We start from the raw sequence: 56,024 nt of genomic DNA on the forward strand, positions 1-56,024 counted from the left end.
AGGGTGACACGGAAGCCGCGCCGCGCCTAACGCGCTCCGTCCGGCGGGTTGCGGAACGTACGACCTGGGTTGTGGATCGTTCGACTCGGGCTATGGATCGTTCGACCGCGTAGAAGAATCGTGCACGGCGCCCGGCTGGACGGGTCAGCCGCGGACGTGGCCGTAGAGGCGTTCGACGTGGAGGCGGACGACGACGCGGCCGTCCTCGGCCATGACGCGCCGGTACTCGTCCCAGTCGGGGTGCTCGCCGCGGATGTCCCGGTACACCTCGACGAGCTCGGCCACGGCGGCGTCGCCGGGGTCGGCGGCGACGTCCGAGAGCTCCGCGGTCCCCTCGGCGACCGCGTACGACCAGCCGTCCGGGGTGCTGACGTGCAGGCTCGCCCGCGGGTCCCGGGCCAGGTTGCGGGCCTTGGCCCGGCTCGCGGTGATCGAGATCCGGACCAGCCGCCGGCCGGGGTCGAAGTGGTAGTTGATGTTGGACGACTGGGGCCGCCCGTCCCGCTTGAGGGTGATCAGCACCCCGAGGTCGTGCCCCGCCACCAGCTTGGCCAGTGGAGCGTCTTTGGCCACCACAGCGTCGTCCGCCATCGTCCGCCTCCGCGTAGGGTCCGGTTTCCAGGCGTCAACCGCGCACCGCCCCGATCACTTCCCGCCCGGCGCCCCCGGGCCGGGCCGGGGGGCGGGCGGGGCGGCCTACCGGACGGCGAGGGCCGGGAAGTCGAGGACGCGGGCGTCCGGGGCCGGCCGGTCGCCCGGCGGACCGCCCCGCTCGCCCCCGTCCTCGCCGCCGCCCTGGTCGTCCGGCAGGTCGTTGCGGCGGACGGCGCGGCCGGTGAGGATGTGGCCGCGGAAGGTCGCGCCCTTCGCGGACACCTTGATGGGCTGGAACGCCTCCGGCGGCAGCGCGCAGAACCCGGTCCGCACGACGTCCTCGAACAGCGAGTCCGAGACGACGTAGGCGAGGTCGCGGTCCGCGTCGTCGATCAGCAGCCGGCGCAGCGGCGCGGCGTCCAGCAGCCGCTGGACGACGATCGGCGCGTCGCCGGCGGGCCCGAACGGCCCGGCCGTCAGCGTGCCGTGGTGCAGCGAGAGCCGCACCCGCAGCCGGTGCCCGCCCGCCTCCCCCGCGGCGCCGCCGTCGCGCGCCTCGCGGTTGAGGTCGCGCAGCGCCCCGGCGAGGCCGATGACGAACTCGCCGGCCACCATGGCGGGGTCGGTCCCGTCCGGCAGCGTGGCGAGCTCGCCGTCGCCGCCGACCTGCTTCTCCCAGTGGCCGCGGTCGAGGCCGGCCCCGTGCGCGGCGCGGTCGAGCGCCTCGCACAGGTCGCGCTGCGCGAGCAGCTGCTCGCGCGTGTCGCGCTTGCTGTACCCCTGGATGTCCACCGCCATCAGAAGGCGGTAGCTCAGTCGTGTGTTGCCGTTCCCTTTCACTATGCCGATCCGCCCCTCGGTCCTTAGCTGGGCAAATGGGCCCGATGCCCGCATTCGCTCCAAAGCGTGGAGTGAGCGTTGCCCCTTCGGGGACCGGCGCGGCGTGGTCCCGTGCCGACTTTCGGAACTAGGACGCGGCCCGCGGGCCGCCCGCGCCGGGGGTAAGGCAAAGGTGTCGAACCAGTAAGGGTCCCGCTGGAAAATCCCGCCACGGAAGGGGACCGATTGAACCTCCGGCGACCCGGGCCGCGTACTGCCTCCCGACGTGACACCTGGCTCACGGTCACCGCGCCGTCCGCCCCCGCTTCAGCCGGAGACCCCCGATGGCCCACAGATCACCGACCGCCGTGTCGGCCCCGCGAGAACGAACAGCCGCCGGTCCGTGGAGCTGGTTCCGCGGCCCGCAGCCCGCGGGCGCCGTGGACGACCAGGTGATCGTGACCGAGCTGTACCGCGTGTACGGGCGCCCGCTGCTGTCGTTCGTGCTCCGCCTCACCGGCGGCGACCGGCACTGGGCCGAGGACGTCGTGCAGGAGACGATGATCCGCGCCTGGCGCAGCGCGCACCAGCTCGACGAGAACGCGGCCTCGCTGCTGCCGTGGCTGGCGACGGTCGCCCGCCGGATCGTCATCGACGACCAGCGCCGCAAGAACGCCCGGCCGCAGGAGGCGGGCGAGGGCCCGCTGGAGAACATGCGCGTCCCCGACGGGTTGGAGGATCTGCTGCGCTCCGTCGTCGTGTCCGAAGCACTCCTCGCGCTGTCCCCGGCCCACCGCGAGATCCTCAACGAGACCTTCTTCCGGGACCGCTCCGTGAACGAGGCCGCCAAGCAGCTCGGCATCCCCGTGGGCACGGTGAAGTCCCGGGTCTACTACGCGCTCAGGGCGCTGCGCGTCGCCCTGGAGGAAAGGGGCGTGACGCCATGAGCGCGGACATGCTGCACATCGACGTCGGCGCCTACGCCCTCGGCCTCCTGGAGGAACCGGACCGGCGGGCGTTCGAGGCCCACCTGTCGGGGTGCGTCGCCTGCCAGGTGGAGCTGGGCGAGCTGCGCGGCATCGCGGAGACGCTGGACGGCATCGGCCCCATCGCCGAGCCGGCCGACGCGGCGGCCGCCCCGCCGCCGCCCGAGCCAGCGGTGGTGTCCGACCTGCTGCGGCACCGGATCCGCCGGGAGCGGCGGCACCGCTCGACGCGGGCGCTGGCCGCTGCCGCCGCCGGCGTCGTGCTGCTCGGCGGCGCGCTCGGCACCGGGTACACGCTCGGCGCCGACCGCGACGGGACGGCGGCGTCCGAGCCGGACGGCGGGACGGCCGCGCTGATGCGGGACGGGCACCGACTGACGGCCGCCGACGCGGGGTCCGGCGTCACCGGGACGGTCGCGATGCAGGACAAGGCGTGGGGCAGCCGGGTCGGGCTGGAGCTGAGCAAGGTCCGCGGCCCGCTGGAGTGCGAGCTGGTCGCCGTGGACCGCGCTGGCCGCGCGCACACGGTGGCGGGCTGGGCCGTCCCGGCGGCGGGGTACGGGCTGCCGGGGTCCGCGCAGCCGCGGCTCGCGCTGCAGGGCGGGACGGCGCTGCGGCCCGCGGAGATCAGCCGGTTCGAGGTCCGCACGACCGGGCGGGCGGCGGGCGGGGCCCGCACCCTGCTGACCCTGCCCGCGTAGAGCTTGCGGCGCGTCCTCGCGGTCCGGCCGCACCGGCCGCGGGACGTGCCGCTCCCGCATGTCTCATACGCTGGGGCGATGAGTACGATCCGGCCGTCCTCGGGTCCGGAGCTGATGCTGCCGGGCCTGCGCGAGGTGTACGCGGCGTTCGTCCGGGAGGCGGACGCGCTCCCGGCGCTGCCCGGCCCGCTGGAGGCGGAGGCGTGGGCGTCCGCGCGGCTCGGCGCCCTGGAGGCCGCGGCCCCGCACGCGCAGGGCGCGCGCGCCGCGCTCGGCGACCTGATCACCTGCCTGCACGCCGCCGCGACGCCCGGGGCGCGGGCGTTCCTGCGGGCCCTCGCCGCGATCGGTCCCGTGGCGGGACGCAGGGCGGCGGGCCGTGCGGCCGACGGGCTCGGCGACGTCCCGGCGGCGCCGTGGGAGGGGTCGCTCGGACGGGTCGTCCCCGGCCAGGTGTGGCTCATCCAGGAGGGCCCGCTGGACGGCGACCGCCTCGTCTGCGAATTCCGCTACGAGGACGCCGGTACCCGGGGCCTGCACGCGGCGGCCGTGCGGCTCGGGCACGGCGACGCGCCGTCCGAGGTCGTGATCGTGGGGGACGTCCCGGCGCTGATGGCGGCGGCACGGCAGGCGATGCAGGCGGAGCTGTGCGTCGTCCAGCCCCACGATCCGGCGGCCGTGGGGCCGAGGCTCCGCGCGGCGCTCAACAACGCGGAGCCCCTGCCCGAGGCGTGCTATCCGGCGATGGCGCTGGCGCGTCACCGCGTGTCCTTGCTGCCCTAACGGCGCTGCCCTAACGCCCCAGGGCGCGGTAGCGGCGGACCGACAGCGGGGCGAACACCGCGGCGATCACCAGCGGCCACACCACCGCCATCAGGACGCTGTGCTGCGCCGCCCACGACCCGCCGGACACGGGGTCGCCGAACAGCTCCCGGCACGCCGTCACGGTCGCCGACATCGGGTTCCACTCGGCGATCGCGCCGAGCCAGCCCGGCATGGTGCTCGGCGCGACCAGCGCGCTGGACAGGAACCCGATCGGCCACACCAGCACCTGGACGGCCGCGACCGACTCCGGGCCCTTCGCCATCAGGCCCAGGTAGATGCCGAGCCAGATCAGGGAGAACCGCAGGAGCAGCAGGAGCCCGAGCCCGGCGAGGGCCTTGGCCGCGCCGTCGTGGACGCGCCAGCCGATCAGGACGCCGCACACCGCCATCACGGCCAGCGCGACGACCGAGTGCAGCATGTCGGCGGTGGCGCGGCCCACGACGACGGCGGACGAGGACATCGGCATCGCCCGGAACCGATCGGCCACCCCCTTGGCGGCGTCGCTCGCGATGGCGGTGAACGTCGTCTCGACGCCGAACGCCATCGTCAGCGCGAACATGCCGGGGACGATGAACTCCCGGTAGTTCCCGCCGCCGGGCACGTCCATCTGGCCGCCGAACAGGTAGCCCATCATCAGCACGACCATCACGGGGAACAGCAGCGCCATCACGACCTCGCCCGGCCGCCGCGCCCAGTGCGCGAGAGCCCGCCCGGTCAGGACGCGGCCGTCGGCGACGGCCCAGCGCAACGTCTGGACGCTCACGAGCGCACCTCCTCTTTCTCGGTGAGGTGCAGGAACACCTCGTCCAGCGTGGGGCGGCGGAGGCCGATGTCGGCGACGCGCAGGCCCGCGTCGTCCAGGGCTCGGACGGCCTGTGTCAGCACGGCGGCCCGTTCGGTGACGGGGGCGCCGACGCGCAGGGTCTCGGCGTCGACGTCGACCTCGCCGGACGCGACCCTGCCGATGATCTCGGCGGCGGCGGGGAGGGACGCGGGATCGTCCAGGACGACCTCGATGCGGTCGCCGCCGAGCTGCGCCTTGAGGGCGTCCGGGGCGCCCTCGGCGATGACGCGGCCGTGGTCGATCACCGAGACGCCGTCCGCGAGCCGGTCGGCCTCCTCCAGGTACTGGGTGGTGAGCAGGACGGTCGTGCCGCCGCCGACGAGGGTGCGGATCGCGTCCCACACCTCATTCCGGCTGCGCGGGTCCAGGCCGGTGGTGGGCTCGTCCAGGAACAGCACGGGCGGCGCGAGGATCATGGACGCGGCCAGGTCGAGGCGGCGCCGCATGCCGCCGGAGTACTCGCTCGCGGGCCTGGCGTCGGCGTCGGTCAGCCGGAACCGCTCCAGCAGCTCGTCAGCCCGCCGCCGCGCCTCCTTCGCGCCGAGGTGGTAGAGGCGGCCGAACAGGACGAGGTTCTGGCGCCCGCCGAGCACCTCGTCGACCGCCGCGTGCTGCCCGACGAGCCCGATCCTGGTCCGGACCTCGGCGGCCGCGCGGACGACGTCGTGCCCGGCGACGCGGGCCGTGCCGCCGTCCGGCCTGGCCAGCGTGGCCAGCACGCGGACGGCGGTCGTCTTGCCCGCGCCATTGGGGCCGAGCAGGCCGTGCACGGTGCCCGCGGGCACCCGTAGATCGAGCCCGGCCAGGGCCTCAGTGTCGCCGTAGCGTTTGCGCAGCCCGTCTGCGACGACCGCGAACCGTGGTTCCGCCACGCGTCCTCCAAAACTATGTACGCAGTACGGATTTACCTTCGCGGACAATATAACGTACGTCGTACAGAGTTTCATCCCTGAGAGAATCGCCGAGTGACGACCGAGTACAGCGGGGGCGGCGACCCCAGGCGCAGCCTGGAACTCCTGTGGGGCGTGCGGGAGCGGCCGAAGCGCGGCCCGAAGCCGCGGCTGACCGCCGAGCAGATCGTCCGGACCGCGATCGAGGTGGCCGACGCCGCCGGCCTGGACGCCCTGTCCATCCGCCGCATCGCCGACGAGCTGGGCGTCTCCCCCATGTCGATCTACACCTACGTGCCGGGCAAGGCCGAGCTGATCGACGTCATGCTCGACCGCGCGTTCGGCGAGCTGACGCCGCCCGTCCAGGACACCTGGCGGGAGCGGCTGGAGCACATCGCCCGCGAGAACTGGGAGCTGTTCCACCGCCATCCGTGGCTGCTGCAGATCACGATGGTCCGGCCGCCGATGGGGCCCAACACGATCGGCAAGTACGAGCACGAGCTGCGGGCCGTGGACGGCGTCGGCCTCACCGACCTGGAGATGGACTCGGTGGCCGCGCTCATCACCGGCTTCGCCGAGAGCGCCGCCCGCGTGTCGGTCAGCGCCGCCGAGGCCGAGCGCCGCAGCGGCATCAGCGACGCGCAGTGGTGGGAGGCCACCGCCCCCTTCCTCGACACGTACGTGAGCGAGGCCGACTATCCCGTCGGGACCCGCGTCGGCACCGCCGCCGGGCAGGAGTACAACTCGGCCGTCGCCCCGCGCCGCGCCTTCGAGTTCGGGCTGGCCCGCATCCTGGACGGCATCGCCGTCCTCATCGACTCCCGCTAGGCCGCCGCGCGTTGGTGCGCTTCGTCGGCGCGGCCTGCGCCGGGTCTTCGGGCCAGGGATGCTTGGGGTAGCGTCCGCGCAGCTCCGCCCTGACCGCCTTGTAGCCCTCGCGCCAGAAGGACGCGAGGTCGGCCGTGACCGCCGCCGGGCGTCCGGCCGGGGACAGCAGGTGGACGACCAGCGGCACCCGTCCGCCCGCGAGACGCGGCGCCGCGTCCCATCCGAAAAGCTCCTGCAGCTTCACGGCCAGGACGGGCCGCTCCTGCGCGTAGTCGACCCGGATCCGGGACCCGGACGGGACCTCGATCCGCTCGGGCGCGTACTCGTCCAGCCTGCTCGCCTGCTCCCACGGCAGGAGGCCGCGCAGCATGGCGGCGACGTCGATCTTGCTCAGGTCGGCGCGGCGCCGCGCGCCCGCCAGCCATTCCGGGACGCGTTCCAGCAGCGCCCCGTCGTCGACCGCGGGCCACGGGTCGCCGATCGCGGCGTGGAGGAAGGCGAGCCGGTCGCGGAGGGCGCGGGCCGCCGGCGTCCAGGTCAGCAGGCCGAGCCCTTCGGCTCGGACGCCGTCCAGGAGCGCCGCCCGGACCAGGTCGGGGTCGGGGTTCCGCAGGGGGCGCGCGTCCAGTTCGATCGCGCCGAGCCGTTCGACGCGGCGCGCGACGACGTCGCCGTCCCGCCAGGCGACCTCTTCGGCCGTCGCCAGGAGCGGCGCGGCGGCGAACCGCGCGGCGTCCTCGCCGATCACCACGGCCTGCCGGACGCGCGCCGACGCCGCGCCCGCGGGCCGGTCGGCCGCCGCGATCGCCAGCCATTCCGCCCGCGCGCCGGCGAGGGCCGATCCGTCGGCGAGCGCGGCGCCCGTCCCGGACGCCATCAGGTATCCGCTCCCCCGCCGCGCCCGCGCGACCCGCTCCGGGAACGCCAGCGCCACCACGACCCCCGCCGCGTGATCGTCTCCCCGGCCCGCCGGGGACCCGTCCGCGCCGGTGAGGGTCTTGTGCAGGCGGCGGGTCTCGTCGCGCCAGCGGGCGGCGTGGGCGTCGGCCGGGCGGCCGGGGCCGCGGAGGGCGCGCCAGGCGGCGGTGAGGTCGTCGCCGGACGAGCGCGGCGGAGGCTCGGACAGCAGCGCGACGATCTCGGCGGCCCGCCGCGCGCCGACCTCGGGCGCGCCGTCGATCAGCGCGCGGGCCAGGCGCGGGTGGAGGCCGACGCGGGCGAGGCGGCGGCCCCGGTCGGTGACGTGCCCGCCGTGCACGGCGCCCAGGGCGTCCAGGGTGGCGCGGGCGGCGTCGAGCGCGGCGCGCGGCGGCGGGTCGGGCAGCGCGAGTCCGGACGCGCCGGGATCGCCCCAGCAGGCGGCCTGGAGCGCGAAGCCGGTGAGGTCGGCCAGCTCGATCTCGGGACGGGGCCGGGCGGGCAGCCGGTCGTGCTCGGCCTGCGTCCAGCAGCGGTAGACCGCGCCGGGCGCCTCCCGCCCGGCGCGGCCCGCGCGCTGGGCGGCGGTGGCGCGGGACGCCCGGACGGTGGTGAGCGCGCCGAGGCCGCGGGCGTGGTCGGTGCGGGGTTCGCGGGCGAGGCCGGAGTCCACGACCGTCCGGACGCCGGGCACGGTGAGGCTCGACTCGGCGACGGACGTGGCCAGGACGATCCGCCGCCGGGACGCGGGCGCCAGCACGGCGTCCTGCACCGACCGCGGCGCCTGGCCGTGGACCTGGAGGACGTCGGCGCGCACATCGCCGAGCAGCCCGGCCACGCGGGCGATCTCGCCGACGCCGGGCAGGAAGCACAGGACGTCGCCGTCGCGTTCGTCCAGGGCGCGGCGGGCCGTCGCGGCGACGTGCGCGAGGAAGGCCGGGTCGACGCGCATGCCGTGCGGCGGCGGGACGGGACGCGGCGGCGGCGCCCAGACCGTCTCCACGGGATGCAGCGCGGCCTCGGTCTCGACGATCGGTGCGTCGCCCAGGAGGCGCGCCCAGGGGCCGGTGTCGGCGGTCGCGGACGCGGCGACCAGGCGCAGGTCGGGACGGAGCGTCGCGCGGACGTCGAGGAGGAACGCCAGCGCGGTGTCGGCGTCCAGGTGCCGTTCGTGGCATTCGTCCAGGATCACGGTGCCGACGCCGTCGAGGTCGGGGTCTGACTGGAGGCGCTGCAGGACGACCCCGGTGGTGACGAGGTCGACGCGGCTGCCGGGACGCGTCTCGCCGCGGACGGTGACGCCGACCCGCCCGCCGACGCGTTCGCCGAGGAGCCAGGCCATGCGCCGGGCGGCGGCGCGGGCGGCGAGCCGGCGCGGCTCCAGGACCAGCACCTTCCCGGCCGGTGCGGGGCCGCCGAGCGCGAGCCCGGCGAGGGCCAGCGGGACGAGGGTGGTCTTCCCGGTGCCGGGCGGCGCGGCCAGCACCGCCGCGCCGTGGCCGTCCAGGGCCGCGCGGAGGCCGGGGACGGCGCGGCTGACCGGAAGGCTCTCGGCGGCGTCGATGTGCACCGCCCCAGTGTGCCCTCCCGGGCGCCCTCTCCGGAGCCGGGAGGTGCCGTTGCGTAATCGCCCATGCGGGGAATGCCACGCAAATGAAAAGGGCTCTGCGCGTTGCGGTGATAGTTGCACCGAGCCTTTCAGCAATTACCTTGCCGCCATCTGAAGTTTTCCCCGGATTCGACTGCCCAACCCCGCTGAAAGGCCAGGTAGACAATGCTTTCAAGGGCTAGAAGTTGCTTCCACGTTTGATTTACGTCACCGTGTGAACTGTAGCGGCAATACCGTGGGTATCCCCATAATGAGGACGTCATTGCAGGGTGCTGGGAGGATTCGTCATGATCGGCAGCTCCATCTATCTGCGGGACAGGGCGGCGTTCACCGGCGGTTCACCCCAGGCGGTATACGAAGAGCTGTGGCAGCGCGGCCGAAAGGGTAGATTGCGGACCCGCGCAATTCTGGCCGTCGCGGCGCTGATCCTGTGCGGGCTGCTGGTCAACGCCGTATTCGGAATCGTGATGGCGCTGCTGATCGCGTCCGCGGACACGTTCGTGCATTGGCGCGTGCACCACGCGTCCAGTGTGTGGCGGCGCGGGCTGCGCGGCGAGGCGCGGATGAACCGGTGGCTGCGCCACACGCTGGAGCGGCGCGGGCACCGGGTGCTGTACGAGCGGGTCGTCCCCGGGCACGGGCCGGCCGACGAGCTCGTGGTCGGGCCGGGCGGCGTGTGGCTGGTGCACAACGAGGCCTGGCACCCCGACGCGGAGATCTCCCACCACGGCGGCCGGCTGTTCATCGACGGCCGGACCCAGTCGAAGCTGGTGGCCGGGCTGACCGCGCGGGCCGACGCCGCCGCCGAGGTGATCTCGCGGGTCGCGGAGGTGCCCGTGAAGGTGACGCCGGTGCTGGCCGTGCACGGCGGCCACCTCGTCCGGACGCCGTTCACCGCGGACCGCATCGTGTTCGCGCCGCCGCTGCGCCTGATCCGCTGGATGAGCCGCAACCCGTCCGCCGACTACTCCCCCGACGAGGTGGAGGCGATCGCCAGGGCCGCCGTCCGCGCGCTCCCGATCGGCGGCCGGCTCACCCCGCCCGCGGCCGGCATCACGGCCGCCTGACCGTGCCGACGGTCATCCGACACCTGTGGCCGGAGGGCTCACTCGCCGCCGCCCACAGGGCGCCCACCGCCCGCTACGGGCCCGCCACCCTGGCGGGCGGTGCGGCGCAACCACAGCAGGCCCGCGACCGGCAGCACCAGCGGCACGAACCCGTAGCCGCGGCCGAACCCGGACCAGACGGTCTCGTCGGGGAACGCCGCGGAGTCGGCGACGCCGAGCGTGCCCACCACCAGCACCCCGGCCAGCTCGATCGAGCACGCGGCGACGGCGACCCGGAACGACGTCCGCCCGCCGCGCGCGAGCGCGACCGTCGCCAGGACGTAGACGGCGGCGGCGAACGCCGACAGCGCGTAGGCGACCGGCGCGTCGGAGAACCGGGTGGCGATCTGGACGCCCGCCCGCGCGCCGGCCGCGAGCGCGAAGACCGCGTAGACGGCGACCAGGAGCCGTCCCGGCCCGCCGCCGGTGCCGGGGCGCGCCGTGCCGCCCGTGCGGATCTCGGCGCCGGCGCGGGCGCCGTCGTCCGCACGGGCCCGGCCGTCGTCCGCACGGGCCCGGCCGTCGTCCGGACGGGCCGCGCCGTCCGCGCGGCCGTCAGCCACCGCCGCTCCACAGCTGGTCCAGCCGGACGACCATGACCGCGACGGCGACCCCGGCGACCACGATCACGGCGGACCCCCACCGGGTGCGCTCCAGCAGTCCCCATCCGGCGCCCGCGGCGGGGATCAGCAGGATGCCGAGCAGGTAGCCGACGAACGTGGCGGACCCGTCCGGGCCCTCGTCGCCGGAGAGCTTCACGAACCCGACGACGGCCTGCGCGGCCAGCAGGACCTCCAGGACGCCGAGCGCGATGAGATGGGCGGCGTCCATCGCCCGGTTGCGCAGCGCCGTCACCACCGAGTACGCGGCGATCAGCAGCGCCACCGCGATGATCGCGGTGGTCAGGACGTCCGTCACGGACAAAAGAGTACTACCGGCTGTAGAGGACGGCGCACGGCGGTGCGGCATGGCAGCATGGCGGGCGTGAACGCGCTGCAGTGGCTGACCCTGACCCGGCACGGCGAGAGCACCGGCAACGTCGCGTACCAGGCGGTGCTCGGCACCGACGCCGAGGAGGCCGGCATCCCGGAACGGGACGCGGACGTGCCGCTGTCGGACACCGGCCGCGCGCAGGCGGCGAGCCTCGGCCGCTGGCTCGCCGCGCTGCCGCCCGACGAGCGCCCGACGGCGGTCGTGGTGTCCCCCTACCTGCGCACCCTCGACACGGCGAACATCGCGCTCGCGCAGACGTCCTACGCGGCGCCGCAGGACCCGGACGGCCTGCGCCCGCGGGTGGACGAGCGGATCCGCGACCGCGAGCAGGGCGCGCTGCAGGGCCTCACCGAGCTCGGCGTCCGCCGCCGCTTCCCCGCCGAGGCGGAGCGGCTGCGGCGCCTCGGCAAGTTCTACTACCGGCCGCCGGGCGGCGAGTCGTGGGCCGACCTCGCGCTGCGGCTGCGCAGCTTCTACCGCGACCTGGAGGCCGACGCGCCCGGCGGGCGCGTGCTGGTCGTCACCCACGACGCGATCGTGGTGATGACCCGCTACCTGGTGGAGGGCCTGTCGGAGCGGGAGATCCTGGAGATCGAGAAGACGCCGATCGCGAACGCGTCGGTGACCAGGTGGCTGCAGGACGGCGCCGCCCTGCGGGCCGTCACCTACAACGACCGCGAACACCTCGTCGACGCGGGCGTCGTCTCCCCCTGAGCCCCCGGGCCCGGCCGCTAGTCGTCGTCGTTGAGGAGGCGGTCGCTGCGGGACGCGACGGCCGCGAGCCGCGAGTCCCCCGGCGGCAGGACGGCGCTGAGCCGCTCCAGGGCCTCCAGGTCGAAGCGTCCGGGCTCGGTCTGCGCGTAGGTCCACAGCGCGTCGGCGCCGCCCCGGTCGAGCGCCTGCCGCCGGACCCGCACGGCCAGCTCGTCGCGCTCCTCGCAGAGGGCGGGCGCGTCCGAGCCGGGCAGCAGCTCCCCGGTGTAGAGCCGCACGGCCCCGGCGACGTCGCCGTCGTCCAGCAGCCGCCGGACGGTGAGGAAGTCGGCCTCGACCGCGCATTCGAGCCGGTAGGGACGCGCGCGGACGATGTCGCCGAACTGCTGGCGGAGCCGGTGGATCTCGGGCCGGACTGTCGCGGGGCTGCCGTCGTCGCCGTACAGGTACAGCGCCAGCCGGTCGCCGGTCAGGCCGCGCGGGTGCAGCGCGAGCAGGGCGAGGATCTCGGCGTGCCGCAGCGACAGCGTCAGCGGCCCGCCGTCGAGGCGGGCGTGCGGGCGGCCGTCGCCGAGGAACGACAGCGTCAGCAGCGGCCCCTCCCCGGCGGCGGACGGGGCGGAGCGGCATCCCGGCGACCGGGCTCCCGGAGCGCCCCGGCCGCGCCGCGGGCGGACGGCGGGCGGGCGCAGCAGGAACGCCTCGCCGAGCGGCTCGGCGACGGCGGCGCGGCCGTCCGGCAGCGTGACCGTCCCGCCGCCCTCGGGGGCGAGCACGCGCCGCCCGCGCCACCCGGCCAGGGCCGGCTCGCCGGGCCCGGCGCCGATGATCCGGCCGGTCGCGGTGACCAGGACGCCGGGCTCGCGCAGGCCCCGCAGATGCGGCAGGAGCCGTTCGCGCAGCAGCTCGTCCCGCTGCTGCATCTCGTTCTCCAGCCGCGACTCCGCCAGCCGGGCCGCCGCGCTGACGAGCGCGACGGTCGCCGGATGCAGCGCCTCCACGGTCGCGCTCACGTCGATGCAGCCGATCACCGCCGCCGAGTCGGGGTCGGTGATCGGCGCGGCGGCGCACGACCAGCGGTGCAGGACGTGCGCGACGTGCTCGGCGGCGTACACGAACTCGGGACGCCCGGTGGCGAGGGCCAGGCCGATCCCGTTGGTGCCGACGACGTCCTCCGACCAGCGGAACCCCTCCCCCAGCCCGATCCGGTCCGCGGCGCGGCGCGCGCCTGGCGGGCCCTGCGTCCACAGCACGTGCCCGCCGTCGTCGGTGATCACCATCAGGTGCTCGGTCTCGTCGGCGACGTGCCGCAGCAGGCCCTCCAGCAGCGGCAGGTGCGGGTCGAGCGGATGGGCGACGCGGGCGTCGGCGATGACGTCGCGGTCGAACACCAGCGGCGCGGCCCGCACGTCCGCGTCGACGCCGGCGTTCTCGGAACGGCGCCATGAGTCGGAGATGGCTCGTCGGACGGCCAACAGGTTCTGCGTCACCAGTAGTCCTTTCCCCCGGAGAGAACCTGGCGTGTCTGAGGATCGGCCCATCCGCGGGGCGGCGCAACCGTTTTCCTGAGATTCTCTCGCAATCGATCCCGGCACGGTGAGTGACAGAGTGATCGCAACGTGCATGCAACGTGGGAGCGCTTACTGTAATCGGCACTGGAAGCCGAAGGGGCTGTTCCAGGTGGTTCGGTCGTCCGGCGCGCGTGTCGGGGGGGAGCGCGCGCCGGACGCCGGAGCCGGGGCCGCACGACGGAGCGGCCCGCGTGCGGCCGCCATGGTCCGGGGGACGCGGGGGGGCGTCTCCCGGACGGGCCGCACGAACCCAGAGCGCCCCCCGGGCTTCACGGGGAGGACGAAGAACGCATGCTCTGCCTGACCTGTCACCGTGTCCGGCCGGCCCTCGACCGGGCGGACTACACCGCCGAACGCGCACTGCTCATCGTCAGCCGGGGGCTGTGCGCATGCAGCACGCCGGCACCGGCCGAACGGGCCCGGCCCGCGGAAGATCGAAAACCGGCCGGCGCGCCGAAATAATCCCCGGAGTCCACAAACCGTTCATGGGCGGTTCGCCTAGAGTTTAAGGAGTTTCCATCCGCACGGCCCCCTGGAGGGAGCGCCATGACCGTGATCCCCGGTCTCGTCCGCCGCGCCGCCGCCGAGGCGGAGCGCCAGCTGCGCGAGGGCATGGGCCTTCTCGTCAGACTCGGGCGGGATCTGGAACGGTCGGCGGAACTCGGGCGGCTCCTTCCCGCCCTCACCGAACGCCTCAAGATACTCGAGGACGCCGTCCGCGACCAGGACGCCGAGCTGCGCAGGGTCCGCGCCGAGCTCGACTCGCTGGTCGGCCAGCTCAACGACCGGCTGCTGCCGCGCATCGACGAGCGGATGGACGACGCCGAACGCGACCTGGCCGCCGTCGCCACCAGCCTGATCCGCACCGGCCGCGACACCGCCGGCAACGGCGCCCGGCTGGAGGCCGCCGAACGCCGCATCGGCGACCTGCGCACCAAGATCGCGCAGCTGGAGCAGCGGTCCGGGCTGTGGCGCGACCTGCAGTCCAACATGGCCCGCCTCGGCGACGACCTGGACGCCATGCGCGCCCGCATGCCCCTCCGCGCCGCCGACCCGCCAACCGTCCTCCAGCCCCCACCCACCGCCAATCAATCGACGAGCTCCGCTCGGCCGTCTGAGGCCCCCGCGCCGGTCCAGAACATCACCGACCGCCCCGCCTGACCCGGCACGGGAAGACCGTCCGCGCGTCCTGAACAATGGGCGCATGACGCAGCCGCCGAACGACCGCACCACCGACACGACCCGTCCCGCCGCCGCGCGGGCGTTCGCGAGCGACAACCAGGCGAGCGTCCACCCGGACGTCCTCGCCGCGCTGGCCGCCGTCAACGAAGGGCACCAGCCCGCCTATGGCGCCGACGCCGTCACCGCCCGGCTCCGCGACGTCGTCCGCCGCCACTTCGGCGAGCGGGCCGAGGTGTTCCCGGTGTTCAACGGGACGGGCGCGAACGTCGTGTCGCTCCAGGCCATGTCGGAGCGGTGGAGCTCGGTCGTGTGCCCGGAGTCCGCGCACATCAACACCGACGAGTGCGGCGCGCCCGAGAAGATCGCGGGCCTGAAGCTGGTCACGGTGCCGGCGCCGGACGGCAAGCTGACACCCGGCCTGGTCGAGGCGCACGCCACCGGGTTCGGCAACGTCCAGCGGCGGCAGCCCGCCGTCGTCTCGATGACCCAGAGCACCGAGCTGGGGACCGTCTACACGCCGGAGGAGACCGCGGCGGTGGCCGCCGCGGCGCACGAGCGCGGCATGTCCGTGCACATGGACGGCGCGCGCATCGCCAACGCCGCCGCCTCGCTCGGCGTCCCGATGCGCGCCCTCACCACCGACGCGGGCGTGGACGTGCTGTCGTTCGGCGGCACCAAGAACGGGCTGCTGCTCGGCGAGGCGATCGTCGTCCTGAACCCGGACGCGGTCCGCGGCGTGACCTACCTGCGCAAGTCGAGCATGCAGCTCGCGTCGAAGATGCGGTACGTGTCCGCGCAGCTCGTCGCGCTGCTGGACGGCGACCTGTGGCTCCGCAACGCCGCCCACGCCAACGCCATGGCCCGCCGCCTGGAGTCCGCCGCCCGCGCCGTCCCCGGCGTCGAGATCACGCAGGCCGTGGAGGCGAACGCGGTGTTCGCGATCGTCCCGAAGGGCGCGGCGGACCGGCTGCGCAAGCGCTTCCCGTTCTACACCTGGGACGAGCGGACCGGCGAGGTCCGCTGGGTCTGCTCCTTCGACACCACCGAGGACGACGTCGACGCGTTCGCCGCCGCCCTGGCCGAGGAAATGACCGCCTGACGCCGGCGCCGCCCACCCGTCCCGGCCATCGGGAACGCGACGGCCGCGCCGCCGCCCCCGGGGCTATCGTTCATCCGAACAGGATTCGGTACAGGAGGCGACCCCGATGGCCAACCGCACCTTCGTCGTCGGCGTGGGCATGACCAAGTTCGAGAAGCCCGGCTCCCGCGACTGGGAGTACCCCGACATGGCCAGGGAGGCCGTCGGCAACGCACTCGCCGACGCAGGCGTCGGCTACGACGCGGTCCAAATGGCCTACGCGGGCTCGATGTACGGGTCGATGGGCCAGCGCGCCCTCTACGAGACCGGCATGACCGGCATCCCGGTGATGACCGTCATGAACGCCTGCGCGACCGGGTCCAGCGCCCTGTTCCTCGCCCGCCAGGCCGTCCGCGGCGGCCTCGCCGACTGCGCGCTCGCGCTCGGCATGGAGAAGATGAAGAAGGGGTCGCTCGGCGCGGGCGTCGGCGAGTCCAAGGTCACCATCATCGACCACCACCTCACGTCCATGGCCGCGGGCCGCGACTGGGAGATGGACAAGGCGCCCATGCCGCAGATGTTCGGCAACGCCGGCCGCGAGCACATGGAGAGGTACGGCTCCACCCCCGACCACTACGCCTGGATCGGCTGGAAGAACCACAAGCACTCCGTCAACAACCCCTACGCGCAGTTCCAGACCGAGTACTCGCTGGACGACGTCAAGAACGCCACGATGATCTTCGACCCGCTGACCAAGCTGCAGTGCTCCCCCACCTCAGACGGCGCCGCCGCCGCGATCGTGGTCAGCGAGCGGTTCCTGGACGAGCACGGCCTCTGGGATCAGGCCGTCGAGATCGCCGGACACCACATCGCCACCGACACCCCCGACAGCTTCGCCGACCACTCGTCCATCCAGGTCGTCGGGTTCGGCTGCTCCCAGCGCGCCGCCCGCGCCGCCCTGGACGAGGCGCAGGCGTCCATCGAGGACGTCGACGTCGTCGAACTGCACGACTGCTTCAGCGCCAACGAGCTCATCACCTACGAGGCGCTCGGCATGGCGGAGGTCGGCGAGGGCCACAAGCTCGTCGACGACGCGGCCACCACCTACGGCGGGACGTGGGTCGTCAACCCGTCCGGCGGCCTCATCTCCAAGGGCCACCCGCTGGGCGCCACCGGCCTCGCCCAGTGCGCCGAGCTCACCTGGCAGCTCCGCGGCAAGGCCGGCGCCCGCCAGGTCGACGGCGCCCGCGTCGCCCTCCAGCACAACATCGGCCTGGGCAGCGCCTGCGCCGTCGCCGTCTACAAGAGCTGCTAGCCCAGGGGGCGCGTCCTCGATTCAGGACGTGCGACAAAAGTTGACTCTTGTCTCATGGGCGCTAGGCTGGCATAAGTGGTCACTTCCCCCCAGGAGGTGCGATGCCCGCCCCGTCCTCGTGTGCCCGCGCTCCGCTCGGGCCCGGCACGCTCCTCTGGCGGCACGCCGCCGACCTGCGCTCGCTGCTGCCCGGCGCCGCCGCCGGGCTCATGCAGCTCATGCACCCCGCCATCGGCGCCGGCGTCAGCGAGCACTCCGCGTTCTTCGACGCGCCGTTCGACCGGATCCACCGGTCCGTCCCGCAGATCTGGGCGACGATCCTCGCCCCGGACGGCGAGCCCCGCGCCCGCGCCATCCGCGACCTGCACCGCGCCATCGGCGGCGTGGACGAGCGCGCCCGCCGCTACCACGCCCTCGAACCCGAGACGTTCTGGTGGGCGCACGCCACCTTCACCTGGGAGATCTTCAAGGCCGCGGAGACGTTCCACCCCGGCGCCCTCACCGCCGAGGACCACGAGCGGATGTACGCCGAGACCGTCACCTGGTACTCCCGGTACGGCGTCAGCATGCGTCCCGTCCCCGCCGACTACGCCGCGTTCCAGTCCAGGTTCTGGCACATCTGCGCCGAACGACTCGAACTCACCCCGGCCGCCGCCCGCGCCCTGGAGATCGCCAAGCACGGGTCGGACACGGTCACGCTCCTGCCCGTCGGCGGCCACCGCCTCGACCGCGCGGGACGCCTCGTCATCGAACGCCCGCTGCGGCTCATCACCTTCGGCTGCCTGCCCGCGATCGTCCGGGAGCGCTTCGACATCCCCTGGACCGTCCTCGACCAGGCCCGGTTCGGCGCGCTCGCGATGGCGCACCGGCACGGCTACCGCATGATGCCGACCGGCATCAACCGCTGGGCGCTGCGCAGCATGCTCCGCTACATCGGCGCCCAGACCCGCCAGGACCGCTACCAGCCCGCCGCCTGACCCGCCCCGATCACGAGCGGCCCGCGTTGTGGCGGGTGGAGCGGCCGGGGCGGCCCGCGCGGGCCGGGGCCTCCGCCGGTTCGCGCAGCTGCGCGAAGACCGACAGGACCCGGCGGACGTCGCCGTCGCTGAGACCCGCGTGCGCGGACAGGCGCACCAGCGTCCGCCCCACCGACGCCGTCGGCGGGAACAGCGCCGCGGTGTAGATCCCGCGGGTGACGAGCGCGTCCCGGAGGAGCGTCGCGTCGGCCTCCGAGCCCTTCTCCAACGCGATGATCGGCGTGTCCGACTCGACGAGCCGGTAGCCGAGGTCGGTCAGGCCGTCGCGCAGGCGGCGGGTGACGGAGTGCAGCCGGTCCCGGCGGCGGTTCTCGTCCCGGACGACCTTCAGCGCCGCCGCGAGCCCCGCGATGTCGTGCGGCAGCAGCGTCGAGCTGAACACGGCCGGAAGCGCGGTGTGGGTGAAGTAGTCGGCGAAGCCGGGACGGTCGCAGGCGATCAGCCCGGCGCGTCCGGGCACCGCCTTCGCCAGGCTCGCGGTGCGGAAGTCGACGCGGCCGGTCAGCCCGAGCGCCGCGACGAGGCCCTCGCCGCGCTTGCCGTGCGTGCCGAGCGAGTGCGACTCGTCCACGACGAGGAGGCAGCCGTGCTCCTCGGCGATCTCCACCAGGCCGGGCAGCGGGGCCACCGACCCGTCGGTGCTGTAGACGGCGTCGGCGACGATCACCCCGGAGCCGCCCACCTCGATCCGGCGGCGCAGGTGGGCGAGGTCGTTGTGGCGGAAGTAGGCCAGCTCGGCGCCCGCGGCGCGCGCGCCCTCCCACAGCGACATGTGCGCGAGGACGTCCAGGTAGACGGGGACGTCCGGACCGGCGACCACCTGCAGCAGCCCGGTGTTGGCCGCCCAGCCCGACGGGCACAGCACCCCGGCGCGGGCGCCCATGTGCCGGGCGAACTCCGCGCCGAGGAGGAGCTGCGGGTGGTCGTCGGGCAGGCACGGACCCGGCATCGGCGCCGCGCCCTCCGCCGACCTGAGGCTGGCGATCATGGCGTCGGCGATCGCCGGATGCTCGGCGATCGCGAGGTAGTCGCTACAGGTCAGCACGATCGCGCGGCCGCCGGGCGCCTTGGCCGGCCACGGCCGGCGTCCGCCCCTGCTGACCCGGAAGTCCCTGATGCGTTCGCCCAGCCGCTGGTGAGCGCTGGTCATGGTCGTCACTCTCCCCCGGTCATGCCATCTCCGGCCCTCAAGACCGTCACTTCCTGTAGCGAAGCCTAATCATAGTGTGAAAAGAATCTATTGCGTGGACCAAAGAGGCGTGCCCGACAAGAAAACTTCCGCCTGGATGTCGGGCCGGGGCGCGGCGGTCGTGAACGTCCCCCAGCGTTCGCGTCGCGCAGGCCTGGCGGTCGCGTACTCTTCAATCAAGTAGCCGATCACTGAGGTGTGGAGACGATCGCCGCCGGCGCTGAACGCGCGGCGCCCGCCGAACTCCCCGGCCCCGGCGGCGCCGCCGCGACGCTTTCCCCCGTCCAGCGGGTCCGCAAGTCCCGCTGGACCGCCCTCGGGGTCCTGCTCGTCGCCGCCGCCGCGACGGCGCTGCTGATCACCGCCCCGCCGCGCCCGCCGGCCCTCGACGGCGCCGTCTCGGCGCTGACGCACATGCGGTGGGAGTTCCTGCCCGCGCTCGTCGCGCTGTCCGTGCTGCACTACGTCTGCTCGGCGATCGCGCTGCGCGGCGCGTCCGGACGGCCCATCCCGCTCTACGAGACGACGCTGACGCAGTTCACCGCCGCGGCCGCCAACCGCGTCACGCCGGGCGGGCTCGGCGCCGTGGCCGTCAATACCCGCTACCTCGTGTGCCGCGGGCTGCCGCTGTCCCGGGCGGTGATCGCCGTCGCCGTGCTGCAGGTGGCGGGCGTCCCCGCGGACCTGCTGCTGCTCGGCGCCGTCCTCGGCCTCGGCGGCGGAAACGGCCGGGTGCTGGACGCGCTGGGCCACCACGCCGCCCAGGCCGCCGGGCTCGTCTCGCCCGTCCCGCTGCTCATCGCCTGCGGCGTCCTCCTGCCGGCCGCGGCGCTGTGGGGTCGCCGCGCCGCCCGCTCCGCCGTGGTCGGACGGGCCGTCGCCGGGTTCGCCGACCTGTGCCGCCGTCCCCGCGACCTGGCGGTCACGCTCGCCGCGTCCGCCGCGACCACGCTCGTGCTCGGGGTGGCGTTCGCGCTGAGCGTCTTCGCCGTGCCGGGGACGGGCGCGGGCCCGGCCGACGCCCTCGCGCTCGTGGCCGCCTACCTGGTGGGCGCCGCGGCGGGCGCGGCGATCCCCGCGCCCGGCGGTGTCGGCTCCACCGAGGCCGCCCTGGTGGCCGCGCTCGCCTCCCTCGGCATCGCCGCCGGCCCGGCCCTGCACGCCGTGCTGCTGTTCCGCGCCGTCACCTTCTGGGCGCCCGTCCCCATCGGCCTGCTCACCTGCCGCACGCTCCGCAGGTGAGCACCTTTACGTTGTAGATCACTAACGGGCGGGGTCAGGCGTCCTGCTTGACGGCGGCGCGGGCGGAGCCGGTCATCGCGGGCAGGTAGCCGAGGCGGTGGCCGCGCGCGGTCGGGTGGTAGGACGACTCGATCGGGATCGTCACCGCGTTGAGCCAGTCGTCGCCGGAGCACAGCTCGTGGCCGGCGAACTCGTCCCGGACGTCCGACCAGGTGAAGCCGGCCCGGCCGGCGGCCTTGGCGACCACGCCGTCGAGGGTGTCGGCGGCGCGGTTGAGCGCGGTGCGCTTGCCGTTGCTCAGCCCCACGCACACATTGACGATCTTGTAGAGGCGGGGGTAGCCGAGCACCACGACGCGGGCGGACGGCGACTTGGCGCGGATCTTCGAGTACAGCGAGTCGAGGCGTCCGGGCAGGGTGTTCGTCATGTAGGTCTCGGCCTGCGTGACCCTGGTCTTGCAGTTCGACTCCGACTGCAGCACGCAGACCTGCATGACGTCGGAGAACCCGGCGTCGTTGCCGCCGACCGTGATGCTGACGAGCGTCGTCGACGAGCTGAGCGAGCCGAGCTGGCCGCTGGTGACGGTCGCGGTCGTCGCGCCGGAGCAGGCGGCGAACTTGAACGACGACGCGCCGTTCGCCGCCGCCCACAGCTTCGCGTAGGAGTTGGCGCTGCGTTTGCACGCTCCACTGTCAGGGTCGTAGCTCCCGGCGCCGGTGCCGGACGAGTAGGAATCACCGAGCGCGACATAGTTCGTCGCGGCCGCCGAGGCGGTCGCGGGCCAGACCATTGAACCGGCGGCGAAGGTCACCGCACCGAAAGCGACGAGAGAAGGGCGGGAGAGGCGCATCTGCACTCCGGAGCGAGTTATCGAATTGTGTCGCCCGCATAATACCCAGACGGCCATTCTCCCAAGCCGACGATCTGATCAACAGGATTTGGGCATAATTCGCCGTTGAAACCGTGTTTAGCGCGATCCGTCCGCGCCCCTCCACCGCCAGGCGCACCAGTGGCCACCTGCCGCTCACCTGCCCTATTGCGCCTGCGGGAACTTCCTCGCCGGCCCGGGACGGGAATCTCACCCGTTGGCACATAGTGGCGACGCCGGAGCACGTCAACTTGAAATCGGACATGCGACCGCATTGGGCCATCCTGTCGTTATCGGACGTTCGCTCGCGGGCCCTTTTCGTGCCCTTCACGCGGGTGCGCCGGCGTTCCAGGGGTGGGCGGCGGCCGTCCGGTGGCCGCGGACGCGGAGGGTCTCGGCGAAGGTGTGCTGGCGTCCCGGAGTTCCGTGCACGAGCATGATCTCCCGCGCCGCGACCTCGTCGGCGATGCCGAGCAGGCCCCGGCGGTCGGCGTGCGCCGACAGGCGCACGGTGTCGACGCGGGCGCGGACCGGGACGGTGACCTCGCGGTCGTGGTCGCGGAAGGTGAAGTCCCCGCCCTTGGCGGCGAGGTCGAGCAGCGCGCGGCCCGGGGACTCCTCGTCCTGGTAGCCGGAGAGGAACACCGCGCCGCCCGGCTCGGGAAGGATCCGCCGCGCCCATTCGACGGCGGGCCCGCCGGTCAGCATCCCGGACGTGGAGATCACGACGCCGGTCCGGAACGCGTCCAGCTCGGCGGGACGGTCGGCGACCGCGGCGGCGCCCTCGAACACCCGCAGGCCCGGGTCCAGCGACTCGTACACGGCGGCGAGGTCGGCGGCCATGCCGTCCACCCGGACGGGCACCTCCGGCAGGTGCCGCCGCAGGATCAGCGCGATCTCCTGCGCGCGGCCGAGCGCGAACGCGGGGATCAGCACCCGGCCGCCGCCCTGGCAGATCCCGGCGACGGCGCGGACGAGCCCGTCCACGCGCAGGTCGCGGGCGTCGTGGTCCTCGGCGCAGCAGGTCGACTCCATGACGAGCAGGTCGGCGCCGCGCGCGGACTCCGGGACGGCGCAGCCGCCGACGGTCTCCTGCCGGAACCCCGAGATGTCGCCCGTGATCGCGACCCGCCTGTCCCCGGCGCGGACGACGACGCCGGCGGCGCCGAGGATGTGCCCGGCCGGGAACAGCTCCACGGTCAGCGCGCCGATCCGGCGGGGCGCGCCGAACGGCAGCTCCTCGCAGCGCCGGGCCGCGGCGTCGACGTCCCGCGGCCCGTAGAGGACGCCGCCGGTGCCGCCCCACCGCGCCCGGCCGCGCTCCTTGGCCGCCATCACCTTGGCGGTGTCGGCCCACATCACCGGCATGAGCACCGTGGTCTCCGGGGTCGCGAGGACGCGGAGGCCGGGACGTCCGGCGGCGAGGGCCGGGATGTAGCCGCAGTGGTCGTTGTGGGCGTGCGTGACGATCACCGCGTCCAGCGGGCCGTCGAGGGCCCGCGCGATGTCGCGGGGCGGCCCGGCGGGGTCGCCGGGCCGGAGCCCCGCGTCGACCAGCACGCGGGTGCCGCCCGCCTCGACCAGCAGGCACGACCCGCCGATGTGGTCGTCGCCGCCGAGCGGGACGACCCGCAGGCCGGGCTCGGCGGTGACGGCGGCGGGCGGCGGGGCCGGGTCGACGACGGCGCGCAGGACCGTCAGGACCTCGTCGGGGCTCGTGCCGGCGGCGCGGGCGGCGGCGGTCACGTGCTCGCCGCGGGCCGCGCCCGCCCGTTCGAGGACGCCGAGGAGGGCGGCGGCGAGCGCCCGCGGGTCCCGCCACCTGCGGCGTTCGATCGCGAGGCGGCGGGTCAGGCCGTCCGCCCGCTCCTCCTGCTCGGCGAGGGCCTCGCGGGTCCCGGCGAGCAGCCGGGACGCCTCCTGCGCGTCCCGCTGCGCGTAGTCGAGCCGCCCCTGGGCGGTCCTGAGCCGCGCCTTCAGGCGGTCGATCTTGCGGGCGGCGCGTTCGGCGTCGCGGTGCGCGCGTTCCGCCGTCCGGTCGGGGCCGGGCGCGACCCATGCCAGCCCGGCCCGGACGATGCCGTCGTCCGGGTGCAGGAGGACGGCGGCGAGCGCGCGTGCGCCGTCCCCTACCTCGGCTTCGGCTTCGGCCAGGTGGTCGGCGGCGCGGCTGCGCAGCGCGGGGAACCGGGCGAGCGCCGCCAGCAGCATCGGCGTGTGCTCCTTGACGAGCACGTCCGGGTCGGACGGGAGCCGCTCGGCGGACGGACGGTCGAGCACCGCGAGCGCCACCGCGCGCAGCACCGGAGCGACCGCGTCCTCCATGAGGGCCGGGACTGCGGCGGTCATTCGCCCTCCTCCCAGCGGGTCGCGTCGGCGAGGACGGGTTCGCACGCCAGCGCGCCGTCGGCCGTGGAGTCGAGGGCGCCGAGCGCGCGGAGCGCGTCCACCAGGTCGTGGGTTCCGGTGTAGCCGTGTTCGCGCAGGTCGGGGGGTGTCAGGCCGGGGGTGCCCTCTTCGCCGAAGAGGGCGAGGAGGGCGGCGAGGTCTTCGGCTGTTTCGCGCGCGTTCTCAGCGACGAGGGTTCGCCACGCGGCGGCGAGGCACGGGTCGGCGCGCACGCCCGTGTCGTCCAGGAAGGGGCCGGGCTTGTCGCGCACGTGCCGCAGGACGTCCTCCAGCACCTGGTCGCGGTCGCGGCCCGGACCGGCGAGGCCGGTGACGACGCGGCCGACGAGCACCGGCCAGCCGCCGGTGCGGCGGACGAGGTCGCGCTGCCCGGCGTCGTCGGGGTAGCCGAGCGCGTCCTCCAGCATCCACTGCCGGATCGCGGACGCGTCGAAGCGCCGCAGCGGCACCAGTTCCACATCTGCGGCGTCGGTGCAGCGGAGCCAGGCCGCGGCCGAGGCCGGGCCGGTGACGAGCACGACGGAGAGGGTCCCGTCGCCGGTGGTGTCGGCGACGGCGTCCCGCGCCTCGGCGAAGCGCCGCTCGAACTTGCCGCGGTCGCGCGCCGCGTGCAGGTCGACCACGATCACGTCGTGGCCGGGGTGGCGGCGGGCGCGCAGCACCGCGGCACCGAACGTCCCGTCCCCCGGCCGGACGGTTCTGATCTCCAGGTCGGGGCGGTCGGACGGCATCGCCGTCAGCGCGGCGACGACCCGGTCGGCGTGCAGGGCCGCCGACCCGGCCACGACGTGGACGAGCCGTCCCGGCCGCAGCAGCCCGGTGATCTGCCCGATGCTGAGCGGTGCGCGCTCGGGGCCGTCCCGGTGCGGCATCCGGTAGGAGTGCGCGTCGAAATGGTCGGGCTCCTCGAAGTCGCCCACGTTCTCCAGCGCGTTCTCGACCTCGCGGACGCCGCCGAGCAGCCGCAGGATGTGCGGGGTCCGCAGCCGGTAGCGGCCCTCGTCCACGCCCAGGACGCCGAGGTTGACGCATTCGGCCAGCAGGCTGCGGAAGTCGTCGCCGCCGCAGTCCGCGAACCCCTTCGCCCACCAGTACCGGCACTCCTCCCGGAGCTGCTTCACCGTCAGGGTCTCGTCGGCGCCGTCGCCGAGAGCGTGCAGCGCGACCGTGTAGGCGATGACGGTGTAGCGCTTGTCGAGGTTGAGCGTCAGCTCGAACCAGCGCTGGAATCCGCGGACGAGCCGGTGGTCCCGCCACACCTCCGCGACGTCTTCGCGGGTGATCTCATACGGGAGGCGCCGCGGGCTCTCCCGCAGCCGCGCGAGGAGCTTCTCGGCGAACAGCTGGACGAGCGCCGGGGCGTTGTTGGCCTCGGCGATCACGCGGGCGGCGAGCGTCTCGGGGAACACGAACCCGAGCGTGGCCAGCGGACGGACGAGCAGGTCGAACGCGTCCTGCGGCTCCAGCGGGCCGATCGCGACGGGGTCGCCGAGCTGCGCCAGCGGCTGGTTCGGCAGGCTGTGGAACCGGGCCGTCTGGTGCAGGCCCGCCCACACCACCTTGACGCGGCGGCCGGTGTCCTCCATCAGGGTGCGCAGCGCGGTGACGTCCTCGAACCGGCCGCGGTCGGCGTCCATGTTGAGGAAGCCGTCGGCCTCGTCCAGCAGGATCAGCAGCTGCCGGTTCCCGTCGGCGTCCGCCCACGCCCGCACCGCGTCGATCACCTGCTCGCGCCGCGCCAACCCCGACCGGATCACCCCGGCCTTCGCCAGCCGGTCGCCGAGCTTGGGCCACAGCGACAGCGACCGCACCTTCCCGACCGTCTGGACGTTCAGCAGGATCACCGTGCGGTTCGGGTCGCTGTCCAGGTCCCGTTCGGCCTTGCGCAGCAGCGCCGACTTGCCGAGCTGCCGCCCGCCGAACACGAACGACGGGCCCATCCGGTCGGTGACCTTGCGGATCTGCTCGGACCGCCCGTAGAACATCTCCTCCGGGACGTCGCCCGCCGGGGTGTAGGGGTCGGTGGCGGTGAACGGCGCCATCAGCGCCACCGTCACCGGCCAATCCTGCGGACGGCACGCCAGGTAGGCGACCGCGGCGTCGTCCAGGACCCCGGCCACCGGAGCCGGACGGCCCCGGGCCGCGCGGCCCAGGCGCTCGCGGTCGTCGGCCGACAGGACGCCGAAGTACAGCACGAGCACCGTCTCGCCCTCCGGCTGCCCGCCGAGCAGGTCCACGAGCTGCTCGCCGCCGGGACGCCCCCACAGCAGCAGCAGCCGCAGCCGCAGCCCGGACGGGCTCTTCTGCGACCCGAACGCCGGCAGCAGCGCCCCGCCGGAGGACCCGACGTGCCGGACGTCGTCCAGCCCGATCCACATCCGGTCCGGGCCCGTGTCGGTGCCGCCCTGCACGCCCTCCAGCCCGACCATCTTCAGGATCGCGCCGATCAGCGACCGCATGTTCCCGGCGGTCTTCGTCCTGCCGTCGCGAAGGTTCAGCCACTTGCGCAGCCCCTCCCCCGCCACCCGCCGGGACGCCTCCCGCATCGACGCGATGTCGATCCCGGCGCCGGTCAGCAGGGCGTCCAGCTCCGGCTCGGCGACGTCCCGTCCGGCGATCAGGGCGTCCTTGAGCTCGTCGATGTAGCCGCTGGTCTCCTGCTTGCGGGCGCGCTTGCCCGTCAGCAGCGACCGGCGGTGGAACGCGTCCGGGAACGCCGGATAGAACCGGGCGAAGTCGGTGTCCTCCGACTTCTCGGGGAGCTGCTTGCCCGCCTTCAGCTGCGCGAGGAACTCGCGGGCGGTCGTGAGGTCGCCGTCGTCGATGTGCCGTTCGACGCGGCGCACGTCCGCCGCGCGGAACTCCCCCGCCCGTTCGGCGAGCGCGGCGCGCTCGGCCGCTGCGCTCGCCGCGCACCGCTCCTCGATGCGGGCCAGCAGGGCGTCGAGGTCGCGTCCGATCCGGTCGAAGTCGTGGCGGTCGGCGGTGAGGAGCCGCACCGTCTGCTCGGCCTCCCGCTCCTCGCCCTCGGTGAGCAGCCCGTCCCGCCGGGACTTCGCGATCAGGTCGCGGACGTGCTCGACCCGCTCGTCGCGGGCGGCGCGGGCGTCCCGGACCAGGTCGTCGCGGCGGGCATGGAGCCTCTCGGCGGCCTCGGGGGCCAGCGTGCGCAGGACGGACACGACCGCCTCCGTGCCCTCGTGGTCGAGCCGCTCGGCCCGCGCCTCGAACACGGCGGCCCAGTCGGGCGGCCCGGCGAGCGCGACGGACGCGAGCGCCTCCGGCTCGACCGGCCCCCGCGGCCGCAGCGTGTACGGGTCGAGCGGGACGCCGGCGGCCGGGAGCAGGTCCCGGTTGAGGACGCGGGCGGCGGGCGGCTCGGCGCCGGCCAGCTCCGCCCCGTCCAGCAGGGCGAACGCGGCGCCGAGCAGGGACCGCGCGGCCCCCGCCGCCTCTGCCGCTTCTCCGGCAGTGCCCGCGATAGTGATCGCCACCTCGGCGAGCGCGGCGTCGGCCTCCCGGTGCCGGCCGCTGACCGTGTCGCGGAGCTGCCGGAGCGGGCCGACCCGCCAGTCGCGGTTCCCGGACGCGGCGTCCTTGCCGCCCGTGGCCCCGCTGCCCTGCTCGGTCTCCTTGACGGCCGCCGCCCACCGCCCGGCGGTGTCGAGGGCGCCGTCGATCCAGGCGTGCAGCTTCGCCCGCGCGCCCGCGATGATCGGCCTGCCCTTCTTCGGGCCGTTGACCCGCTTGTCGGTCTCGTCGATCAGGCGGTCGATCTCCGTTCCGGCGCGCAGCCGGACGATCCGGGCGACGGCCTCGTCCACGCGCGCCGGGTCGTCGTCCGCCGCCGGCTCCAGCAGGCGGCGGACCACGCCGTCGTTGAGCAGCAGCGCCTTCCACACCTCGGTGGCGCGGGCCAGCTTGATGGTGCGGTGCGGCGCCTCGTCCAGCAGCCGCGCCGCCTCCCCGGACGCGGCGCGGCGGGCCTCCGCGAGCCCCGCCGCGCCACGGATCCAGCCGTCCATGCCGGGGCTCAGGTACACCCCGGCCCGCGCCGCCTGCGCGAACGCCTCACCGCACTCCTTCAGGACGGGATGGCCGGACACGACGACGTTCAGGGCGTCCACGAGCCGCGTCGCCTCCGGATACACCAGCCCGGCCCGGATCGCGGCGGCCCACGCCAGCACCCCGCCCGCCGGGTCGTCGGCGAGCGCCTTGGCGTCCAGGTCCCGGGACGCGGCGGCGAACTCGGCGGACAGCGGCCCCGCGAACACCGCCATCTCCGCCGCGAGCGCCGCGCACCACCGCGCGTTCACCTCCGCGTCCGGGCGGCCCGCCGTCCGCCGCAGCCATCCGGCGAGGCCGAACCGTCCCGCTTGCAGCGCGGCTGCCTCCGCCTCAGCCAGCCCAGGCGCCCGGCCGGGCTCGGGCTCCTCGACGGGGGCCTCCATCTCGGTCGGCTCAACGCGGTTTCGCTCCGGGACGACCGTCCGGACGACTGGGGCTTGGATCGGCGGAGGCTCGGTCTTGGCGGGGAGTTCATCGGGGAGCGATTGCTCGATGAAGGCATCGAGTTCGGACAGCTCGGACTCGTCCGAGGGCGGAGGCGGAGGGTCATCACCGGCTGTCTCGTCCGGGACGGTCTCGTCCGGTGGCGCCTCACGGGGAGCGGGCACTTCCACGGCTTCTGGCACTGGAGCGTCGTCATCATCGTCGTCGGCGATCGTGAGTTGCCCGATCAGCGCCATGTCGATGAGGAGGTGCCACGCGGACGGCAGTTCCGTGCGCGCCCGCTCCGCCAGTTCCGGGGCGCGCAAGGGCGGCTCCTCCCGGCGGGCCTCGATGAGCTCGGCGAGGACGGCCAGCCCTTCGTCCGCCTCGCTTTCCTCACTGGCGGCCTGGCGGACCTCGTCCAGCAGTCCGGCCACGACCTCCGGGCCCTCGATGCGCCGCAGCGCGCGCACCCGGTCGTCCTTCTGGCCCGCCTCCACCGCGGCCTGGACCGCCGCCGCGAGCGCGGGCAGCTCGGCGGGACGCTCCCCCGGGAGCAGGGCGTCGATCCGCGTCCGGACGCCGTCGAAGTCGGCCACGGCCCGCTGGACGAGCGCCAGGTCGGCGTCTTCGGGGCGGTGCCCGGCGCGCAGCCGCCCGGCGACGCGGTCGCTCGCGTCGGCCGCGTCCTGGAAGCGCCCGCGCAGCTCGTCCAGTTCCTCGGCGAGCCGTTCGGGGCCCGGCGGCTCCTCCCCCGGCCCCCGCCCGGCGAGTTCCTTCACCTCAAGCAGCCCGGCAGGCTGGACGGGCAGTTCCGGATGCCGTTCCCTGAGCGCGTCCCACATGGCGCGCGCTCCGGGCGCCCGTTCATCGGGCTCGGCCGCCAGCAGGCCGAGCGCCACCGCCGCGAGCGGACGATCGTCCTGGACGACGCGCACCAGCCCCCACCGCGCGATCGCCTCCGGAGCGTCCCAGCCCAGCAGGACGCGCAGCCCCGACGCCCGTTCCAGCACGCCCGCGGCCGTGGACGCGCCGAGCAGCCTCACGCAGTCGTCCGCGTCCAGGCCGTCGACGTTCCGGAATCCGTGCACGTACACGCCGCCGATGAGGAACCGCAGATCCTGCCGCCGTCTGGGTTCTCCATGCCGCATGGTGCGCAGAACCAGGTCGGCCGCCGCCGGGGACGTCTTCTTCTTGCCGCCGAGGCGCACGACGTCCAGGACGGCCCGCACGAGTTCGGGCGGGCTGAGCCGCAGGAATTCCCGCACGTCCTCTGCCGACACCGCCGCCAGCGCCGCGTCCTCGAGCTCCGCCAGGCCGTCCAGTTCCCCGAGAGACCCGAACGGCGCGGCCCCTTCATGACACCCTTCACACCGAGAGCCGTGCCCCATCCCGACCGACCCCGCCCTCTCTCACCGCCTCCGCGCCCCGTCGGAGGCGCCCGGTAACGCGAGCATAACGCAGAGTCAAAGTCATATCCATCAATACGCAAAGATGATGTTGATCGAGTTCACATCATCGCCATGCCGTGCTTTGCCGCCGTCCGGACGTGTCAGTCGCAGCGGGCGGTCATGCCGCCGTCGACTATTAGTTCGGTTCCGGTGATGAAGCGGGCCTCGTCGGAGGCCAGGAACAGGGCGGCGTGGGCGGTGTCGCGGCCGTCGCCCATGAAGCCGAGCGGGATGCGGCTCTGGCGCTGCCTGAGCAGTTCTTCGACGTCGCCGCCGGCGCGCTGTCCGGCCAGGCGCGCCTCGACCAGGGGTGTGTGGAGTTGGCCGGGGACGACGGTGTTCACGCGGATGCCGTCCGCGGCGTACTGGACGGCGGTGACGCGCGACAGCTGGACGACGCCCGCCTTGGCCGCCGCGTAGGCGACCTGGGGCGAGCCGGTGTAGCGGATCCCGGACGTGGAGGCGACGTTGACGACGGCTCCGGAACGCTGCTCGCGCATGACGGGGATGACGTGCTTGCAGGCGAGGTAGGCGGACTTGAGGTTGAGGTCGAGCTGGTCGTCCCAGGTGTCCTCGTCGAGTTCGGCGGGGCCGCCGGGAGCGGACCCGCCGACGTTGTTGACCAGGACGTCCACCCGGCCGAAGGACGCGCGGCACGCGCCGGCCATGGCGCGGACGGCGGCGCCGTCGGTGACGTCGCACTCGTGCGGCTCGGCCTCTCCCCCGGCCTCGCGGATCAGGTCCATCGTCCGGGCGAGGGCCGCGGCGTCCCTGTCGACGGCGAGCACCCGGGCGCCCGCCGCGGCGAAGATCACCGCGGTGGCGCGGCCGTTGCCCCAGCCGGGGCCGGCGCTGCCCGCGCCGGTGACGATGGCGGCCTTGCCGCTCAGCCGTCCGGTCACGCCGTTTCCGCCGGCCGTCACGCCTTTCCGCCGGCGGCCGCCGGGACCGGGTCGGCGGGCGCGGCGCCGTCCGCCGGGACGCCGCCGGCGAGGACGAGGACGGCCCGGTCGCGGTCGAAGACGCCCTCCCACTTGCTGACGACGATGCTGGCCAGCATCTGCCCGCACAGGCTCACGATGCCGCGCATCATCGACAGGAACCGGTCGACGCCGAAGATCAGCATGATCCCGGCGATGGGGATGACGCCGGTGGTGGAGAGGCTGGCGGCGAGCAGGACGAAACCGGCGCCCGCGATGCCCGCGCCGCCCTTCGACGTGATCAGGAAGACGGCGAGCAGGCCGAGCTGCTGCCAGACCGACATGCTGATGTCGAAGGCCTGCGCGATGTAGAGGCCGGCGAACCCCATGTAGAGGCACACGCCGTCGGAGTTGAACGCGTACCCGGACGGGACGACCAGCCCGACGATGGGCCGCGGGCAGCCGAGCTTCTCCAGCTTCTCGATCAGCTGCGGCATGACGGCCTCATAGTTGGCGGTGCCGAGGGTGATGAGCAGCTCGTCCTTGAAGTAGCGGTAGAGCGGGATGATGCGGATGCCGCACAGCCTCGCGACCACGCCCAGGACGACCAGGCAGAACACGATGCCCGTCGCCCAGAACAGACCGACGAAGGTGCCGAGGCTGGTCAGCGTCTTGGTGCCGAACTTGCCGGTGGTGTAGGCCATCGCGCCGAACGCGCCGATCGGGGCCAGGTACATGATCAGCCGGACGATGCCGAACACGGCCTCGCCGACCCGCTCCACGCCGCGCGCGATCGGGGCGCCGCGCTCGCCCATCATCTTGAGGGCGATGGCGAACAGCACGGACACGAGCAGGATCTGCAGGACGTTCCCGTCCACGAAGGCGCTGACCACGCTCTCCGGGATGATGTTGACCAGGAAGTCGTACCAGTGCTGGTGCTCGCCCTCGGCTGCGTACTCGCTCGCCTTGCCGGTGAGCTTGATCGCGTCCGGGTCGGCGTGGACGCCGTCGCCCGGGCGCAGCACGTCCATCACCACCAGGCCCATGACCAGCGCGATCGTGGTGATGATCTCGAAGTAGACCAGGGCCTTGACGCCGACGCGGCCCATCCCGGCGAGCGCGCCGGCCGAGGCGATCCCGGTCACGATCGTGCAGAAGATCACCGGGCCGACGAGCATCCGGATCAGCGAGATGAAGCCGTCGCCGAGCGGCTGCATCGCCGCCCCGGTGTCCGGCGCGACGAGCCCGAGCAGGGCGCCGAGGGCGAGGGCGATCAGCACCGTCAGCCAGAGTTTCGTGGTGAAGGCGGCCCGCAGGGCGGACGTGGCACTGGACATCGGTCACCTCTGTTCGTCTGTCGCACAGATGTACGCCGGTTAGAGAGCGAGTGTGACCGACACGCCACCACCGGTCAAGAGCCGAGCAGGCCACGACTTTGAACGGCCCCCGAGCACGTCAGCCGGAGGGCGCGCACAGGCGGAGAGCGCGGGCGTCAGGTGGAGGGCGCGAGCCTCAGGCGGAGGGCGCGAGCCTCAGCCGGAAGGCGCGAGCGTCAGGTGGAGGGGACGAAGTCGATGTCGCGGGAGATGGCGTCCGCCGCCTGGACGACCAGCGGGACGAAGCGCTCGTGCAGCTCGGCGACCGAGACCCGGCCCGCGTTGGCCGACACGTTGATGGCCGCGATCACCGCGCCCGACCCGTCGCGCACGGGCGCCGCGGCCGAGCGCACGCCCTCCTCGCGCTCGCCGTCGACGACCGCGTAGCCCTGGTCCCGCACCTTGGCGAGCTCCGCCGCCAGCGCGTCCGGGTCGGTGATCGTGTGCGGGGTGAGCCGGTCGAGCCGCATCTCGCCGAGCCGGTCGCGGAGGCGGTCGGGCGGGAGCGCGGCGAGCAGCACCCGTCCCATGGACGTGGGGTGGGCGGGCAGCCGCGAGCCCACGTTCAGGACGATCGACATGCTGCGCTTGGCCGGCACGCGGGCGACGTAGACGATCTCCTCGCCGTCCAGCGTGGCCGCCGAGCACGACTCCCGCACCTCCTCGGCCAGCCGGCGCATGTGCGGCTGGGCCCGCTCCCAGATCGGCAGCGAGGCGAGGTACCCGTACCCGAGGCGCAGGACGCGCGGCAGGAGCCGGAACCGCCGGTCGTCCACCTCGGCGAAGCCGAGCCGGACGCAGGTCAGCAGGATGCGCCGGGCGGTCGCCCGGGACAGGCCGGTGAGGTCGGCGGCCTCGCTCACGGTCAGCGTCGGATGGTCCGCCGAGAAGGCCTCCAGCACGCGGAACGCCTTCTCGACCGAGTCGATCACATCCGGGTCCTGCCTTGACATTCCTTGACTCCCGACTCCAAAGTAAACCTACCGACGCACGAACGTTCGTCAGTAGAACAGATTCCGGCGGACAGCTCCTAGTCTCCGGCACCCGGGACGCGCCCGCGCACCCAGGACGCCCCCGGACGCCCCGGACACCCGCCGAACAACGGAAGGCCCATCGTGACGGAAGGTCTGCTCTACGTCCTGTCGCAACCGCGCGACGGCGACGAGGCCGGGTTCCACGACTGGTACGACAACGAGCACGGCCCCGCCCGGCTCGCCCTGCCGGGCGTCCGCCAAGGTCACCGGTACCGCGCCGCGGACGGCGAGGCGCCGTCCTGGCTCGCATGGTACGACCTCGACCTGGAGGTTCTCCACACGCCCGGCTACCGCCGCCTGCGCGACCGGCGCAGCGCGCGCGAGACCGCCGTCATGTCCGCGCTGGAGACCCTCGACCGGCGCATCTACGAGCTCCTGGACGACCACGGCGCGCCCGCCGCCGCTCCCCCGCCGCTCCTGCTGGCCCGGGCCATGACGGTCGAGCCCGCGCGGGAACCCGGCTTCCACGACTGGTACGCCGAGGAGCACATCCCGTCCCTGCACGCGCTCCCCGGCTGGCGCAGGACCCGCCGCTACGTCCTCGTCGACGGCGACGCGCCCCGCTTCCTCGCCCTGCACGAGATCGACGATCCCGGCGTCTTCGGCACCGCCGCCTACCACGCCGCGACCAGCACCCCGTGGCGTGCCGAGATCATGCGCGCCGTCACCGCCGAGGAGCGCCGCTCCTTCGCCTACCACGGCACCTTCCGTCCCAGCGGCGCGCCCGCCGCCACTCAATGACCCGCCACCGCACTCATCGGGGGACCTCCATGCCTGCCCGCGTCGACGCGTTCCGGCCCGCGGACCTGACCGCCGAGCAGCGCGAGCTCTACGACCGGCTCCTGGACAGCGCCCGCGCCACCGGCAGCCGCCCGTTCCCGCTCGCCGACGAGGAAGGGCGGCTGCGCGGCCCGTTCAACGGCATGCTGCTCAGCCCCGAACTCGGCAACGCACTGCAAGAGCTCGGCACCGTCGTCCGCTACGGGACGGGTTTCACCCCGCGGCAGAAGGAGCTGGCGATCCTCGCGGTCGCGGCGCACGAGCGCTCGGAGTACGAGTGGGCCGTCCACACCCACGCGGCCCTCAGGGCCGGGCTCACCGAGGACCAGATCGCCGCCGTCCGCACCGGGTCCGACTGCCGCCTCGACGACCCGCTGGAGGCCACCGTCCTCGCCGCCGCCCGCGAACTGGTGGCCAGCGGCGACCTCACCGACGACAGCTTCACCGAGGCCACCGGCACCCTCGGCCTCACCCGGCTGTACGAGCTGGTCACGCTCGTCGGCTACTACCGCATGGTCGCCGACCAGCTCCGCGTCCTCCGCGTCACCGACTGACGCGATCCGCCGTCAGGCCGCTCCTTGTCAGGCGGCGCGGTCCCGGCGCGCCGCCGTCCTGACCTTGCGCCAGGCCGTGCGGACGTAGCCGTTCAGGCGCAGGCTGATCCGGCGCGCGGTGGGGAACTCGGTGCCGAGCAGGCCGAGCCCGGCGAGAATCGCCACGACGCCGGGCCCCGGCAGCACCAGCATCACGACGCCCGCCAGGATCATGGCGGTCCCCGCGACCCCGACGGCGACCTTCCGCACCACCCGGAAGGGCCCCCGGCGTCTCACCTCCGGTACCGAACCCGCCCGCGCCTCAGATCGCTCCATCGTGGTCACGCAGCCTCCCCGATCTCCCCGCCCCCTGTACTAGGGGACGATCCGAGCCGCCCGCCAAGATCCCGATCCACGCCCGATGTGGCCAGAACCACACGGCGACCCCGCTGCCGGGACGCCTCGTCCGCGACGGTCGTGGCGGCGACGGGCGCGGACGAGGCGGCGGCTAGCATTTCGGCAATGAAGATCCGGTACGCCGCTCTCCGGGCGCGCGGACGCGACGGCTCGGCGGTGCACCGGCTGACCGCGCGGGCCTGGCTGCGGCTCGGCGGACGGGCGCAGTGGCGGCTCGCCCGGCTCCGGCACCGGACGTTCCTGGTGTACGCGGGCGGGATCGTCCGGGACGAGCAGGGCCGGATCCTGCTGCTGCGGCACCGGCTCTGGCCCGCGTACCGCGCGTGGGGCCTGCCCGGCGGCTACGTCGACGCCGGTGAGCGGCTCGAGGACGGCGTCGCCCGCGAGGTGCGGGAGGAGACGTCCCTCGAAGTGAGGGTCAGCGGCCCGCCGGCGGCGGTCGCCAGCGGCTTCCGGCACCGCGTCGAGGCGTACTACGAGGCCCGCGTGGTCGGCGGGCGCCTCGACCTGGACGCGGCGGAGATCCTTGAGGCGCGCTGGTACCCCCTGGACGACCTCCCCGACGAAATGTCCGCGCCGCTCCGCAACCTGATCACCTCACTCGGCCCACCGCGCCCGGCGGCCTAGGGCTGATCGCCGGAACCCGGCGCCGAGGGCTCCTCGTCGGGCCCCTGGCCGGGCGGCGTCTCGGGCTCCGGCGTCGACGGCTCCTCGCTCGGCGGCGGGGCCGGTTCCGGGCTCGTCTCCTGGTCGGACGGCTCGTCGCTCGGCTCGGAGGGCGGCGGCGCCTCGGTCGGAGGCGGGCTCGGCGGTGTCGGCGGTGTCGGCGGTGTCGGCAGCGGCGGGACGCTCTGCTCCGGGTCGGGGCTCCACGGCCAATCCCCCGGCCAGGGCTCGCAGTTGACGCCGTCATGGTCACGGTCCTGGTACCAGTGGTATTCGGGGTCCCATCCCTTGTAGTAGGGGCCGTATCCGTAGGCCTTGGCCTGCGCGCACGTGGCGAAATGCGGGTCGACGCCGTCCGCCGCGCCCGGCTCCGGGGTCGACGGTCCGCGGGGCGGCGGCGTCTCCGGCGTGCTCGGCGGGACGGTGGCGGGCGGCGAGGTCGTCTCGCGCGGGGCGACCTCCTCGGACCGCTCGGAACCCGACCCGCACGAGGTGAGGAGGCCCATGAGCAGAACCGCGGCCAGGGCGGCGAGAACCGGAAGGAGGCCGCGGCGCCGGCGTGCGGCGCGGTCGGGCGGTGGACGGGAGCCAGGCGGTGGACGGGAGTCAGGCGGTGGACGGGACAGGTCCGGCATGGTGCGACCCTCACGAGTGGAGTCCGTCGCACCACAACCTCAGTTCACCGCAAACACCTCGATAGGCACAGAACCAGCACGTATCGCATGAGCCAACTTTCCGCCAAATGCCGCGCTTGACCTCAAGATGAGTCGAGGTTCCATGCTGGAGTCATGAAGCTGACTGACGTCGAACGCGAATACCTGACCACGCAGCACCTCGCCCGGCTCGCCACGGTCGGCCCCAAGGGCGACCCGCAGAACAATCCCGTCGGGTACACCTACAACGCCGGCACCGGCACTTTCGACATCCTGGGCTGGAACCTCGCCAAGTCGCGCAAGTACCGCAACGTCCAGGGCAATGATCAGGTGGCGCTCGTCATCGACGACCTGGCGTCCGTCCGGCCCTGGCACGTGCGCGGCATCGAGATCCGCGGCCACGCCGAGACGGTCGTCGAGGACGACCCCCAGAGCTCCCGCTTCGGCGTGGACCTGATCCGCATCCACCCGCACACGATCTTCACCTGGGGCCTGGACCCCGCCACCGAAGGCATGACCAAGCGAACCGCCGACTGACCGTCCCGCCGACTGACCGTCCACCGACTGACCCGTCCCGCCGACTGCTGGTCCCCGCCGACTGGCGGTCCCGCCGACATCAACGAGACGGACGGTGGCCGGGCGCGTCCGCCGGCCGTGTCGCGACGCGTCCGGGCGTGGTGCCGAAGGCCTGGCGGAACGCCTCGATGAAGGCGCTCGGCCCGGCGTAGCCGCAGGCCGCCGCGACGCTGGTCACCGACGAGCCGGACGCGAGCAGGATCAGGGCGTGGTGGAGGCGCACCTGGGCCCGCCACTGCGGGAACGTCATCGACGTCTGCAGGCGGAACAGCCTGCTCAGGGTCCGTTCGGACGCGCCCGCCGCACGGCCGAACTCCGCGAGCGTGCGCCGGTCGGCGGGGTCGTCGGCGAGCGCCGCGGCGATGGCGCGGAGCCGGTCGTCCGCCGGGACGGGCAGGTGGAGCGGGAGTTCCTCCACCTTGCGCAGTTGGTCCAGCGCCACCCGCTCCAGGTTGCGCCGCGACCGGACGGTCAGCCCGTCCTCCCCGGCCCGGCCGTCCGCCCCGACCTGCCCGCCCGCCCCGACCTGGCCGTCCGCCCCGGCCTGGTCCTCCTCCGCGGTGGGGGCGTCGGCGGCGGTCAGGGCGATGATGACCTCGCGCAGCAGCGGGGACACCGCGAGCACCGTCGGCCCGCCGAACGCCGGCTCGTCGCGCGTGAAGTTCACCGTGCGCAGCTGGGTCGGCCCGTGCGCCTGGTGGGAGTGCCGCACCCCGGCGGGCAGCCACACCGCGCGATGCGGCGGCACGACCCACGTCCCCGCGCCGGTCGACACCTGGAGGACGCCGTGGCTGGGATAGACGAGCTGGTGGTGCCGGTGGTCATGCCAGTCGACGCGCTCACGGTGGGCGAGCGGCAGCAGCGAGGCCGGACGCTCCAGAGGTTGGCGGTTTTTCGACATATGCCAGCAGAATACCGATAGCCGCCGCCCCTGCGCGTTCATGATCCTGGACGGCATGGCGACGAGCACGCACCCCACCACGGCGGCCGATCATGGACCGCCGTCGGTCCTGCGGCGGATGTGGGTCTGGGCCGCCGCACACGCCGTGGACGACTTCTACCAGGGGCTCGTGCCCGCGAGCGTGCCCTATTTCGTCCTCGAACGGAACTACAGCTACGTGGCCGCGAGCGGGCTCACCCTCGCCGCCACGCTGGGAAGCTCGCTGCCGCAGCCGCCGATCGGCGTCGCGGTCGACCGGCTGCGGCTGCCGCGGCTCGCCGCCGCCGGCGTGCTGCTCGCCGGGGCCGGGTTCGCGCTGTCCGGGACGGCCGGGTCGTACGCGCTGGTGTGGCTGCTGCTCCTGCTGTCCGGCGGCGGGGTGGCGATGTTCCATCCGGCGGCGGGCAAGGCAGCGCGGGAGGCCGCCGGCGACAGCGTCACCGGGATGAGCGTGTTCGCGGCGGGCGGCAGCGTGGGATTCTTCCTGGCGCCCGTCCTGGCGACGCCCGCGCTGGTCGCCTGGGGCGCGGCGGGCACGGTCGTGTTCCTGCCCCCGGCCGTCCTGGTCGCGTTCGTCCTGGCCAGGAACGCCCGCCGGGCCCGGGACGGCGTCGCCGCGGCGGCCGGGCCCGCCCACTGGAGGCCGTTCGCCGTCCTCACCGCTATCTCTGTGGTCCGCTCGGCGGTGTTCTCGGCGGTCGCCACGTTCATCGGCCTGTACTGGATCCGGCATCTGGACGCGTCGCAGCCGATGGCCGGGGCGGCGCTGGCGTGCTTCCTCGGCGGCGGCGTCGCCGGGACCCTCCTCGGCGGGCGCCTCGCCGACCGGATCGGCCTCGTCCGCACGGTCCAGCTGGGCGCGCTGCTGGTCACGCCGATGCTGGTCGGCCTGCGGCTGGCGCCCGGCGCGCTGCTGCCGCTGCCGTTCGCCGTCCTGGCGGGTCTGACGCTGAACGTCCCGTTCGCGGTCGTGGTCCGGCTCGGCCAGGACTACCTGCCCGGACGCCCCGGCACCGCGGCCGGGGTGACGCTCGGCCTCAGCGTCAGCGCGGGCGGGCTCCTGACCCCGGTCTTCGGGCTGGCCGCCGACGCGCACGGCCCGCAGGCGGTCTTCACCCTGCTGTGCTTCGTCCCCGCCCTGGCCTACGCGCTGGGACTGTTCCTGACCCCGCCTCCAGAAAGGTCCACATGACCCCGTTCGCCTTCCGCGGCGGCGACGGCCGCGCGCTGGCCGCCGACATCGGCGGTTCCGGGCCGCCGCTCGTCCTCCTGCACGCCGGGGGCCCGGACCGGCGCAGCCTCCGCCCCCTGGCGCGGCTGCTCGCCGAACGGGCCACGGTGATCCTGCCGGACGTCCGGGGCTACGGCGCGTCGGTCTGCGCCGACCCGTCCCTGCACACCTGGGACCAGTACACCCACGACCTGCTCGCGCTGCTCGACGCGCTCGGCCACCGGCGCGCCGTCCTGGCCGGCGCGGGGCTCGGCTCGACGATCGCGCTGCGCACCGCGCTGCGCGTCCCCGACCGGGTGGACGCGGCCGTCCTCCTCGGCGTCGAGGACATCGAGGAGGACGCCGCCGCCAAGGCCGCCGAGATCGCCTTCCTCGACGCGTTCGCCGCCCGCGCCGCCGCCGGCGGGCTGGAGGCCGCCTGGGAGCCGATCCTGGGACGGTTCCCGCCGGTCGTCGGCGCGATGGTCCGGGACGCCATCCCGCGCAGCGACCTCGCGAGCATCATCGCCGCCGCGTCCATCGCACGCGACCGCTCCTTCACCTCGGTCGCCGAACTCGCCGATGTCCGCGCGCCCGTCCTCGTGTTCCCGGGGACCGACCCCCGGCACCCGCGTGCCCTCGCCGAACGATGCGTCCAGGCCATCCCCGACGCGACCCTCGCCCCGGTCGCCATCTCGAACCAGTTGAAAACATCGGAGGACCTCGCCTCCGCCACCGCCCAGCCCATCCGGGACTTCCTCGACTCGCTGCCACACCGGCCCCATGCCCGCGAACGCTGAGCGTCCAATGATCTCGGCGGTAGGGTCGGGCGACCCTTGACCGTAAAAGGAGCTGACATGGCGGGCCCGGCACCGGAGCGGATCGAGCACTACGTGCAATTGCTCGAGCACTTGTACAGCACTTCGGTGTACGCCCCGGAGAACCTCTCCTGGACGGTGGTCCGTCCCCACAATGCGGGGTTGACGGTTCACGAAGTGGTGCGCCGGTTGAACGGTGACCCGGAAGCGCTGACCACATGCGAACCGGCCGAAACCGACTACGACGATGACGCGATTTTCCTTGAGCAGCGCGGCGACGCGATCGTCATCGTGGGGTACGGCACCGCCATGGCCGAAGTGGACGCGTTGCAGCGCCTCAGCCAGGGCGCCGCGGTCCATTCGGTGTTCTGGCTGATCAACAATTTCAGCAGGCTCTATTACCTGGCCGACGGCGTGTTGATGACCGAGGTGGACACGCTGCTCCCGCTCGACCGGCTGGGCGCCGATCCGGAGGCTCTGACCGGTCACCTCGGCGCGCTGTGCGACCTCCGTGCCGGCGTGATGGCGAACACCTACACGGGCCCGGCTCTGGATTGGGAGATCGCCCTGGCCACCCTGGAGTCGTTGACCGGCGAGACGCTCGATGCCGACTGGTTCGCCCGCCCCCAGTTGTACGCGGCGAACCGCAGTTAGACGAGCGCGGATCGGCACGGATCGGCGCGGATCGTTCAGGTGTTTCGGGAAAGGGCGCAGGGCAGGTGTTTGATGCCGTTGAGGAAGTTCGAGCGCAGCCGGTCCGGTGCTCCGGCGGCGTGGACGCCGGGCGCGCGGACGAGCAGTTCCCGGAAAATGGCGGTGACCTCGCTGCGGGCCAGGTGGGCGCCCAGGCAGTAGTGCGGTCCGGGGGCTCCGAAGCCCAGGTGCGGATTGGGTGAGCGGGTGATGTCGAACCGGTCGGGGTCGTCGAAGACGGTCTCGTCGCGGTTGGCCGACCAGTAGTACAGCAGGAGTTTGTCGCCCTTGCTGAAGTGGTGGCCGTTCAGTTCGCAGTCCCGCGTCGCGGTGCGTCTCATATAGATGACGGGCGACGCGACGCGGACGATCTCGTCCGTCGCGGTCGCCGCGTACCGTTCGAAATCCCCGGCCCACAGCTGCTTCTGCTCCGGGTGCTCGGTGAGGAGCATGAGACCGTGCGAGATCGCCGTGCGTGTCGTCTCGTTCCCGGCCTGCAAAAGGATGCCGAAGAACGAGCCGAGTTCCCGGGCGGTCAGTTTCTCGCCGTCGATATTGGCGTTGACGAGCTTGGACGTCAGGTCGTCGCCGGGGGCGCCGGCGCGTTCCGCGGCCAGTTCCTTGACCATTCCCGCCAGCTCCGCCGCGGCGGTGAGGAGCGTGACGGGCTCGGTCTCGGACCTGTCCGGGGTGTATTCGGGGTCGCCCGCGCCGAGGATGATGTTGGTGCGTTCGGCGACGAAGCGGTGCCGGCTCTCGGGGACGCCCATCATCCGGCAGATGATGGTCAGCGGCAGCCGCTCGGCGACGTCGGCGACGAAGTCGAACGTGCCGCGCTCCGGCAGCCCGGCCACGATCTCGGCCGCCACCTGCCGGATCTCGCCGTCCAGCCGCCTGATCATGCTCGGCGTGAACGCCCGGGAGACAATCCGGCGCAGCCGCGCGTGCCGCGGATCGTCCATGTTGATCATCGAGTCGAAGAACTCGATCGACGCCGGCGGCCGTTCGAACACCATCACGCCCTCGGCGTTGGAGAAGTCCTCCGGCCTCCGGCTGGCCTCGACCACGTCGGCGTGCCGCGTCACCGCGTAGAACCCGGGGCCGCGCTTCGCCCACCGGACGCGCGGTTCCGCGAAGAACCCGATCGGCCTCTCGCGCCGGAGCGTCCCGAACGCCGCGGCGCGGTCGGCGTAAGGCGCGGCCCAGAAGGCGCCCTTGGACAGGTCGATGTCGGCCAACCCGGGCACACTGCCTCCTCGCACGCTCAAAGTTTGCGGCCCACACCCGCGTACGCCGGGATGCGGCCACCGTAACCGGGCGCCTCCTCGATCGTCCCGCCGGGCCGGTCGTTGAGCCGGACCACGGTCGGCCCGTCCGGGCCGGGGTCGGCGGGACGCCAGTCGGTGAGCCACGCCAGGCCCGGATCCACCAGGTCGTACCCCTTGAACAGATCGTGGACCTCCTGACGGGTCCGCAGATGGACGGGGGTGGCGGTGCGGCGGTAGATCTCCTTGGCCCGCTCGGTCTCCTCGGGACGGGCCTTCTCCATCAGATCCCCGGTCAAATGCGAAATGACCAGATGACTCCCGGCCGCGGTCGCGTCCCGGTACTGCGCCGCTATCCCCTGCGGGTCGTCGGAACCGTCGACGAAATGGAGGATCGACACCATCATCACCGCCACCGGGCGACTGAAGTCGAGAAGAGCCCTGGTCGTCTCATGCCGCAGAATCGTGTCCGGGCGGCGCAGATCCGCCTCGACCACGCCGACATTGTGCGGCGTCCGCACCAGCGCGCGGCTGTGCGCGCAGACCACCGGGTCCCAGTCGACGTAGACGACCCGGGCGTCCGGGTTCACCGAAAGCGCCACCTCGTGCACGTTGTTCCGGGTGGGCAGCCCCGCGCCGAGGTCGAGGAACTGCGTGATGCCCGCCTCCGCAGCCAGATACCGCACCGCCCGCATCAGAAACGCGCGGTTGGCCCGCGCCCCGGCCTGCGAGCCCGGCATCACCGCGATGACCTTCTCGGCGGCCTCCCTGTCAGCGGCGTAGTTGTCCTTTCCGCCCAGGTAGTAGTCGTACATCCGGGCGACATTCGGCACCGTGACGTCGACGCCCGACGGCGGGCCGTCTTCCCTCATGGACGGAACCTTTCGTCCGAACAGAGCGGCCGATGCTGATCAACTCATCATGACAGGAACGCCAAAGCCCGACAAACCAGCAGTTCGATCACGCCATGTCGCCGGACTTCGGCATGGCGTCACTCTTGCCAGGTAAGGCCCGCAATGACGCGGGAAGATTCCGGGACCTGCGCGGAGGACGGGTCGATAGCAGCTACCGCCAATGGGGTCAAGGCTCCAAAATATGCACACAGAAGGCGGGCCCCCACCACCCTCTGTTGATCGAAGAATTCGTCCTCGTCCGGAAGACGCCGAACGACGCCCATTGACAGGGGCAATGAGCGCAATCGATGATCCGACATGTATCCGGACCGGCCGCCTGGATATGCCCACCACTTCCAGAATGGAGTAACCGGGTTGATAGAGCTGAAGAGCGACGAAGAAACCGTGTACGACCGCCTGCCCGGCGAAATGCCGCCCGTGGCGAAGCTGATCGGGTGGACGCTGCTGCGGCTCGACAAGGAGGCCCAGGCTATTCACCTCTCCTTCGAGCCGGCGGCCGAATTCGTCAACCCGTCCGGTACGGTGCACGGCGGATTCGTCACCGCCATGCTGGACGAATGCATGGGATCGGCGGTCGTCGGACTCCATGAGGCGCAGTTCCTTCCCGTCACCGTCTCCATGAGCACGGACTTCATCAGGGCGGTTCCCGTCGAAAAGGTCTTCAGCGAAGGGCGTATCACCTCGATGAACGGCAGATCGGCCTTTCTTGAGGCGCGCCTGATGGATGCGCAGGAGCAGACCTTGGCCCGCGCGACGGGCGTCTACCGCCTGCTGCACTGGCCGGAAGCCTTTGCCCCCGTCCCGCCGTCCTGACACGAACACCTCGGCGGCGCCGTCCGGCAGAAACCACAATTCCGGAACCGAACCGAAAGGATCAGTCACAATGACCAGCTTCGAGAAGCTCCTCGCCGCGACCCAGAGCGAGTTCGACAGCGAGATCGGGCAGAACCCGCTGATCGAGACCGTCCTCAGCGGCCAGATGAAGCGCGAGCACTACGTGGCCTACCTGCGCGAGACCTACCACATGGTCCGCCACACCTCCCGGATGCTCTCGCTGGCCGGAGCCCGGCTCGGCGACGACTACCGCAAGCTTCGCGACTGGTTCTTCGAGCAGGTCCAGGAAGAGAACAACCACGACCTGTTCTGCATCAGGGATCTGGAGAACCTGGGCGAGAACGCCGAAGAAGTCCTGGCGGTTCCGCCGAAGCGTGGGTCGTGGGGGCTGGTCTCCCAGAACTACTACATGGCGACCTACGGAAGCCCGCTCGGCATTCTCGGTGTCGCGAGCCTCACCGAAGGTCTGGGCGCCGACCTCGGCAAATCAATGGCTCAAGTCCTGCGGGAAACATACGGCCTGGAGAAGAACCAGGTCACGTTCATCAAGAGCCATGCCGGGTTCGACGCACGGCACATCGAGGACGTGAAGAGAGCCGTCAACGAACTGCTGCTCAAGGACTCCGATCTGGACGAGGTCATCCACGGCCGCCGGATGACCATCTACTACTACGCCCAGATGTTCCGCGACGTGCTGGCCAGCGCCTAGGCCCCTCTCCGCCCACGCTTCCACGGAACCGAATACGAGGGAGAGCCGCCTTGCCGCTCGAAGCGATCGCCGTCCTGGACGATGGCGACACAACCACCACGACCACCTACGCAGCGGCTCCCAAAGACGAGGAGGTCTTACGGGAACTGCGGCAATACCAGACCCATGAAGTCGCGGGCGCGCAGGAACTCGACGAATACCGCGGTTTCCTCAAGAACGCGCTGAGACCGCTCGGCCTCTACAGTGACGAGTTTCTCCCCGACACCGCGTCCACGTGCTACAAGATCACATTCGACCGCGAACTGGTCGCCATCTTCCGGCTCACCCCGGTGGCGCCGGATTCGCCCCTCGTCCAGATCATCCCCGGCGCCGCTGGAAAGCGCGTCCTCGAAGTGAACAACATCGCGGTCGACAAGGCGTTCCGGGGCGACCTCCTGCTGGGCATCATCCTCCGCAACTGTGCCGTGCTGTCCCACGCGATGGGATTCGACTACGTCGCCGGCGTGATCAGGCAGGAAATCCTCTCGTGGTTCACCGACTTCGGGACGATCCCGATCCGGCACGAGCCCCTGCACCTTCTCGGCGACGACGCCGTCAACGACTTCGTCACCTACTTCAGGACCGACAGCCGAGAATGCGTCGACTACGCGATAACCCGTGGATACCACTATTTCCATCGGAAGGTGACGATGAGAAATATCAAGGCCGATGTGAAGCTCGCCCGCCGGCGCGCGGTGGACGCAGAGCTGGCCCTCCATGGCTGACCCAGAGGCCGCGCGGCAGGACCAGGCCGCCGCCGTCCCCCCATCCGTGCTGCTCCTGGCGCCGCTGCTGCACCTGATGGCGGCGAAGACGCTGTACGCGGCGGCCGAACTCAGAATCGCCGACCTGGTCGCCGCAGGCGCGCACACCACCGACGAGCTGGCGGAACGAACCGGCACCCACGCGCCGTCCCTGCGACGGCTCCTCCTCGCCCTCACCGGACAGGGCGTCCTCACCCAGACCGGGACCGACCGCTTCGACCTCACCGAAATCGGGCAACCGCTCCGCACGGACGCGCCCGACTCGGTACGGGGCGTCCTGCTGATGGGCTGCGGTCCGGAAACCTCGCGGAGCTGGGACCGGCTCGTGCCCAGCCTGCGGACCGGAACCCCGGGCTGGGACCTGGCGCACGGCATGAGCTGGACGGAGTACTACGCCCGCTTCCCCGATCGGGCGGCGATCTTCAACCGTTCGCAGGCGGAGCACACCCGTGACACGGCCCCCGGCGTCCTGGCAGCGGCCGACTTCGCCAGGTTTCGGGAAATCGTGGACATCGGCGGCGGGGACGGCACCCTCCTCACCCACATCCTGCGAGCCCATCCCACCCTTCGGGGCGTGCTCTTCGACGTCCAGACCGGCCTCGCCGACGCCGACGCCACACTGGCCGCCGCCGGGGTCGGGCAGCGGTGCCGCGTAGTCGCCGGCGACTTCTTCGACAAGGTTCCAGAGGGAGCCGACGCCTACCTGCTGAAGGAGATCCTGCACGACTGGGACGACCAGCAATCCATCGCGATTCTCCGCAGCGTCCGCGCCGCCATTCCGCCGGACGGCCGTGTGCTCCTCGTCGAGCGAACGCTTCCGGACAAGGCCGTCGCCGGGTTCAACGAGACCCACTGGTACCTCCGCGACATCCTGATGCTGGTCGTCACGGGCGGACGCGAACGCACCGCGAACGAGTTCCAGCTTCTCCTAGAGACCGCCGGATTCACTTTGGACCGGATATCCGAGCCCATTCCACCATTCGGCTACCGCCTGATCGAAGCCTCACCGACCTGACTTGATCCGCGCGGTCGCCGACGCCACGGCCACTACTCGTCCATCGGGTCCGAGAAGCTCACCGGCAAGAAAGCACACTTCGGCCCCGCGCTGAACAATCCGTCCACGCCCGACAAGGCGTCCCGGGAATGCGGGCCTCAGAAACTGCACATGCAGATCCAGTGTCGGTGCGAACTGTCCCTCATCCAGCGTCGCGACCAAAGCCGGCCCCAACGTGTCATCGAGCATCGCGGCCAGGAACCCGCCCTGGATCACGCCCGCGGGATTCAAGAACTGCTCACCCGCGGCAAAGGCGACCTCGATGGTGCCCGCCTCGGGATCGACCTCGACCAGTTCCCACCCCAACGTCACCGCCGCCGCAGGAGGCGGAACCCGCCCCGCCTGGACGTCCCAGAACACCCCTCGCCTCTGCCGATCCACAGTCACAACCCCGACACTATGGCCCACGCCCCCGGAACGAACAGAGTGCCGGAACTCGGCCTCATGCACGCGATCATCGCCGGTCAAGGTCATGCGGGGTCATTGCGGTTGGCCGGACGGCCACCATTCTCGTGACTGAAACACGTTGGGAATGAGTTGCCGTGGTAGGAACTACGGGTGTCCACGCCATTCAATAGTTCCCCATACCTGGCCACGCCCCCTCCGTCCAAGGGGTGGGGTAAGTGGCGGCTGCTCTACCTGATCTTCCCGGCGTTCATGATCTTCGTCGCCGTCATGATCGTGCGGAGCGTCGTGTTCGGCGGGGAGAAGGCGGGCCCGGAGGGCGAGTTGCTGTGGTGGCTGGACGCCAAGGCGGCGCCTCTGCAGCCGCATGGGCCTACGGGCTGGCCGTCCGGGGACGTGTTCGCGATCGCCGCCGGGCGCCAGGTCACCGGATATGGCATCGCGGACGGGAAGAAGCGGTGGACCGTGCCGCTTCCCGGTGACATCTGCGCCACGTCCACGCAGATGGCGAGTGGACGGGTCGCCGTTCTGCATGGCGGCGGGGGCGACAAGTGCGATCGCGTTCAGGTCGTCGACGTCCAGCATGGGAAGGCGGTGTGGCAGCGGCCGCTGCCGCGCTGGGACTCCAGCGGCACGAAGGCAACGCAGGTGGTCATCGCCAACGGCGCCGTCGCGGTGCAGCGGCAGAACGAGGGGATCAACGCGTTCCGGCTCCGCGACGGCAAGCCCCTCTGGCAGCGCATCGGGCTGTTCGGCGGCTGCCTGTACTCGGCGGTCGGCGGCGGGCAGGCCCTGGTCGCCGAGCAGAAGTGCGGCGGCGGCGCGTCCGGCGCGGTGCAGCTGCTCGGCGCGGCGGACGGACGTCCGCGCTGGACGCGTCCCCTCGGCGACGGCATCGGCGTGACCGGGATCTTCTCGACGAACCCAGTCGTCGTTGGCATCGGCGATGACTTCGACGGGCAGACCACGCAGGTGCTGATGCTCGACAAGTCCGGTGCCCCGGCCGGACGGGTGAAACTGGACAAGTACAGCGGCCAGCGGCCCATCCGCTGCGCGGGCGAAGACGTCACCCGGTGCGACGGCATCGCGCTCAACGGCACGACCGTCTACCTGCGCGCGAAGACCGACGACTTCGGGCCGCAGAAGATCGTCGCCTACGACCTGACCACCGGACGCAGCGTGTGGACGAGCGAGGTCACCGACAAAGCCGAGCTGGTCCCGGTGGGCTTCCACGGCGGGCGGCTCATCGTGTCCCACCCCCCGATCCCGGCGCGCAAGCGCGGCTATTCCGGCGACCCCAGCGCCGTCCTGGCCCTGGACCCGCGCACCGGGAAGTCGACCGAGCTGATGACGATCCCCAAGTCGATGACCGGCATCGGCGCCATGATCCAGAGCGAGGCGAGCCTCCACTGGGCGGACGACCGTTTCATCCTGCTCCGCCACGGCCCGCGCCCCGGCAACGGCCCCGTCCTAGCCGCATTCGGCCTCCCAACGGAGAAGACAACCAAGAAACAATGACACCCCGCCACTGACCCTCCGGCTAGACCATTGCTCGGCGTCAGATGGCGCGGGCCACGATCCGGTGCGCTGTCGAACGATGCCACCAAGGCCCGGACGGGGCGCGGCTCACGAACCGGTCGTAGGCGCGCCACACTTCGCCCATCCCGCCGCGCCCGATCGCCTGGTCGAGCTCGTACCGTTCGCGTTCCCCGAGCAGATCGCCCCGCCGCAACGCCCACCACCTCCGGCCGCCGATCCCGTGCCCGCAGGCAGCGTACCCGCGGCGACCCCGCCCGCAGGCCCAGGTGACGGCTGAGGGTTAGGTGACGAGCGCAGGGTCAGGAGGACGGGCGCAGGGTCAGGGGGACGGGCGGAGGGCGCCGGCGCCTAGTCCTTCGAGGCCGAGGCGCAGGACGTCCGCGCCGAGCTCGCGGGTCTCGCGGAGCGCGGTCTCCAGTTCGGTGAGCTTGCGGAACGCCTTCCCGAGTTCGGCCTGCTCGGCGAGGGTGAGGCGGGGCAGGCGGGCGCGGCGGACGTCGAAGCGGGCCGACGAGGTGGAGCTGCGGAGCCGGGCGCCCTGCGCGCCGAGCAGCAGCCATCCGGCGACGAAGTCGGGATCGGTGCGGGACGGGTCGACACGCACCAGCGCCAGGCCGGGGCCGAGGGCCGCGCCGTCCTCCGCCATGACGCGCGAGACGGGGTGGCGGGCGGCGAGGGAGACGACGACGTCCCCTGCGGCTATCCGCACATGGTCGGGGTCGGGTGCGGCCGTTCCCGTGGCGTCCCTGCCCAGGGCGATGTCTTCGAGGGTCAGGAGAGGGACGGTTCCTTCGCCCATCCTCACCTTGGCGGGGGGACGGAGCACCTGCAGCACGCCCGCCTTGGCGAGTTCACCGACCGTCGTCATGGGAATGTCGTCGCGCGCCTGGGTCTGCGTAAGGGCGGACAGCTCGGCGACCGTCTGCGGCAGTTCCGCCGCCTTCTTCTCCAGGACTTCGCGTGCGGCGCTGAACGATCCCTCCGATGCGGGAGCGCTGCGCTGAGGAAGGTAGCGGGCGGGGGTGAGGTCTACCTCGTCGTCCAGTAGGTCGATGATACGCACGACGACGCTTGAATCCGTCCCGTCGCTCTTGCCTTTGAGGTAGCGGCGGTACGCGTTCAGGGCGACGTTGTGGAAGTTCTCTGGGTCGGCGGAGGTGTCGACCATCAGAACGTCGTCCGCGGGCTGGTCGCCAGGGGACGGACGGCGAAGAACCCACACGGCCAGCGCGACGGCCATATTCGGCACCGCGCCTGGGGGCAGACCGATGACGGCCCGCAGCGTCCCACGGCGGAGCAGTTCTGAGCGGACGCGGCGCCCGGAACGGCGGTTCGCGACGGCCGGGGGCATGAGGATGACGACCGTTCCGCCAGGACGCGCGTGCGCGAGGCCGTGCTGCAGCCACGCCAGTTCCGATTCCATGCGCGGCGGCAGGCCGTACTCCCAGCGCGGGTCGCCGGTCAGTTCCTCGTAGCCCCAGCCCCGGTCGTTGAACGGCGGGTTGGTCGCGACGAGATCTACCGTCCGTCCGGGGAAGGCGTCGGCGCGGAGCGAGTCGCCCGGATGGACCTCGGCGGGGGCGCCGCGCAGCGCGAGCTGGATCGCGGTCATCCGGGCGGTCGTGTCGTCGATCTCCTGCCCGAGGAGCTGCTCGACGTCCGTGAACAGCTCGTTCGCCATGCTCAGGTAGGCGCCGGTGCCGCACGCCGGGTCGAGGACGGTGCGGACGGCACCGCCCCGTCCGCCGGTGGAGCCGCCGAGTTCGAGCATCAGCCGCACGACCGGGTCGGGCGTGAGGTAGACGCGGCGGTTGTGGTGCTCCAGGTAGCGGGTGCGGAGGAACTCGAACGTCTCCGCGACGCCGCGTTCGTCCACCAGATCGGCGAGCGCGTCCGCGATGGGAACGTCGGCCGGGACGCCGTCGGGCACGCCGATCCGGCCGCCGGACGAGAGGGCGCCCGACGGACCGAGGGCGAGGTGTTCCCGGACGGCCTCGGGCAGGACGCCCGCGTCGAGCGCGCCGGACACTACGTCGCGGCGGCCGGGGTTCACGCGTAGATGGAGGAGGAACGCGCCGGCGTAGGTGAGCACGTCCGCGAGTTCGGCGCCCCCGGCGGTCGCCTGGCGGAGGGTCTGCCACACGCGCTCGCGGACGGGCGAGCCGGCCAGCTTGCCCTGGCCGCGGAGCCAGCCTTCCACCTCGGCGAGGGAGAACGTCGGGCTGACCGCCGTCCCGCCGACGGGCTGGGGGAAGTCGTCGTGGCGGCGGCGCCAGTTGCTCACCGCGGCGCGGCCGACCGCGGCCAGGCGCGCGATATCGGCCGCGGTGACCGTCGCGTCGTTCGACACCCGCACTCCCTCCGCCATCCTCCAGCCCCCACCCGCCGCCATTGGAACGACGAGCCCGCTCGGCCCGCCTGAACGCGGACGATCTCACCCTAGCGCCTACCACGGCCGTTGCCCCGGTTGATCTGGTTCACGTCCTCCCCAGGCCCTCCGCCAGCCATCTCTGACATTCACAAATCTTGTAGGTTGATTGTGTTCACAGTCCTGACTGTGGTTTGCTGTGTACATCCATTGAGCCTCCCCCCGGATCGGCGGCATCGCCGCCTGAATTACTGGAGAGCGAAATGAACCACAGCCAGCAAGGGCCGTACGGGCCTCGCCACGTTCCGCCGCAGCCGTTGCCGGCGTTCGCCGTCCCGCCGCAGAAACAGCGCGGAACGAGGCTCAAGGCCATCGAACTGCACGACTCGATGTTCTCCGGCGGCGTCACCGTCCCCCTCGGCGACCGCTGATGCGGGACGACCGGAAGGCCACGCTCGCGGAGGAGCAGCGGGCCGTCGACCACGCCTACGCGTGCTACGAGCGCAGGTTCCGGACGAACCGCGAGTCGGTCCGCCATTCGGACATCACCGACTCCCACGCCGGGACGTCGTTCATCCGGGACGTCGCCCCGGAGGTCAAGTTCGAGGACGACCTGGAAGGCGAGGCGCTCGTCATCGCCCGCGTCGACGCCACCGAGAACGGAGGCGGCGCGGCCGGGAACGGAGGCGGCGCGGCCGGGAACGGAGGCGGCGCGGCCGGGACGTGGTATATCGGGCGGCGCAACGTCCGGGACGAGGCGTACGACACGATCGTCGTCAGCTGGCAGGCGCCGCAGGCGATCGAGTGGATGCGGCGGCGGCCGGACGACCCGGGCGGGATCACGCTGCGCCGCCGCCTCCGCTGCGACCGCGACCGGGTCAAGGACTTCCGCGACGAGATCAGGGTGCGGCCGCCGAACGTCCCGCAAACGGAGACGCAGACGCAAACGGAAACGGGGTCGCCCAGGCCGCCGTCGCCCGCCGAGGGCCTGAAGGACTTCCTCCTCGAAGACCTGGAGCGGGCCCGGGACGGGCAGATGCGCGACATCGTCGAGACGATCCAGCGGGAGCAGATCCTGCTGGTGTCGGACGAGCGCAAGGGCGTCCTCGTGGTGCAGGGCGGTCCCGGGACGGGGAAGACGGCCGTCGGGCTGCACCGCATGTCGTGGCTGCTCTACAACAAGGTCTTCAAGACGGGCGAGGTCCTGGTCGTCGGCCCGCATCCGGGGTTCCTCCGTTACGTCCGCGGCGTCCTCCCGCGTCTGGGCGGCCACGATGTGACGGCGGTGGAGCTGGACCGGCTCTGGGACGCCCCTCGCGGCGCCGACACTCCGCCCGCACGGCTGGTCAAATCGGACATCCGGATGGCGGAGGTCCTGCGCCGCGCCGTGGACGGGATCCCGCACCACCGCGTCATCGGCCAGATGCGCGACGACACGTTCACGCTCAACTTCGAGGGCGTCCGCCTGTCGGTCCCAGGTGAAACACTGCGCACGTTCGCGGAGGGCGACGACGACGCGCCGTTCGCGTCCCGCAGACGCGCGTTCGCCGCCCGCCTCGTCGATCACCTGCTGCGCCTGCACGCCGCCGAGACGCCGCGCCGCGCCGACGAGGGCCTGCGCGGCAGGCTGTCCCGGGACCCGCGCGTGGTCGGGCTGGTGAACACCGTCTGGCCGAACGTCACCGCCGAGAGCGTCCTGCGGAACCTGCTCGGCGACCCCGGCGTCCTGCGGCAGGCCGCCGGCGGGGCGCTCACCGCCGACGAGCGGGCGGCGATCGCGCGGCCGCCCGCCGCGCGCGTCGGCGAGGAGCCGTGGTCGCCCGATGACAGGGTCTGCCTGGAGGAACTGCGCGTCCTGCTGACCGGCGAGGGCCCGCCGCGCTACCGGCACATCATGGTGGACGAGGCGCAGGATCTCACGCCGATGCAGGCCAGGTCGCTGGCGCGGCGCTGCCCGTCCGGGTCCATGACCGTCCTCGGCGATCTCGCGCAGGCGACGGGCGACCGCGCCTACCCGGACTGGTCGGTGCTCGGCGGGATCCTCGCGGGCCGCGACGGCTGGCATCTGGAGGAGTTGACGGTCGGCTACCGCGTCCCGCGCGAGGTCATGGACTTCACCGAGGTCCTGGGCCGCTCCGTCTCGCCGCGGACCCCGTTCCCCCGCTCGATCCGCCCGGTGGGCCCGGACGCGATCACCCTCGTCCCGGTGCGCACCGCATCCCTCCGGGACGAGGCGGCCGCACGGGCGCGCGCGCTCGTCTCCCCCGCCGACGACCGTTCCGTCGCGGTGATCGTCCCGGACGCGCTGAGCGCCGACGTCCCGGCGATCCGCGCGGGCATCCCGGACGACGGCCGCGCCACCGTGATCCTCGCGGCGGAGTCCAAGGGCCTGGAGTTCGACCATGTCGTGCTGGTCGAGCCCGCCGAGATCGCGTCCCGGACCCCCGGCGGCCACGGCCTTCTCTACGTCGCGATCACCCGCTGCACCAGGTCGCTGACCATCGTCCACGCGGCCCCCATCCCTCGGGCGCTGCGTCCGGGCTCCGACGACTCAGAGGAAGACGACCACGTGATCGACGCACCCGCACCCGCCGGCGAGGCCCCATCGGGTTTCGGCGCGTTCATCGCCGACCTGGAGTCCACGGTGCGGGAGGAGCGCCGCAGCACCGTCCACGAAGGCGTCCGGTACGCCCTGATCTCCGAGTTGTACGGCGCCGGGCTCGTCCCCACAGTGGACTCCCCCACGGCCGACGTGATCTGCGCCGGGGCCGACGGGCGGATCCTGTACGAGGTGCTCGGCGAGGACGGGAGCACGTACCGCCGCATGCGGGACGCCGTGCTCCGCCTCCTGGAGATTCAGCACGCCGAGGGAGAACCCGCGAAGCACCGCTTCATCGTCCTGCCGGAGCCCCCGGCGGAACCGTGGGCGCCGGACGTCCTCGCCGAGGCGTTCGGCATGTCCGTGATCTGGCGCGCGGACGGCGCCTGGGCAGGCCGCAACCTGAACCTGGCCCTGGGGCGCCAGACACTGGAATAGATGATTCCGTTCTGCTAATCTGAGAACAGAACGATCCGTTCCGAAAGCCCACGGAGGAAGCGCCATGACCGGCTCCAGCGATATCCGCCCGTTCCGCATCGACGTCCCCGAGGCCGACCTCCAGGACCTCCGCGACCGGCTCGCCCGCACCCGCTGGGGCGCGACCCTCCCCGGCGCGGCATGGGAGCGCGGCGTGGCCGCCGACTACCTGCGCGAACTCGCCGAGTACTGGCGCACCTCCTACGACTGGCGCGTCCACGAGGCGGAGCTGAACAAGATCCCGCAGTTCGTCACCGAGATCGACGGGCAGACCGTCCACTTCCTGCACGTCCGCTCGCCCGAGCCGGACGCGCTGCCGCTGCTGCTGTGCCACGGCTGGCCCGGCTCGGTCGTCGAGTTCCTCGACATGATCGGCCCGCTCACCGACCCCGCCGCGCACGGCGGCGACCCCGCCGACGCGTTCCACGTCGTGATCCCCTCCATGCCGGGCTTCGGTTTCTCCGGCCCGCCCCGCGAGCCCGGCTGGAACACCGGCCGCGTCGCCCGCGCGTACGCCACGCTGATGAACCGGCTGGGCTACGACCGCTACGGGACGCAGGGCGGCGACATGGGCGCCTTCGTCGCACCTGAACTGGGCCGTATCGACACCGAGCACGTCGTCGGCGTCCACGTGAACGCCGCCACCTACGGCTTCATCCCGTACGGCGAGGTGTCCGACGAGGAGAAGGCCGCCCTCGACGACCGCGAGCGCGCCCGGCTGGACCGGCTCGCGAACTGGACCGAGAACGGCAGCGCGTACTTCCAGATCCAGGCGACCCGCCCGCAGACCCTCGCCTACGGCCTCACCGACTCACCCGTCGGCCAGCTCGCCTGGATCGTCGAGAAGTTCAAGGAGTGGACGTACCCGTCCGGCGACCTCCCGGAGACCGCCGTCGACCGCGACCGGATGCTCACCGACGTCATGCTCTACTGGCTCACCGACACCATCGGCTCGTCCGCCAACATCTACTACGAGAACATGCACATGTCCGGCGGCTGGAACACCGAGCCCCCGACGACCCCGACCGGCGTCGCCGCCTTCGCCGAGGACATCGCCATCCGCCGCTACGCCGAGCAGGGCAACAACATCGTCCACTGGTCCGACTTCGACGAGGGCGGCCACTTCGCCGCCCTGGAACGCCCCGACCTCCTCACCACCGACCTCCGCACCTTCTACCGCCCCCTCCGCTGACCCACCCAGCTGGTCGACGGTCTTGAGGCGGGCGCCCGATCCGCCCACCTCAAGACCGGACGCAACTCGGCTACGCCGGGTCGTGTTCTCCATGCTTGATCCGGTCGACCAAGACGGCGAACGCCGCAGGGCTCACGTCGAGGCGTTCGCCAGACGGGTTTTTGGAGTCCCTGATTGCGATGCCGCCGATCAGGTCGCCGACCTCGACGCACACCTCGTCGGTCGAGCTACCGCTGTACGAGCTCTTGCGCCAGTTGATCTTCATTCGCCACCTCCGGCAAACGATTACGGCAGGTCCAGCGCGTCTCGCTTGATTCGTCCCACTAGAACGGCGAACGCCGCAGTGCTCACTTCTAGGCGCTCACCGGACGGGTTCTTGGAGTCTCTGATTCCTACGCCGCTGATCAAGTCGCCGACCTCGACGCACATCTCGTCGGTGGCGGCACCGCTGTACGAGCTCTTGCGCCAGCTGATCGTCATGCGAACTCCTTCATGATCTCTTCGATCAGGGCTCGGGAATCGCCTTCGGACGAGGCTTTTGCCCCGATCAGCTCGAAGTCTATGGCGATCTCGCGAACCTCCGTGGAGTCCTGGACCAGCCGGCCACCGTGGAACGCACTGGTGTACGCGACGTCTCTGCGCTCCAGGGTCATGACCTGGAACGGCCCGTTCAGCCCGAGGTGAAAGCCGACCGATCGGGCGATGACCCGGATGCTTATCTCCGGACGCTCTCCCAACTCCAGCAGGCGCTGGAGCTGGGCCTTCATGATGTGGGGTCCTCCCACCGGACGATCCAGCGCGTCCTGGTCGAGGAGGACCATGATCAGCGGGGTGTCCTCTCTGCCGATGATCAGCTCCTGTCGCGCCATGCGACTCATGAGCGCCTTCTCGACGTCGTTGACGCGCGCCATCGAAAGGCCGGCGCGAGCGTAGTCCTCCGTCTGGAGCGGCACGGGGATGAGCTGGGCCTGGTAGATGCGGAGCATCTTGGCCTTGACCTCGTACTCGACGCTCTGGCGGAACCAGTCGGGGCTGTGCAGCGATCAGGCGAAGCCGAGCAGGCGCTCGAAGTGGCCGCCCGTCTGCCACGCCTTGTCGAGGGACCTGGCCTGGTCCAGGTCGATGCAGGCCCGGCCCGCCTCCAGGTTGGAAACGTGGGACCGGACGCAGTTGATGATCCTGCCCACCTGGGTACCGGTGAGCCCTCGCTTCTGGCGGTAAAACCGCAGGTCATAGGCCAGCCACGCGTAGAGCGAGGACGCCGGATCGATCTCGTCCGCAACACTCATCGACATCTCCCGGGGGTTGAGATGTTTACGAATACAGCCCACTCTAGTCACCGATGGTGATCCTGGAGGCACGAACCGTAAAACTCTCCAGGAAGGGCGGGGCGAGCGATGATCGCGACGCCGGACTGCCTGCTGGTCCCGATGCCGGCCTCGACGGCCGCGCCGGGCATGGCACGCCAGCTCACCCAAACGCGCTTGTACATGTGGGGTTATGAGCACATTTCGGACGATGTATTCCTAATCGCCACGGAATTGGTCACCAACGCCGTGGCCGCCACGCCCGGCAAGGGGATCAAGTAC

54 protein-coding genes (1 of these 54 only partly in view) are annotated in these 56,024 nt (G+C 72.7%); 27 read left to right on the plus strand and 27 right to left on the minus strand.

Going from position 1 to position 56,024, the window contains the following annotated elements; all coding sequences use genetic code 11:
- Window positions 1-144: 144 nt before the first annotated feature.
- The gene (locus ACH35V_RS31105) at window positions 145-591 is read right to left on the minus strand and encodes a PPOX class F420-dependent oxidoreductase (protein ID WP_395977800.1); all 447 of its coding nucleotides are present in this window, start codon (window positions 589-591) and stop codon (window positions 145-147) included.
- A gap of 105 nt (window positions 592-696) precedes the next feature.
- On the minus strand, window positions 697-1,392 hold the full coding sequence (locus tag ACH35V_RS31110; RefSeq protein WP_395977802.1) for a hypothetical protein: 696 nt from the start codon (window positions 1,390-1,392) through the stop codon (window positions 697-699).
- Window positions 1,393-1,757: 365 nt separating this feature from the next.
- Between ACH35V_RS31110 and ACH35V_RS31115 the strand changes: the two genes are divergently transcribed.
- From ACH35V_RS31115 to ACH35V_RS31125, 3 genes are all read left to right on the plus strand, one after another.
- Entirely contained in the window at window positions 1,758-2,360 is a 603-nt protein-coding gene (locus ACH35V_RS31115) for a sigma-70 family RNA polymerase sigma factor (protein WP_395977804.1), read from the plus strand.
- On the plus strand, window positions 2,357-3,100 hold the full coding sequence (locus ACH35V_RS31120) for an anti-sigma factor family protein (protein WP_395977806.1): 744 nt from the start codon (window positions 2,357-2,359) through the stop codon (window positions 3,098-3,100). Before ACH35V_RS31115 ends, ACH35V_RS31120 begins: the two co-directional genes overlap by 4 nt.
- A 78-nt stretch (window positions 3,101-3,178) precedes the next feature.
- Window positions 3,179-3,883 carry a hypothetical protein gene (locus tag ACH35V_RS31125; RefSeq protein WP_395977808.1) on the plus strand — a complete coding sequence of 235 codons (705 nt, stop codon included), beginning with the start codon at window positions 3,179-3,181 and terminating at the stop codon, window positions 3,881-3,883.
- 10 nt (window positions 3,884-3,893) lie between these two features.
- On the opposite strand, the gene ACH35V_RS31130 is transcribed toward ACH35V_RS31125, so the two are convergent.
- Together ACH35V_RS31130 and ACH35V_RS31135 are read right to left on the minus strand one after the other, a co-directional pair.
- Window positions 3,894-4,688 (minus strand): ABC transporter permease, encoded by a 795-nt coding sequence (locus ACH35V_RS31130; protein WP_395977810.1) that lies wholly within the window; start codon window positions 4,686-4,688, stop codon window positions 3,894-3,896.
- Window positions 4,685-5,641 (minus strand): ATP-binding cassette domain-containing protein, encoded by a 957-nt coding sequence (locus tag ACH35V_RS31135; protein ID WP_395977812.1) that lies wholly within the window; start codon window positions 5,639-5,641, stop codon window positions 4,685-4,687. The genes ACH35V_RS31130 and ACH35V_RS31135 overlap by 4 nt, the downstream gene beginning before the upstream one ends.
- A 93-nt stretch (window positions 5,642-5,734) precedes the next feature.
- Between ACH35V_RS31135 and ACH35V_RS31140 the strand changes: the two genes are divergently transcribed.
- A complete protein-coding gene (locus tag ACH35V_RS31140; RefSeq protein WP_395977814.1) occupies window positions 5,735-6,487 on the plus strand; it encodes a TetR/AcrR family transcriptional regulator in 753 nt (250 codons plus the stop codon).
- On the opposite strand, the gene hrpB is transcribed toward ACH35V_RS31140, so the two are convergent.
- On the minus strand, window positions 6,471-8,975 hold the full coding sequence (gene hrpB / locus ACH35V_RS31145; protein ID WP_395977816.1) for an ATP-dependent helicase HrpB: 2,505 nt from the start codon (window positions 8,973-8,975) through the stop codon (window positions 6,471-6,473). The genes ACH35V_RS31140 and hrpB overlap by 17 nt on opposite strands.
- 326 nt (window positions 8,976-9,301) lie before the next feature.
- On the opposite strand from hrpB, the gene ACH35V_RS31150 reads away from it, so the two are divergent.
- Window positions 9,302-10,081: an NERD domain-containing protein gene (locus ACH35V_RS31150; RefSeq protein ID WP_395977818.1), complete on the plus strand. Its 780-nt coding sequence runs from the start codon at window positions 9,302-9,304 to the stop codon at window positions 10,079-10,081.
- Window positions 10,082-10,119: 38 nt separating this feature from the next.
- Here ACH35V_RS31150 and ACH35V_RS31155 read toward each other — a convergent pair whose 3' ends face one another.
- Both ACH35V_RS31155 and ACH35V_RS31160 read right to left on the minus strand, forming a co-directional pair.
- On the minus strand, window positions 10,120-10,578 hold the full coding sequence (locus tag ACH35V_RS31155; RefSeq protein ID WP_395978274.1) for a hypothetical protein: 459 nt from the start codon (window positions 10,576-10,578) through the stop codon (window positions 10,120-10,122).
- A gap of 97 nt (window positions 10,579-10,675) precedes the next feature.
- Entirely contained in the window at window positions 10,676-11,038 is a 363-nt protein-coding gene (locus ACH35V_RS31160) for a hypothetical protein (protein WP_395977820.1), read from the minus strand.
- Between the two features lie 57 nt (window positions 11,039-11,095).
- Between ACH35V_RS31160 and ACH35V_RS31165 the strand changes: the two genes are divergently transcribed.
- A complete protein-coding gene (locus ACH35V_RS31165; RefSeq protein WP_395978276.1) occupies window positions 11,096-11,827 on the plus strand; it encodes a histidine phosphatase family protein in 732 nt (243 codons plus the stop codon).
- Window positions 11,828-11,844: 17 nt separating this feature from the next.
- On the opposite strand, the gene ACH35V_RS31170 is transcribed toward ACH35V_RS31165, so the two are convergent.
- The gene (locus ACH35V_RS31170) at window positions 11,845-13,317 is read right to left on the minus strand and encodes a GAF domain-containing protein (RefSeq protein ID WP_395977822.1); all 1,473 of its coding nucleotides are present in this window, start codon (window positions 13,315-13,317) and stop codon (window positions 11,845-11,847) included.
- Window positions 13,318-13,944: 627 nt separating this feature from the next.
- On the opposite strand from ACH35V_RS31170, the gene ACH35V_RS31175 reads away from it, so the two are divergent.
- The 4 genes from ACH35V_RS31175 (at window position 13,945) to ACH35V_RS31190 (ending at window position 17,950) form a co-directional block, all read left to right on the plus strand.
- Entirely contained in the window at window positions 13,945-14,559 is a 615-nt protein-coding gene (locus tag ACH35V_RS31175) for a hypothetical protein (protein ID WP_395977824.1), read from the plus strand.
- 43 nt (window positions 14,560-14,602) lie between these two features.
- Window positions 14,603-15,679, plus strand: a complete 1,077-nt coding sequence (locus ACH35V_RS31180) for a threonine aldolase family protein (protein WP_395977826.1) — start codon at window positions 14,603-14,605, stop codon at window positions 15,677-15,679.
- A gap of 106 nt (window positions 15,680-15,785) precedes the next feature.
- Entirely contained in the window at window positions 15,786-16,973 is a 1,188-nt protein-coding gene (locus ACH35V_RS31185; protein WP_395977828.1) for a thiolase C-terminal domain-containing protein, read from the plus strand.
- Between the two features lie 101 nt (window positions 16,974-17,074).
- Window positions 17,075-17,950: an oxygenase MpaB family protein gene (locus ACH35V_RS31190; protein WP_395977830.1), complete on the plus strand. Its 876-nt coding sequence runs from the start codon at window positions 17,075-17,077 to the stop codon at window positions 17,948-17,950.
- Between the two features lie 10 nt (window positions 17,951-17,960).
- Here ACH35V_RS31190 and ACH35V_RS31195 read toward each other — a convergent pair whose 3' ends face one another.
- Window positions 17,961-19,160 (minus strand): aminotransferase class I/II-fold pyridoxal phosphate-dependent enzyme, encoded by a 1,200-nt coding sequence (locus ACH35V_RS31195; protein WP_395977832.1) that lies wholly within the window; start codon window positions 19,158-19,160, stop codon window positions 17,961-17,963.
- A 237-nt stretch (window positions 19,161-19,397) separates the two neighbouring features.
- Between ACH35V_RS31195 and ACH35V_RS31200 the strand changes: the two genes are divergently transcribed.
- Window positions 19,398-20,441 (plus strand): lysylphosphatidylglycerol synthase domain-containing protein, encoded by a 1,044-nt coding sequence (locus ACH35V_RS31200; protein ID WP_395977834.1) that lies wholly within the window; start codon window positions 19,398-19,400, stop codon window positions 20,439-20,441.
- A gap of 34 nt (window positions 20,442-20,475) precedes the next feature.
- On the opposite strand, the gene ACH35V_RS31205 is transcribed toward ACH35V_RS31200, so the two are convergent.
- From ACH35V_RS31205 to ACH35V_RS31230, 6 genes are all read right to left on the minus strand, one after another.
- A complete protein-coding gene (locus ACH35V_RS31205; RefSeq protein ID WP_395977836.1) occupies window positions 20,476-21,252 on the minus strand; it encodes an SGNH/GDSL hydrolase family protein in 777 nt (258 codons plus the stop codon).
- A gap of 384 nt (window positions 21,253-21,636) precedes the next feature.
- On the minus strand, window positions 21,637-23,658 hold the full coding sequence (locus ACH35V_RS31210) for an MBL fold metallo-hydrolase (protein WP_395977838.1): 2,022 nt from the start codon (window positions 23,656-23,658) through the stop codon (window positions 21,637-21,639).
- Window positions 23,655-29,600: a hypothetical protein gene (locus ACH35V_RS31215; RefSeq protein ID WP_395977840.1), complete on the minus strand. Its 5,946-nt coding sequence runs from the start codon at window positions 29,598-29,600 to the stop codon at window positions 23,655-23,657. The genes ACH35V_RS31210 and ACH35V_RS31215 overlap by 4 nt, the downstream gene beginning before the upstream one ends.
- 161 nt (window positions 29,601-29,761) lie before the next feature.
- The gene (locus tag ACH35V_RS31220) at window positions 29,762-30,583 is read right to left on the minus strand and encodes an SDR family NAD(P)-dependent oxidoreductase (protein ID WP_395977842.1); all 822 of its coding nucleotides are present in this window, start codon (window positions 30,581-30,583) and stop codon (window positions 29,762-29,764) included.
- Complete coding sequence (locus ACH35V_RS31225) at window positions 30,580-31,917, minus strand: cation:dicarboxylate symporter family transporter (protein WP_395977844.1); 1,338 nt, start codon at window positions 31,915-31,917, stop codon at window positions 30,580-30,582. Before ACH35V_RS31225 ends, ACH35V_RS31220 begins: the two co-directional genes overlap by 4 nt.
- Window positions 31,918-32,132: 215 nt before the next feature.
- Window positions 32,133-32,909: an IclR family transcriptional regulator C-terminal domain-containing protein gene (locus tag ACH35V_RS31230; protein WP_395977846.1), complete on the minus strand. Its 777-nt coding sequence runs from the start codon at window positions 32,907-32,909 to the stop codon at window positions 32,133-32,135.
- Between the two features lie 162 nt (window positions 32,910-33,071).
- Between ACH35V_RS31230 and ACH35V_RS31235 the strand changes: the two genes are divergently transcribed.
- On the plus strand, window positions 33,072-33,731 hold the full coding sequence (locus ACH35V_RS31235; protein WP_395977848.1) for a hypothetical protein: 660 nt from the start codon (window positions 33,072-33,074) through the stop codon (window positions 33,729-33,731).
- Window positions 33,732-33,760: 29 nt separating this feature from the next.
- A complete protein-coding gene (locus ACH35V_RS31240; RefSeq protein WP_395977850.1) occupies window positions 33,761-34,324 on the plus strand; it encodes a carboxymuconolactone decarboxylase family protein in 564 nt (187 codons plus the stop codon).
- Window positions 34,325-34,351: 27 nt separating this feature from the next.
- Here ACH35V_RS31240 and ACH35V_RS31245 read toward each other — a convergent pair whose 3' ends face one another.
- Window positions 34,352-34,600, minus strand: coding sequence for a PGPGW domain-containing protein (locus ACH35V_RS31245; protein ID WP_395977852.1), 249 nt, complete (start codon window positions 34,598-34,600; stop codon window positions 34,352-34,354).
- 225 nt (window positions 34,601-34,825) lie between these two features.
- Between ACH35V_RS31245 and ACH35V_RS31250 the strand changes: the two genes are divergently transcribed.
- Window positions 34,826-35,347: an NUDIX domain-containing protein gene (locus ACH35V_RS31250; protein WP_395977854.1), complete on the plus strand. Its 522-nt coding sequence runs from the start codon at window positions 34,826-34,828 to the stop codon at window positions 35,345-35,347.
- Here the strand turns inward: ACH35V_RS31250 and ACH35V_RS31255 are convergent.
- Window positions 35,344-36,021 carry an excalibur calcium-binding domain-containing protein gene (locus tag ACH35V_RS31255; RefSeq protein ID WP_395977856.1) on the minus strand — a complete coding sequence of 226 codons (678 nt, stop codon included), beginning with the start codon at window positions 36,019-36,021 and terminating at the stop codon, window positions 35,344-35,346. The genes ACH35V_RS31250 and ACH35V_RS31255 overlap by 4 nt on opposite strands.
- Window positions 36,022-36,174: 153 nt before the next feature.
- Between ACH35V_RS31255 and ACH35V_RS31260 the strand changes: the two genes are divergently transcribed.
- Window positions 36,175-36,576 (plus strand): PPOX class F420-dependent oxidoreductase, encoded by a 402-nt coding sequence (locus tag ACH35V_RS31260; RefSeq protein WP_395977858.1) that lies wholly within the window; start codon window positions 36,175-36,177, stop codon window positions 36,574-36,576.
- Window positions 36,577-36,655: 79 nt separating this feature from the next.
- On the opposite strand, the gene ACH35V_RS31265 is transcribed toward ACH35V_RS31260, so the two are convergent.
- A complete protein-coding gene (locus ACH35V_RS31265) occupies window positions 36,656-37,516 on the minus strand; it encodes an AraC family transcriptional regulator (protein ID WP_395977860.1) in 861 nt (286 codons plus the stop codon).
- A 55-nt stretch (window positions 37,517-37,571) separates the two neighbouring features.
- Between ACH35V_RS31265 and ACH35V_RS31270 the strand changes: the two genes are divergently transcribed.
- From ACH35V_RS31270 to ACH35V_RS31280, 3 genes are read left to right on the plus strand one after another with little or no spacing between them, the layout of a single operon-like run.
- Window positions 37,572-38,747 carry an MFS transporter gene (locus ACH35V_RS31270; RefSeq protein WP_395977862.1) on the plus strand — a complete coding sequence of 392 codons (1,176 nt, stop codon included), beginning with the start codon at window positions 37,572-37,574 and terminating at the stop codon, window positions 38,745-38,747.
- The gene (locus ACH35V_RS31275; RefSeq protein ID WP_395977864.1) at window positions 38,744-39,565 is read left to right on the plus strand and encodes an alpha/beta fold hydrolase; all 822 of its coding nucleotides are present in this window, start codon (window positions 38,744-38,746) and stop codon (window positions 39,563-39,565) included. Before ACH35V_RS31270 ends, ACH35V_RS31275 begins: the two co-directional genes overlap by 4 nt.
- 57 nt (window positions 39,566-39,622) lie before the next feature.
- Window positions 39,623-40,237 (plus strand): hypothetical protein, encoded by a 615-nt coding sequence (locus ACH35V_RS31280; RefSeq protein ID WP_395977866.1) that lies wholly within the window; start codon window positions 39,623-39,625, stop codon window positions 40,235-40,237.
- A 35-nt stretch (window positions 40,238-40,272) separates the two neighbouring features.
- On the opposite strand, the gene ACH35V_RS31285 is transcribed toward ACH35V_RS31280, so the two are convergent.
- Window positions 40,273-41,523, minus strand: a complete 1,251-nt coding sequence (locus ACH35V_RS31285; protein ID WP_395977868.1) for a cytochrome P450 — start codon at window positions 41,521-41,523, stop codon at window positions 40,273-40,275.
- Window positions 41,524-41,540: 17 nt separating this feature from the next.
- Window positions 41,541-42,413: an SAM-dependent methyltransferase gene (locus ACH35V_RS31290; RefSeq protein ID WP_395977870.1), complete on the minus strand. Its 873-nt coding sequence runs from the start codon at window positions 42,411-42,413 to the stop codon at window positions 41,541-41,543.
- Window positions 42,414-42,809: 396 nt separating this feature from the next.
- Between ACH35V_RS31290 and ACH35V_RS31295 the strand changes: the two genes are divergently transcribed.
- The 4 genes from ACH35V_RS31295 (at window position 42,810) to ACH35V_RS31310 (ending at window position 45,816) form a co-directional block, all read left to right on the plus strand.
- Entirely contained in the window at window positions 42,810-43,268 is a 459-nt protein-coding gene (locus ACH35V_RS31295) for a PaaI family thioesterase (RefSeq protein WP_395977872.1), read from the plus strand.
- A gap of 70 nt (window positions 43,269-43,338) precedes the next feature.
- Window positions 43,339-43,998 (plus strand): TenA family transcriptional regulator, encoded by a 660-nt coding sequence (locus ACH35V_RS31300; protein WP_395977875.1) that lies wholly within the window; start codon window positions 43,339-43,341, stop codon window positions 43,996-43,998.
- A 50-nt stretch (window positions 43,999-44,048) separates the two neighbouring features.
- Window positions 44,049-44,762: a hypothetical protein gene (locus ACH35V_RS31305; RefSeq protein WP_395977877.1), complete on the plus strand. Its 714-nt coding sequence runs from the start codon at window positions 44,049-44,051 to the stop codon at window positions 44,760-44,762.
- Entirely contained in the window at window positions 44,755-45,816 is a 1,062-nt protein-coding gene (locus ACH35V_RS31310) for a methyltransferase (RefSeq protein WP_395977879.1), read from the plus strand. The genes ACH35V_RS31305 and ACH35V_RS31310 overlap by 8 nt, the downstream gene beginning before the upstream one ends.
- Here ACH35V_RS31310 and ACH35V_RS31315 read toward each other — a convergent pair.
- Entirely contained in the window at window positions 45,805-46,329 is a 525-nt protein-coding gene (locus ACH35V_RS31315; protein WP_395977881.1) for a PaaI family thioesterase, read from the minus strand. The two genes, ACH35V_RS31310 and ACH35V_RS31315, sit on opposite strands and share 12 nt — an antisense overlap.
- Window positions 46,330-46,413: 84 nt before the next feature.
- Here ACH35V_RS31315 and ACH35V_RS31320 point away from each other — a divergent pair, with 84 nt between their 5' ends.
- Entirely contained in the window at window positions 46,414-47,778 is a 1,365-nt protein-coding gene (locus ACH35V_RS31320; RefSeq protein WP_395977883.1) for a PQQ-binding-like beta-propeller repeat protein, read from the plus strand.
- Between the two features lie 40 nt (window positions 47,779-47,818).
- Here ACH35V_RS31320 and ACH35V_RS31325 read toward each other — a convergent pair whose 3' ends face one another.
- Both ACH35V_RS31325 and ACH35V_RS31330 read right to left on the minus strand, forming a co-directional pair.
- Entirely contained in the window at window positions 47,819-47,992 is a 174-nt protein-coding gene (locus tag ACH35V_RS31325) for a hypothetical protein (protein WP_395977885.1), read from the minus strand.
- A 126-nt stretch (window positions 47,993-48,118) separates the two neighbouring features.
- Window positions 48,119-50,149, minus strand: a complete 2,031-nt coding sequence (locus ACH35V_RS31330) for an N-6 DNA methylase (protein WP_395977887.1) — start codon at window positions 50,147-50,149, stop codon at window positions 48,119-48,121.
- Window positions 50,150-50,430: 281 nt separating this feature from the next.
- Between ACH35V_RS31330 and ACH35V_RS31335 the strand changes: the two genes are divergently transcribed.
- The 3 genes from ACH35V_RS31335 (at window position 50,431) to ACH35V_RS31345 (ending at window position 54,435) form a co-directional block, all read left to right on the plus strand.
- Window positions 50,431-50,598: a hypothetical protein gene (locus ACH35V_RS31335; protein ID WP_395977889.1), complete on the plus strand. Its 168-nt coding sequence runs from the start codon at window positions 50,431-50,433 to the stop codon at window positions 50,596-50,598.
- Entirely contained in the window at window positions 50,598-53,204 is a 2,607-nt protein-coding gene (locus ACH35V_RS31340) for a HelD family protein (RefSeq protein WP_395977891.1), read from the plus strand. The genes ACH35V_RS31335 and ACH35V_RS31340 overlap by 1 nt, the downstream gene beginning before the upstream one ends.
- Window positions 53,205-53,268: 64 nt before the next feature.
- Window positions 53,269-54,435: an epoxide hydrolase family protein gene (locus tag ACH35V_RS31345; RefSeq protein WP_395977893.1), complete on the plus strand. Its 1,167-nt coding sequence runs from the start codon at window positions 53,269-53,271 to the stop codon at window positions 54,433-54,435.
- Window positions 54,436-54,505: 70 nt separating this feature from the next.
- On the opposite strand, the gene ACH35V_RS31350 is transcribed toward ACH35V_RS31345, so the two are convergent.
- The 4 genes from ACH35V_RS31350 to ACH35V_RS31365 are packed head-to-tail and all read right to left on the minus strand — an operon-like array spanning window position 54,506 to window position 55,724.
- Window positions 54,506-54,700, minus strand: a complete 195-nt coding sequence (locus ACH35V_RS31350; protein WP_395977895.1) for a DUF397 domain-containing protein — start codon at window positions 54,698-54,700, stop codon at window positions 54,506-54,508.
- A 20-nt stretch (window positions 54,701-54,720) separates the two neighbouring features.
- Entirely contained in the window at window positions 54,721-54,915 is a 195-nt protein-coding gene (locus tag ACH35V_RS31355) for a DUF397 domain-containing protein (protein WP_395977897.1), read from the minus strand.
- Window positions 54,912-55,475, minus strand: a complete 564-nt coding sequence (locus ACH35V_RS31360) for a DUF5753 domain-containing protein (protein ID WP_395978278.1) — start codon at window positions 55,473-55,475, stop codon at window positions 54,912-54,914. The genes ACH35V_RS31355 and ACH35V_RS31360 overlap by 4 nt, the downstream gene beginning before the upstream one ends.
- 3 nt (window positions 55,476-55,478) lie before the next feature.
- Entirely contained in the window at window positions 55,479-55,724 is a 246-nt protein-coding gene (locus ACH35V_RS31365; protein ID WP_395977899.1) for a helix-turn-helix domain-containing protein, read from the minus strand.
- A gap of 108 nt (window positions 55,725-55,832) precedes the next feature.
- Between ACH35V_RS31365 and ACH35V_RS31370 the strand changes: the two genes are divergently transcribed.
- Window positions 55,833-56,024 carry the beginning of an ATP-binding protein gene (locus ACH35V_RS31370; RefSeq protein ID WP_395977901.1) on the plus strand. It continues 234 nt past the right edge of the window, so only the first 192 of its 426 coding nucleotides appear in the window; it begins with the start codon at window positions 55,833-55,835; the stop codon falls past the right edge of the window.

Source organism: Actinomadura sp. 1N219, from assembly GCF_044326405.1.
Lineage (GTDB): Bacteria > Actinomycetota > Actinomycetes > Streptosporangiales > Streptosporangiaceae > Spirillospora.

What these genes read in the sequence shown, in the direction of transcription:
- ACH35V_RS31315 (WP_395977881.1), bottom strand. Translation starts at nt 46,329, where the DNA reads ATGACCTTGACCGGCGATGATCGCGTGCATGAGGCCGAGTTCCGGCAC.
- ACH35V_RS31215 (WP_395977840.1), bottom strand. Translation starts at nt 29,600, where the DNA reads ATGGGGCACGGCTCTCGGTGTGAAGGGTGTCATGAAGGGGCCGCGCCG.
- ACH35V_RS31255 (WP_395977856.1), bottom strand. Translation starts at nt 36,021, where the DNA reads ATGCCGGACCTGTCCCGTCCACCGCCTGACTCCCGTCCACCGCCTGGC.
- ACH35V_RS31105 (WP_395977800.1), bottom strand. Translation starts at nt 591, where the DNA reads ATGGCGGACGACGCTGTGGTGGCCAAAGACGCTCCACTGGCCAAGCTG.
- ACH35V_RS31270 (WP_395977862.1), top strand. Translation starts at nt 37,572, where the DNA reads ATGGCGACGAGCACGCACCCCACCACGGCGGCCGATCATGGACCGCCG.
- ACH35V_RS31185 (WP_395977828.1), top strand. Translation starts at nt 15,786, where the DNA reads ATGGCCAACCGCACCTTCGTCGTCGGCGTGGGCATGACCAAGTTCGAG.
- ACH35V_RS31265 (WP_395977860.1), bottom strand. Translation starts at nt 37,516, where the DNA reads ATGTCGAAAAACCGCCAACCTCTGGAGCGTCCGGCCTCGCTGCTGCCG.
- ACH35V_RS31250 (WP_395977854.1), top strand. Translation starts at nt 34,826, where the DNA reads ATGAAGATCCGGTACGCCGCTCTCCGGGCGCGCGGACGCGACGGCTCG.
- ACH35V_RS31150 (WP_395977818.1), top strand. Translation starts at nt 9,302, where the DNA reads ATGATCGGCAGCTCCATCTATCTGCGGGACAGGGCGGCGTTCACCGGC.
- ACH35V_RS31280 (WP_395977866.1), top strand. Translation starts at nt 39,623, where the DNA reads ATGGCGGGCCCGGCACCGGAGCGGATCGAGCACTACGTGCAATTGCTC.
- ACH35V_RS31290 (WP_395977870.1), bottom strand. Translation starts at nt 42,413, where the DNA reads ATGAGGGAAGACGGCCCGCCGTCGGGCGTCGACGTCACGGTGCCGAAT.
- ACH35V_RS31345 (WP_395977893.1), top strand. Translation starts at nt 53,269, where the DNA reads ATGACCGGCTCCAGCGATATCCGCCCGTTCCGCATCGACGTCCCCGAG.
- ACH35V_RS31365 (WP_395977899.1), bottom strand. Translation starts at nt 55,724, where the DNA reads ATGAGTGTTGCGGACGAGATCGATCCGGCGTCCTCGCTCTACGCGTGG.
- ACH35V_RS31355 (WP_395977897.1), bottom strand. Translation starts at nt 54,915, where the DNA reads ATGACGATCAGCTGGCGCAAGAGCTCGTACAGCGGTGCCGCCACCGAC.
- ACH35V_RS31125 (WP_395977808.1), top strand. Translation starts at nt 3,179, where the DNA reads ATGAGTACGATCCGGCCGTCCTCGGGTCCGGAGCTGATGCTGCCGGGC.
- ACH35V_RS31190 (WP_395977830.1), top strand. Translation starts at nt 17,075, where the DNA reads ATGCCCGCCCCGTCCTCGTGTGCCCGCGCTCCGCTCGGGCCCGGCACG.
- ACH35V_RS31240 (WP_395977850.1), top strand. Translation starts at nt 33,761, where the DNA reads ATGCCTGCCCGCGTCGACGCGTTCCGGCCCGCGGACCTGACCGCCGAG.
- ACH35V_RS31210 (WP_395977838.1), bottom strand. Translation starts at nt 23,658, where the DNA reads ATGACCGCCGCAGTCCCGGCCCTCATGGAGGACGCGGTCGCTCCGGTG.
- ACH35V_RS31225 (WP_395977844.1), bottom strand. Translation starts at nt 31,917, where the DNA reads ATGTCCAGTGCCACGTCCGCCCTGCGGGCCGCCTTCACCACGAAACTC.
- ACH35V_RS31120 (WP_395977806.1), top strand. Translation starts at nt 2,357, where the DNA reads ATGAGCGCGGACATGCTGCACATCGACGTCGGCGCCTACGCCCTCGGC.
- ACH35V_RS31115 (WP_395977804.1), top strand. Translation starts at nt 1,758, where the DNA reads ATGGCCCACAGATCACCGACCGCCGTGTCGGCCCCGCGAGAACGAACA.
- ACH35V_RS31165 (WP_395978276.1), top strand. Translation starts at nt 11,096, where the DNA reads ATGGCGGGCGTGAACGCGCTGCAGTGGCTGACCCTGACCCGGCACGGC.
- ACH35V_RS31195 (WP_395977832.1), bottom strand. Translation starts at nt 19,160, where the DNA reads ATGACCAGCGCTCACCAGCGGCTGGGCGAACGCATCAGGGACTTCCGG.
- ACH35V_RS31340 (WP_395977891.1), top strand. Translation starts at nt 50,598, where the DNA reads ATGCGGGACGACCGGAAGGCCACGCTCGCGGAGGAGCAGCGGGCCGTC.
- ACH35V_RS31110 (WP_395977802.1), bottom strand. Translation starts at nt 1,392, where the DNA reads ATGGCGGTGGACATCCAGGGGTACAGCAAGCGCGACACGCGCGAGCAG.
- ACH35V_RS31335 (WP_395977889.1), top strand. Translation starts at nt 50,431, where the DNA reads ATGAACCACAGCCAGCAAGGGCCGTACGGGCCTCGCCACGTTCCGCCG.
- ACH35V_RS31260 (WP_395977858.1), top strand. Translation starts at nt 36,175, where the DNA reads ATGAAGCTGACTGACGTCGAACGCGAATACCTGACCACGCAGCACCTC.
- ACH35V_RS31230 (WP_395977846.1), bottom strand. Translation starts at nt 32,909, where the DNA reads ATGTCAAGGCAGGACCCGGATGTGATCGACTCGGTCGAGAAGGCGTTC.
- ACH35V_RS31350 (WP_395977895.1), bottom strand. Translation starts at nt 54,700, where the DNA reads ATGAAGATCAACTGGCGCAAGAGCTCGTACAGCGGTAGCTCGACCGAC.
- ACH35V_RS31180 (WP_395977826.1), top strand. Translation starts at nt 14,603, where the DNA reads ATGACGCAGCCGCCGAACGACCGCACCACCGACACGACCCGTCCCGCC.
- ACH35V_RS31275 (WP_395977864.1), top strand. Translation starts at nt 38,744, where the DNA reads ATGACCCCGTTCGCCTTCCGCGGCGGCGACGGCCGCGCGCTGGCCGCC.
- ACH35V_RS31300 (WP_395977875.1), top strand. Translation starts at nt 43,339, where the DNA reads ATGACCAGCTTCGAGAAGCTCCTCGCCGCGACCCAGAGCGAGTTCGAC.
- ACH35V_RS31310 (WP_395977879.1), top strand. Translation starts at nt 44,755, where the DNA reads ATGGCTGACCCAGAGGCCGCGCGGCAGGACCAGGCCGCCGCCGTCCCC.
- ACH35V_RS31175 (WP_395977824.1), top strand. Translation starts at nt 13,945, where the DNA reads ATGACCGTGATCCCCGGTCTCGTCCGCCGCGCCGCCGCCGAGGCGGAG.